Source organism: Pseudomonas marvdashtae (assembly GCF_014268655.2).
GTDB classification, from domain to species: Bacteria; Pseudomonadota; Gammaproteobacteria; order Pseudomonadales; family Pseudomonadaceae; genus Aquipseudomonas; species Aquipseudomonas marvdashtae.
The window spans coordinates 113,246-170,916 of sequence record NZ_JABWQX020000002.1 but is presented as its reverse complement, the minus strand read 5'-3'; the positions used below and the strand labels follow the sequence as shown (position 1 = coordinate 170,916).

45 protein-coding genes (2 of these 45 running past the window's edge) are annotated in these 57,671 nt (G+C 60.9%); 29 read left to right on the top strand and 16 right to left on the bottom strand.

What is annotated here, in order from left to right:
* Both HU742_RS20515 and HU742_RS20510 read right to left on the bottom strand, forming a co-directional pair.
* Positions 1 to 948: the 5' portion of an acyl-CoA dehydrogenase family protein gene (locus HU742_RS20515; RefSeq protein WP_186644280.1), read on the bottom strand. Its footprint begins 702 nt before the window's first position; 948 of the gene's 1,650 nt are visible here — the first part of the coding sequence; the start codon lies at positions 946 to 948; its stop codon lies beyond the left edge, outside the window.
* A 74-nt stretch (positions 949 to 1,022) separates the two neighbouring features.
* Positions 1,023 to 3,407, bottom strand: coding sequence for a hybrid sensor histidine kinase/response regulator (locus HU742_RS20510; protein WP_186644282.1), 2,385 nt, complete (start codon positions 3,405 to 3,407; stop codon positions 1,023 to 1,025).
* Positions 3,408 to 3,710: 303 nt separating this feature from the next.
* On the opposite strand from HU742_RS20510, the gene HU742_RS20505 reads away from it, so the two are divergent.
* The 4 genes from HU742_RS20505 (at position 3,711) to HU742_RS20490 (ending at position 7,231) form a co-directional block, all read left to right on the top strand.
* On the top strand, positions 3,711 to 4,508 hold the full coding sequence (locus tag HU742_RS20505; RefSeq protein WP_186610833.1) for a hydroxymethylpyrimidine/phosphomethylpyrimidine kinase: 798 nt from the start codon (positions 3,711 to 3,713) through the stop codon (positions 4,506 to 4,508).
* 15 nt (positions 4,509 to 4,523) lie between these two features.
* Positions 4,524 to 5,150, top strand: coding sequence for a thiamine phosphate synthase (gene thiE / locus HU742_RS20500; protein ID WP_186638669.1), 627 nt, complete (start codon positions 4,524 to 4,526; stop codon positions 5,148 to 5,150).
* A 25-nt stretch (positions 5,151 to 5,175) separates the two neighbouring features.
* Positions 5,176 to 6,459, top strand: a complete 1,284-nt coding sequence (gene hemL / locus HU742_RS20495; RefSeq protein WP_186638667.1) for a glutamate-1-semialdehyde 2,1-aminomutase — start codon at positions 5,176 to 5,178, stop codon at positions 6,457 to 6,459.
* Between the two features lie 217 nt (positions 6,460 to 6,676).
* Complete coding sequence (locus HU742_RS20490; protein WP_186638665.1) at positions 6,677 to 7,231, top strand: tetratricopeptide repeat protein; 555 nt, start codon at positions 6,677 to 6,679, stop codon at positions 7,229 to 7,231.
* Positions 7,232 to 7,275: 44 nt separating this feature from the next.
* Here HU742_RS20490 and HU742_RS20485 read toward each other — a convergent pair whose 3' ends face one another.
* Positions 7,276 to 7,605 (bottom strand): DUF1820 family protein, encoded by a 330-nt coding sequence (locus HU742_RS20485; RefSeq protein WP_003185742.1) that lies wholly within the window; start codon positions 7,603 to 7,605, stop codon positions 7,276 to 7,278.
* Between the two features lie 133 nt (positions 7,606 to 7,738).
* Here HU742_RS20485 and miaB point away from each other — a divergent pair, with 133 nt between their 5' ends.
* The 5 genes from miaB to lnt all read left to right on the top strand — a co-directional run bounded on the left by miaB (position 7,739) and on the right by lnt (position 13,083).
* Positions 7,739 to 9,067, top strand: a complete 1,329-nt coding sequence (gene miaB, locus HU742_RS20480) for a tRNA (N6-isopentenyl adenosine(37)-C2)-methylthiotransferase MiaB (protein WP_186644283.1) — start codon at positions 7,739 to 7,741, stop codon at positions 9,065 to 9,067.
* Between the two features lie 124 nt (positions 9,068 to 9,191).
* Positions 9,192 to 10,202 carry a PhoH family protein gene (locus HU742_RS20475; protein WP_186610828.1) on the top strand — a complete coding sequence of 337 codons (1,011 nt, stop codon included), beginning with the start codon at positions 9,192 to 9,194 and terminating at the stop codon, positions 10,200 to 10,202.
* On the top strand, positions 10,195 to 10,653 hold the full coding sequence (gene ybeY / locus HU742_RS20470) for an rRNA maturation RNase YbeY (protein WP_186610827.1): 459 nt from the start codon (positions 10,195 to 10,197) through the stop codon (positions 10,651 to 10,653). The genes HU742_RS20475 and ybeY overlap by 8 nt, the downstream gene beginning before the upstream one ends.
* A 39-nt stretch (positions 10,654 to 10,692) precedes the next feature.
* Positions 10,693 to 11,532 (top strand): CorC family transporter, encoded by an 840-nt coding sequence (locus HU742_RS20465; protein WP_186610826.1) that lies wholly within the window; start codon positions 10,693 to 10,695, stop codon positions 11,530 to 11,532.
* 27 nt (positions 11,533 to 11,559) lie between these two features.
* Positions 11,560 to 13,083 carry an apolipoprotein N-acyltransferase gene (gene lnt / locus HU742_RS20460; RefSeq protein ID WP_186644284.1) on the top strand — a complete coding sequence of 508 codons (1,524 nt, stop codon included), beginning with the start codon at positions 11,560 to 11,562 and terminating at the stop codon, positions 13,081 to 13,083.
* Positions 13,084 to 13,134: 51 nt separating this feature from the next.
* Here lnt and HU742_RS20455 read toward each other — a convergent pair whose 3' ends face one another.
* On the bottom strand, positions 13,135 to 13,896 hold the full coding sequence (locus HU742_RS20455) for a YdcF family protein (protein WP_186644285.1): 762 nt from the start codon (positions 13,894 to 13,896) through the stop codon (positions 13,135 to 13,137).
* 103 nt (positions 13,897 to 13,999) lie between these two features.
* Positions 14,000 to 14,320, bottom strand: a complete 321-nt coding sequence (locus HU742_RS20450; RefSeq protein ID WP_186644286.1) for a hypothetical protein — start codon at positions 14,318 to 14,320, stop codon at positions 14,000 to 14,002.
* Between the two features lie 292 nt (positions 14,321 to 14,612).
* Here HU742_RS20450 and leuS point away from each other — a divergent pair, with 292 nt between their 5' ends.
* The 5 genes from leuS (at position 14,613) to HU742_RS20425 (ending at position 20,884) form a co-directional block, all read left to right on the top strand.
* A complete protein-coding gene (leuS, locus tag HU742_RS20445; RefSeq protein ID WP_186644288.1) occupies positions 14,613 to 17,219 on the top strand; it encodes a leucine--tRNA ligase in 2,607 nt (868 codons plus the stop codon).
* Between the two features lie 89 nt (positions 17,220 to 17,308).
* Positions 17,309 to 17,914, top strand: coding sequence for an LPS-assembly lipoprotein LptE (locus HU742_RS20440; protein WP_186638649.1), 606 nt, complete (start codon positions 17,309 to 17,311; stop codon positions 17,912 to 17,914).
* 53 nt (positions 17,915 to 17,967) lie between these two features.
* The gene (gene holA / locus HU742_RS20435) at positions 17,968 to 19,005 is read left to right on the top strand and encodes a DNA polymerase III subunit delta (RefSeq protein WP_109756281.1); all 1,038 of its coding nucleotides are present in this window, start codon (positions 17,968 to 17,970) and stop codon (positions 19,003 to 19,005) included.
* Between the two features lie 319 nt (positions 19,006 to 19,324).
* The gene (gene arfA, locus HU742_RS20430; RefSeq protein WP_047229500.1) at positions 19,325 to 19,489 is read left to right on the top strand and encodes an alternative ribosome rescue factor ArfA; all 165 of its coding nucleotides are present in this window, start codon (positions 19,325 to 19,327) and stop codon (positions 19,487 to 19,489) included.
* Positions 19,490 to 19,561: 72 nt separating this feature from the next.
* Positions 19,562 to 20,884, top strand: a complete 1,323-nt coding sequence (locus HU742_RS20425; RefSeq protein WP_186644289.1) for a lytic murein transglycosylase — start codon at positions 19,562 to 19,564, stop codon at positions 20,882 to 20,884.
* Positions 20,885 to 20,974: 90 nt separating this feature from the next.
* On the opposite strand, the gene HU742_RS20420 is transcribed toward HU742_RS20425, so the two are convergent.
* From HU742_RS20420 to HU742_RS20400, 5 genes are all read right to left on the bottom strand, one after another.
* Positions 20,975 to 21,925, bottom strand: a complete 951-nt coding sequence (locus tag HU742_RS20420) for a S66 peptidase family protein (RefSeq protein ID WP_186644290.1) — start codon at positions 21,923 to 21,925, stop codon at positions 20,975 to 20,977.
* Between the two features lie 57 nt (positions 21,926 to 21,982).
* Complete coding sequence (gene speA, locus HU742_RS20415) at positions 21,983 to 23,896, bottom strand: arginine decarboxylase (protein ID WP_186644291.1); 1,914 nt, start codon at positions 23,894 to 23,896, stop codon at positions 21,983 to 21,985.
* Positions 23,897 to 24,105: 209 nt separating this feature from the next.
* The gene (locus HU742_RS20410; RefSeq protein ID WP_186610816.1) at positions 24,106 to 24,477 is read right to left on the bottom strand and encodes a translation initiation factor Sui1; all 372 of its coding nucleotides are present in this window, start codon (positions 24,475 to 24,477) and stop codon (positions 24,106 to 24,108) included.
* A 171-nt stretch (positions 24,478 to 24,648) separates the two neighbouring features.
* Positions 24,649 to 25,206 (bottom strand): NUDIX hydrolase, encoded by a 558-nt coding sequence (locus HU742_RS20405; protein WP_186644292.1) that lies wholly within the window; start codon positions 25,204 to 25,206, stop codon positions 24,649 to 24,651.
* 3 nt (positions 25,207 to 25,209) lie between these two features.
* Complete coding sequence (locus HU742_RS20400) at positions 25,210 to 26,277, bottom strand: DUF2333 family protein (protein WP_186638639.1); 1,068 nt, start codon at positions 26,275 to 26,277, stop codon at positions 25,210 to 25,212.
* Between the two features lie 418 nt (positions 26,278 to 26,695).
* On the opposite strand from HU742_RS20400, the gene HU742_RS20395 reads away from it, so the two are divergent.
* The 13 genes from HU742_RS20395 to HU742_RS20335 all read left to right on the top strand — a co-directional run bounded on the left by HU742_RS20395 (position 26,696) and on the right by HU742_RS20335 (position 43,372).
* Complete coding sequence (locus HU742_RS20395) at positions 26,696 to 28,366, top strand: response regulator (protein WP_186638637.1); 1,671 nt, start codon at positions 26,696 to 26,698, stop codon at positions 28,364 to 28,366.
* Positions 28,367 to 28,418: 52 nt separating this feature from the next.
* Positions 28,419 to 30,365, top strand: coding sequence for a methyl-accepting chemotaxis protein (locus tag HU742_RS20390; RefSeq protein WP_186644294.1), 1,947 nt, complete (start codon positions 28,419 to 28,421; stop codon positions 30,363 to 30,365).
* Between the two features lie 164 nt (positions 30,366 to 30,529).
* Entirely contained in the window at positions 30,530 to 30,982 is a 453-nt protein-coding gene (gene aroQ / locus HU742_RS20385) for a type II 3-dehydroquinate dehydratase (protein ID WP_018605716.1), read from the top strand.
* Between the two features lie 48 nt (positions 30,983 to 31,030).
* Positions 31,031 to 31,492, top strand: coding sequence for an acetyl-CoA carboxylase biotin carboxyl carrier protein (gene accB, locus HU742_RS20380; protein WP_186638633.1), 462 nt, complete (start codon positions 31,031 to 31,033; stop codon positions 31,490 to 31,492).
* Positions 31,493 to 31,509: 17 nt separating this feature from the next.
* Entirely contained in the window at positions 31,510 to 32,865 is a 1,356-nt protein-coding gene (gene accC, locus HU742_RS20375) for an acetyl-CoA carboxylase biotin carboxylase subunit (protein ID WP_186638631.1), read from the top strand.
* A gap of 157 nt (positions 32,866 to 33,022) precedes the next feature.
* Positions 33,023 to 33,901 (top strand): 50S ribosomal protein L11 methyltransferase, encoded by an 879-nt coding sequence (gene prmA, locus HU742_RS20370; RefSeq protein WP_186644296.1) that lies wholly within the window; start codon positions 33,023 to 33,025, stop codon positions 33,899 to 33,901.
* Positions 33,902 to 33,931: 30 nt separating this feature from the next.
* Complete coding sequence (locus HU742_RS20365) at positions 33,932 to 35,155, top strand: DUF3426 domain-containing protein (protein ID WP_186638627.1); 1,224 nt, start codon at positions 33,932 to 33,934, stop codon at positions 35,153 to 35,155.
* Between the two features lie 185 nt (positions 35,156 to 35,340).
* Complete coding sequence (gene dusB / locus HU742_RS20360) at positions 35,341 to 36,348, top strand: tRNA dihydrouridine synthase DusB (RefSeq protein ID WP_186638620.1); 1,008 nt, start codon at positions 35,341 to 35,343, stop codon at positions 36,346 to 36,348.
* Positions 36,345 to 36,665: a DNA-binding transcriptional regulator Fis gene (gene fis / locus HU742_RS20355; RefSeq protein ID WP_186610807.1), complete on the top strand. Its 321-nt coding sequence runs from the start codon at positions 36,345 to 36,347 to the stop codon at positions 36,663 to 36,665. Before dusB ends, fis begins: the two co-directional genes overlap by 4 nt.
* Before the next feature lie 83 nt (positions 36,666 to 36,748).
* The gene (gene purH / locus HU742_RS20350) at positions 36,749 to 38,356 is read left to right on the top strand and encodes a bifunctional phosphoribosylaminoimidazolecarboxamide formyltransferase/IMP cyclohydrolase (protein ID WP_186638618.1); all 1,608 of its coding nucleotides are present in this window, start codon (positions 36,749 to 36,751) and stop codon (positions 38,354 to 38,356) included.
* A gap of 188 nt (positions 38,357 to 38,544) precedes the next feature.
* On the top strand, positions 38,545 to 39,840 hold the full coding sequence (gene purD / locus HU742_RS20345) for a phosphoribosylamine--glycine ligase (protein ID WP_186644297.1): 1,296 nt from the start codon (positions 38,545 to 38,547) through the stop codon (positions 39,838 to 39,840).
* A gap of 98 nt (positions 39,841 to 39,938) precedes the next feature.
* Positions 39,939 to 42,713: a hybrid sensor histidine kinase/response regulator gene (locus HU742_RS20340; RefSeq protein WP_186644298.1), complete on the top strand. Its 2,775-nt coding sequence runs from the start codon at positions 39,939 to 39,941 to the stop codon at positions 42,711 to 42,713.
* Between the two features lie 62 nt (positions 42,714 to 42,775).
* Positions 42,776 to 43,372 (top strand): MarC family protein, encoded by a 597-nt coding sequence (locus tag HU742_RS20335; protein ID WP_014336378.1) that lies wholly within the window; start codon positions 42,776 to 42,778, stop codon positions 43,370 to 43,372.
* 16 nt (positions 43,373 to 43,388) lie between these two features.
* On the opposite strand, the gene HU742_RS20330 is transcribed toward HU742_RS20335, so the two are convergent.
* Positions 43,389 to 44,213 carry a hypothetical protein gene (locus HU742_RS20330; protein ID WP_186644299.1) on the bottom strand — a complete coding sequence of 275 codons (825 nt, stop codon included), beginning with the start codon at positions 44,211 to 44,213 and terminating at the stop codon, positions 43,389 to 43,391.
* A 220-nt stretch (positions 44,214 to 44,433) separates the two neighbouring features.
* On the opposite strand from HU742_RS20330, the gene HU742_RS20325 reads away from it, so the two are divergent.
* Positions 44,434 to 45,087, top strand: a complete 654-nt coding sequence (locus HU742_RS20325) for a hypothetical protein (protein WP_186644300.1) — start codon at positions 44,434 to 44,436, stop codon at positions 45,085 to 45,087.
* A 63-nt stretch (positions 45,088 to 45,150) separates the two neighbouring features.
* Here HU742_RS20325 and HU742_RS20320 read toward each other — a convergent pair whose 3' ends face one another.
* The 5 genes from HU742_RS20320 to cobG form a co-directional block, all read right to left on the bottom strand.
* Positions 45,151 to 52,194 (bottom strand): TcdA/TcdB pore-forming domain-containing protein, encoded by a 7,044-nt coding sequence (locus HU742_RS20320; RefSeq protein ID WP_186644301.1) that lies wholly within the window; start codon positions 52,192 to 52,194, stop codon positions 45,151 to 45,153.
* 414 nt (positions 52,195 to 52,608) lie between these two features.
* Positions 52,609 to 54,309 carry a precorrin-3B C(17)-methyltransferase gene (cobJ, locus tag HU742_RS20315; protein ID WP_186644302.1) on the bottom strand — a complete coding sequence of 567 codons (1,701 nt, stop codon included), beginning with the start codon at positions 54,307 to 54,309 and terminating at the stop codon, positions 52,609 to 52,611.
* Positions 54,306 to 55,037 carry a precorrin-2 C(20)-methyltransferase gene (locus HU742_RS20310; protein WP_186638754.1) on the bottom strand — a complete coding sequence of 244 codons (732 nt, stop codon included), beginning with the start codon at positions 55,035 to 55,037 and terminating at the stop codon, positions 54,306 to 54,308. Before HU742_RS20310 ends, cobJ begins: the two co-directional genes overlap by 4 nt.
* Positions 55,037 to 55,663, bottom strand: coding sequence for a precorrin-8X methylmutase (locus tag HU742_RS20305; RefSeq protein WP_186610800.1), 627 nt, complete (start codon positions 55,661 to 55,663; stop codon positions 55,037 to 55,039). Before HU742_RS20305 ends, HU742_RS20310 begins: the two co-directional genes overlap by 1 nt.
* The gene (gene cobG / locus HU742_RS20300) at positions 55,656 to 56,975 is read right to left on the bottom strand and encodes a precorrin-3B synthase (protein WP_186644304.1); all 1,320 of its coding nucleotides are present in this window, start codon (positions 56,973 to 56,975) and stop codon (positions 55,656 to 55,658) included. The genes HU742_RS20305 and cobG overlap by 8 nt, the downstream gene beginning before the upstream one ends.
* Before the next feature lie 210 nt (positions 56,976 to 57,185).
* Between cobG and cbiE the strand changes: the two genes are divergently transcribed.
* A protein-coding gene (gene cbiE / locus HU742_RS20295) for a precorrin-6y C5,15-methyltransferase (decarboxylating) subunit CbiE (protein ID WP_186644306.1) crosses the window boundary here: on the top strand, positions 57,186 to 57,671 show its 5' end (the start). 726 nt of this gene lie beyond the right edge of the window; 486 of the gene's 1,212 nt are visible here — the first part of the coding sequence; it begins with the start codon at positions 57,186 to 57,188; its stop codon lies beyond the right edge, outside the window.

Below are 57,671 nucleotides of genomic sequence, written 5' to 3'. Positions count from 1 at the left end.
GCGCATCAGGGCGCTGGAGCCGACCATGCAATCGAAGCGGGTCATGGCGACCATTTCGATGATAGTCGGCACGCCTCTTCCCTCTTCGCCGATCATCCAGGCCAGGGCACCGCGAAACTCCACTTCGCTGGAAGCATTGGAGCAGTTGCCGAGCTTGTTTTTCAGCCGCTGGATATAGAACTGATTGCGCGTATCGTCCGGGCGATGGCGCGGCAACAGGAAACAGGTCAGGCCCTTGTCGGTCTGGGCCAGGGTCAGGAAGGCATCGCACATCGGCGCCGAACAGAACCATTTGTGGCCCACCAGCTCATAGGCCTGGCCCGGGCCGCTGGCGCCTACCGGATAGGCCTTGGTGGTGTTGGCTCGCACATCGGTGCCGCCCTGTTTTTCGGTCATGGCCATGCCGAGGGTAACCCCGGCTTTATGGGCCATGTCGACGTTACGCGGGTCGTATTCGGTGGCCAGCACTTTCGGCAGCCAATGCTCGGCCAGATCCGGCTGCAGGCGCAGCGCTGGCACGCTGGCGAAAGTCATGGTCAACGGGCAGCCGGTGCCGGCTTCGGCCTGGCTGTGCAAATAGGTCATCGACGCACGGGCGACATGGGCGCCGGGTTGCGGATGGGCCCAGGGCAAACTGGGCAGGCCATGTTCGACGGCGGTACGCATCAGCTGATGGTAGGCGGGATGAAACTCCACCAGATCGATGCGATGGCCGTAACGGTCGTGACTGGAAAATACCGGTTTGTTCTGGTTGGCCAGGAAACCCGCTTCCATCAACGGTCCGCCGGCCAAGGCACCATAGGCATCGATCCGCGCCTGCGCCCAACCGGCGCCGAAACGCTGCGACCACTCTTGCAGCGGCAGATCGATGCGGAACAGGTTGGCGCCATCCAGGGAAGGAGGCTGGTTGGTGACGTCGTGGGTTTCGGCGAACTGATGCAGGTTCATGACGGGGCTCCTCGGCCGGTCAACAGGGGTTCAGTTAAGCACCGCCCCCTGACCGATCAAAGTGGCATATGCGCCTAAATATCGGCGCTTTCGCCCTGCCTCGGACAAAGTACCCGCCGTTGCAAGATGGCTTGCAGGACCTCGAATTTTACCGGTTTGCTCAAGTAGTCGATCAAGGCACCCGAAGGGCAACGTTCCTGGTCAATATTCGGGCTGACCACCAGCACGGGCAAGTCCTCGCAACCGGACAGCGCACGGACTTGGCAGCACAGCGACACGCCGTCCAGCGGTGACCGCTGGCAATCGAGGAGCACCGCGTCAAAGCTGTCGCCCTGTAGCAGGTCCAAGGCTGCGCGACCGCTGTCAGCCGTACGCACCCGATAGCCCAGCTTGAGCAACATGCCGCGCATGACCAACTGATCGATGTTGTTGTCGTCCGCCAGCAATACCGTGCAGTCCTGAGGCCGGCGAGAACCCTGGCGGCCATTGAACGAAAAAGGCGTCGGGACCGCCGCCGGCAGCGCCATGTCGAATTCCACGTCCAGCTGGAAACGACTGCCGCGGCCCGGTTCCGAGGTGTGGGCCAGACGCCCGCCGAGCAACTCGACCAATTGCCGACAGATCGCCAGGCCCACACCGAGGCCGCCGTATTCGCGGGTCATCGAGCCGTCGAGCTGGAAGAAGCGCTGGTACAGAGTTGCCTCGCCAAGGTCGGTAAAACCGATGCCGGTGTCGATCACGGCGAAAGACAGCACCAGCCGATCGAGCTCCGACGGCCGGCCAGTGACTCGCAGCGCGACGCCGCCTGCGCGGGTGAACTTGATGGCATTGTCCAACAGGCATTCCAGGCATTGGGCCAGTTTACCGCTGTCACCCAGGAGGCGATCCGCCAGGCCGGGGCTCACGTCCACCCTGAAATCCAGGCCCTTGGCTGCTGCGTTGGCACCAAACTGGACCTGCAAGGCGTCGACCACCCCACGCAGGCTGAACGGCGCCGGATAGACCTTGAGCTTGCCGGCCTGCAACTCGGTGAGGGTGAGGATGCCGTTGACCATGCGCATCATGTCCCGCGCCGAACCGGCGGCAGTCTGTTGATACTGGGTCAGTTCCTCGTCCATCTCGACGGTCTCCATCAACTCCAGGGAGCCGATTACGCCGTTCATTGGCGTGCGCAGCTCATGGGTCAAGGTGGCGAGGAATTCATCCTTGAGTTTGTTGCCCTGGGCCAATTGCTGGTTGAGCACTTCGAGCTTCTGCCCGGCGTCGAACAGCGTCTGGGCCTGTTGCTCGCGCATGGCGTTGATACGGTCCGCCAGGGCCAGGGACAACAGCGCCACTTCGATGGCCGAGCCGATCTGGCTGGCGTACATGGTCAGGAAGATGTTCGGCAGGTAGCCCAGCACCATCAGCGTATTAACGACGCCCCCCAGCAGAAATGCCGACCAGGCGATGATGAAATAACGCGCCACCCGCAGGCCTCGCCACCAAGCGAACAACCCGGCGGCGAAAATCACCACGGTGAACACCAGGGCCAATGCCGTCGCCAAACGCAGCGCCAGCGCATAGCTGGTCATCAGCGACAAGCCCACCACCACGGCACTATAGGCAATCAGCACCAGCAACAAGCGATCGAGCCAGCGGCTGTGTTCGGCGGTTTGCAGGAAGCTGCGGGCGAATTGGCTGCCAAACAAGCCCGCGCAGCCGATGAAAAACGGCGTCGCGGCGTTGGTCCACCAAGGGTTGTCCGGCCAGAAATATTCGACCGCCGCGCCGTTGACCGAGAGCTGATACAGGCCGAACGAGGCGATGTAGAAGATGTAATAAAGGTAGCTGGTGTCGCGCACGCTCAGGTAAATGAACAGGTTGTAGACCAGCATTCCCAGCAGCACGCCATAAATGATCCCCAGCACGTACAAGCGCACCGGCTGTTGTTCCAGATAAGCGGTGCTCGACCACAGCGTCAAAGGCGCCTGGATTGAACCCTCGCTTTGCAGGCGCAGGTAGACGGTCTGGCGTTGATCAGGCTGAAAATCCAGGCTGAACAAGTAATTGTTCTGGCGCACCTCACGGCTGGCGAACGGTAGCGCGTCACCTGTCTGGCGCACGAGGCGATACGCTCCAGCATCATTGGGCAGGTACAGGTCGACGTGATCCAGTGGCGGATATGCCAGTTCCAGCAACCAGGTCCGCTGGGCAGCCGGATTGCCAGGGTGATAGTGCAAGTCGACTTTCAGCCAGAACGCCGACCGTGAGTAGCCTGCGTTCAGCGTGGCTTTGTCATGGGATTTGAAACGATTCGCCGCAGCCTGGGCCACGACGTCTTCGATGGAGGCCGTGCCGCTGGAGTCTTCAAGCACCTGCAGGGCGTGGCCCAAAGGCAGGCTTTGGGTAAATTCATCAAATTCGAGGGCACTTGCCAAGGGGGACAAGCACAGCAGCAACATCAGCAAATAGCGCATTTAAGCCCCAGCGTGGCCTGTCCGGTTGAGTCAGGAAGCCCCCCATTCCCTGAGTAGACGTAAAACCGGCATTACCTGTTATTGGTTGGATCCATCTGTAGCATAGCCGTTGATGGCCAATTTGCACCACGGAAATTTATCCCACAGGAGGCTCTAGAACGGGCGTTACAGAGCAAACCATTGAGATAGAGCTGTTGCTTTGGTCAGGTTGCAATTTCGTCGGCGCCGAGTTCAATTGTGGCGAGGCCTTCATCGTCACAGGTAGGCGCAGATCGGAGAGGTTTGGTGATAAGCTCGCGCACCATGAATATCTACAGCTCTCGCCCCGTTGTCCTCTGTCTCTCCGGCCACGACCCCAGTGGTGGCGCCGGCTTGCAGGCAGATATCGAAGCCCTGCTTGCCCAGGGATGTCATGCCGCCCCGGCCGTTACCGCATTGACCGTGCAAGACACCGTCAACGTGACCGATTTCCGCGTGCTCGATCGTGAGTGGGTGCTGGCGCAAGCCAATGCCGTGCTCAACGATTCGCCCGTTGCGGCGGTCAAGCTGGGGATGCTCGGCTCACTGGAAATGGTCGACACCGTGGTCGAGCTGCTCCAGGCGCACCCGCATTTGCCGATGGTCTGCGACCCGGTGCTGCGCGCTGGCGGTGGCGGACGGCTGGGCAAGGATGAAGTCGGCTATGCCATGCGCGAGCGCCTGCTGCCCTTGGCAATCATTGCCACGCCCAACCTGCCGGAAGCGCGCATCCTCGCCGAACTGCCCGAAGGCAGCGCCGACGAGTGCGCCGAAAAACTGCTGCCCTTCGTCAAGCACCTGCTGATCACTGGCGGTCACGGCGACGAGCATGAAGTCCATAATCGCCTGTACAGCCGCGACGGGCACCGCCAGACATTTACTTGCCAGCGTTTACCCGGCAGCTATCACGGCTCCGGCTGCACCCTCGCCAGCGCCCTGGCCGGCCGGCTGGCTCAGGGTGAACAGCTTGCCAGCGCGGTAAAGACCGCGCTGGACTACACCTGGCGCACCCTGCGCGATGCCGAACAACTGGGCAAAGGCCAGTTCGTACCGCGTCGCCTGCCGCTGGATTTCTGCTCGTAGCACAGGAGCTGTGGAATGAAACTACGTGGCCTTTATGCCGTGACCGACAGCCAGTTGCTGGCCGGCAGGTTCCTCGCTTATGTAGAAGCCGCGCTGGAAGGTGGCGTGAGGCTGCTGCAATACCGCGACAAAAGCAGCGACGAAGCCCGGCGTCTGCGAGAAGCCGAAGCGCTGCGCAACTTGTGCGAGCGCTACAAGACCCAACTGATCATCAACGACGACGCCGAACTGGCCGCGCGCCTGGGCGTCGGCGTACACCTGGGCCAGACCGATGGCCCACTGGCGCCGGTGCGGGCGTTGCTCGGGCACAAGGCGATTGTCGGCTCCACCTGTCACGCCAGCCTGGAGCTGGCTGAACAGGCCGTCCGCGAAGGCGCCAGCTACGTTGCGTTCGGGCGTTTCTTCAATTCCAACACCAAGCCCGGGGCGCCTGCCGCAAACCTTGAACTGCTCGAACAGGCTCGCATCAAACTGCATATACCGCTGTGCGCCATTGGCGGCATTACCCTGGAAAATGCCGCCCCGCTGGTGGCTCACGGGGTCGATCTGCTCGCGGTGGTCCACGGCCTGTTCGGCGCCGACAGCACTGCTGAAGTGACACGCCGCGCCCGCGCCTTCAACGCCTTGCTGCAAACCAAATAGTCATTCCGATTTCGAGAGTCCTACCATGTCCCGTTCCGAAACCTTGTTTGCCAATGCTCAAAAACACATCCCCGGCGGCGTGAATTCCCCGGTTCGTGCATTCAAGAGCGTCGGCGGCACCCCGCTGTTCTTCAAGCACGCCGAAGGTGCGTACGTCACCGACGAAGACGACAAGCGCTACGTGGATTACGTAGGTTCGTGGGGGCCGATGATCCTGGGCCACAGCCATCCGGACGTCCTCGATGCGGTGCGCAAGCAGCTGCAACACGGCCTGTCCTACGGCGCCCCGACCGCGATGGAAACCGAGATGGCCGACCTCGTCTGTTCTATCGTGCCGTCGATGGAAATGGTGCGCATGGTCAGCTCCGGCACCGAGGCGACCATGAGTGCGATCCGCCTGGCGCGCGGCTACACCGGCCGCGACAGCATCATCAAATTCGAAGGCTGCTACCACGGCCATTCCGACAGCTTGCTGGTGAAGGCCGGTTCCGGCGCGCTGACCCAAGGCGTGCCGAGCTCTGCGGGCGTGCCGGCGGCGTTCGCCAAGCACACGCTGACGCTGCCTTTCAACGACCTGGAAGAAGTCGAGAAAATGCTCGGCGAGGTTGGCCAGGAAGTGGCTTGCATTATCGTCGAACCGGTGGCCGGCAACATGAACTGCGTACCGCCGGCGCCAGGTTTCCTCGAAGGCCTGCGCAGCCTGTGCGACCAGCACGGCGTGGTGTTGATTTTCGACGAAGTGATGACCGGTTTCCGCGTTGCCCTCGGCGGCGCCCAGGCCCATTACGGCGTCACGCCGGACTTGAGCACCTTCGGCAAGATCATCGGCGGCGGCATGCCAGTGGGCTGCTTCGGCGGCAAGCGCGCGATCATGGAATGCATCGCCCCGCTGGGGCCGGTATACCAGGCCGGCACGCTGTCGGGCAATCCGCTGGCTATGGCCGCCGGCCTGACCACCTTGCGCCTGATCAGCCGCCCGGGCTTCCACGCCGAGCTGACCGACTTCACCACTCGCCTGCTCGATGGCTTGCAAGTGCGCGCCGATGCGGCAGGGATTCCGTTCGTCACCACCCAGGCCGGCGGCATGTTCGGCCTGTATTTCAGTGGCGCCGATGACATCGTGACCTTCGACGACGTGATGGCCAGCGACGCCGACCGATTCAAGCGCTTCTTCCACTTGATGCTCGACGGCGGCGTCTATCTGGCGCCAAGCGCCTTCGAAGCCGGCTTCACCTCCATCGCCCATGGTGAAGCGGAGTTGAAGATCACCCTTGATGCGGCCGAACGGGCCTTTGCTGCGCTGAAGTAAGGCTGTGGATAACTGACGCTGGCTGACACCAGCGTCAGCGATTGCCGATCGTCCTGGCGCTTTTTCCTACGTATTCAACCGAGAAGTGGCCGCCGCCGTTCCCTCGCAGCAGAAAAACGAGTAAAGACTTTGTAAGGATGGCCCTGCTTATTTCATAATGCGCGCTTATTGGATCCCCCGGTGGGTCCACGCGCCCCTCAGAGGTAAGTCGATTCTCATGAACCGCACCGGCCGCACCCTTGCCTTGGGCTGCCTGTTGGTCCTTCAACCCCTGCTCGCTCACGCACAGGCAGGCGGTAACTCGTTGTTGATCCCGGCGATGGGCCGTTGCACGCTCAACACCCAGCCACAAGATCTCGCACCGGCACTCGACGCCTGTCGAAAAGCGGCCGACGACGGTGATGCACAAGCGCAATACGAGCTGGGTGAATTCTACTACGATGGCAAGGCCGCGCCGCGCGACCTGAAGCTGGCCCTCAGCTATTTCGAAAAAGCCTCCCTGCAAGGCCATCCCCAGGCGCAATACAAGCTCGGCGGCATGTTCTTTCATGGTGAAGGCGTGCCGGCCAACAACGTCCAGGCTTACATCGTCCTGAAGATGGCGGCGGTCAACGGCGCCGAAGAAGCCTTGGACACCGCCGACGAAGTTGCCGAGCAAATGCCCCGTGACGAGCTGGAGGTGGCGACCCAGGTACTGGGCCAGATCTTTCGCAAATACCTGATGGAATTGCAAAACGCCGACGGACGCACGCCCTTCTCGCCGCTGCCCTGAATCCGCCATGTCCCCTCGCCACATTAGGACTGCGCTGAAGCTGTTTACTTCTCAGGCATCGGCATCGGAAACGGCATCACATTGCCGACCGCGCCACGGGCTTCGCTGATTTTCGGCGTGCCCAGGCGCTCGACTTCGTCGATGCGCACGATCGAATGCATCGGCACGAAGCTGCGCACCACACCTTCGAATTGCGCCTTGAGCTTTTCCTCGCTCGGATCGACGACCACTTGCGTGCGCTCGCCAAAGACGAATTCCTCGACTTCCAGGAAGCCCCACAGATCACTTTGATAGATCTGCTTGGCGTACATTTCGAACACCTGGCCCTGGTTGAGGAAAATCACCTTGTAGATTGGAGCTTCACGTTTGGTCATGGCTGGCGAAACACATCGGCGGGTAAAAATGAGGGCGCGAACTATACCATAGCCATTGCTCGCACAGCGGTAGGAACCCAGTGACTTGTTCCCTATAATGCGCGGTTCTTTGAATCACGTGATGACCCCGTCCATGGCCAAGAAGCTTTACATCGAAACCCACGGTTGCCAGATGAACGAGTACGACAGCTCGCGCATGGTCGACCTGCTGGGTGAACACCAGGCCTTGGAAGTCACCGCTCGCGCCGAAGATGCGGACGTGATTCTGCTCAATACCTGCTCGATCCGCGAACGCGCCCAGGACCGGGTGTATTCCCAACTGGGCCGCTGGCGCGAGCTGAAGCTGGCCAACCCGGAAATGGTCATTGCCGTGGGCGGTTGCGTGGCCAGCCAGGAAGGCGCCGCCATTCGTGACCGCGCACCCTATGTAGACGTGGTTTTCGGCCCGCAGACCCTGCATCGCCTGCCTGAGATGATCGACGCCGCGCGCGCGACCAAATTGCCGCAGGTGGACGTTTCGTTCCCGGAAATCGAAAAATTCGACCACCTGCCCGAACCGCGCATCGACGGCCCGAGTGCCTATGTATCGGTGATGGAAGGCTGCAGTAAATATTGCACCTTCTGCGTTGTGCCCTATACGCGGGGCGAAGAAGTCAGCCGGCCGTTCGACGACGTGATTGCCGAGATCATTCACCTGGCCGAAAACGGCGTGCGCGAAGTGACGCTGCTGGGGCAGAACGTCAATGGTTATCGCGGCCTGACCCACGATGGGCGCCTGGCGGACCTCGCCGAACTGATCCGGGTCGTGGCAGCGGTAGAGGGTATTGACCGCATCCGCTACACCACCTCGCATCCGCTGGAGTTCTCCGACAGCCTGATCCAGGCCCACGCCGAGGTACCTGAACTGGTCAAGCACCTGCACCTGCCGGTGCAATCGGGCTCCGATCGGATCCTGTCGGCCATGAAGCGCAACCACACGGCGCTCGAATACAAATCCAAGCTGCGCAAGTTGCGGGCGGCGGTGCCGGGCATCTGCATCAGCTCGGACTTTATCGTTGGCTTCCCGGGCGAAACCGAGAAAGATTTCCAGCAGACCATGAAGCTGATCGAAGACGTCGGTTTCGACTTCTCCTACTCCTTTGTGTATAGCCAGCGCCCCGGCACGCCGGCGGCCGACCTGGTGGACGAGACGCCGGAAGAGGTCAAGAAAGAACGGCTCAACGCCTTGCAGCATCGATTGAATCAGCAGGGTTTCGAAATCAGCCGACAAATGGTCGGGTCGATCCAGAGGATCCTGGTCACCGACTACTCGAAAAAAGACCCGGGCGAATTGCAGGGCCGGACCGAGAACAACCGGATCGTCAACTTCCGCTGCGATACTCCGGCGCTGATAGGCCAGTTCGCCGACGTACACATCGACGCCGCACAACCGCACTCCCTGCGCGGCTCGCTGGTCCAATAGCCTGGGTCCACGATGAATTGTCAGTCCCTGTTATCGGATTGCGCCGTTTAAGAGCTTTCGCACCCAGCCTACTGGCGCTATCCTTGATTTCACCTTAATTGCCCCTGGGCGGCTAAAAACGACCTTGAACGCACCCATCGAACCACATCGTTTCATTCTCGAGCCCTTTGAGGCTCGCCGCTTCGCCAATCTGTGCGGGCAATTCGACGAGCATCTGCGCTTGATCGAACAGCGCCTGGCCATCGAGATCCGCAACCGCGGGAACCAGTTCGAACTGATCGGCGAACCCAAGCACACCTCCTCCGCGGAAAACCTCCTGCGCCGTCTCTACCGGGAAACCAAGGGGAGCGAGCTGTCGCCGGACATGGTCCACCTGTTCCTGCAGGAATCGGCTGTCGAAGAACTCGACAACCACGCCCCCGCGGAGCCTGCGGTGGCCCTGCGCACGAAAAAAGGCATGATTCGCCCACGAGGCTTGAATCAGCAGCGCTACGTGAAGGAAATCCTGGGCAACGACATCAACTTCGGCATCGGCCCGGCCGGTACCGGCAAGACCTACCTGGCAGTGGCCTGCGCAGTCGATGCGCTTGAGCGTGAACAGGTGCGACGCATCCTGCTGGTGCGTCCGGCGGTCGAAGCGGGCGAAAAACTCGGCTTCCTGCCTGGCGACCTGAGCCAGAAAATCGACCCTTACCTGCGACCTCTCTATGACGCGCTGTATGAAATGCTCGGTTTCGAATACGTCGCCAAGCTGATCGAACGCCAAGTCATCGAGGTTGCGCCACTGGCCTATATGCGCGGTCGCACGTTGAACAACAGCTTCATCATCCTCGACGAAAGCCAGAACACCACCGTCGAACAGATGAAAATGTTCCTGACCCGGATCGGCTTCGGCTCCACCGCCGTCATCACCGGGGACATCACCCAGGTCGACCTGCCGCGCGGCACCAAGTCCGGCTTGAACCACGTGATCCAAGTGCTCAAGGACGTCCCAGGCATCAGCTTCACGCATTTCCTGCCCAAGGACGTCGTGCGTCATCCGCTGGTGCAGCGCATCGTCGAAGCCTACGAGCGCTTCGAGAACCGCGAGGACGAGGCCCTGCCCGCCGACAAGGGCAAGCGCCACGATGCTTGAACTCGACTTGCAACTGGCCAGCGAGCAACCCTCTCCCAGCGAAGCCCAGTTTCGCCAATGGTGCGAACTGGCCCTGCGCCAGCGCAGCGCCGATTCAGAACTGACGATCCGCTTGGTGGATGAACCTGAAGGCCGCGAGCTGAACCACACCTGGCGGCAGAAAGACTATGCCACCAACGTGCTGTCGTTCCCCGCCGACGTGCCCGACGAGTTGCTCGATATCCCATTGCTGGGCGATCTGGTGATCTGCGTCCCGGTGGTGGAGCGCGAAGCCGCCGAACAAGGCAAGACTTGCGAAGCCCACTGGGCTCATCTGGTGATACACGGCTGCTTGCATTTGCTCGGTTACGACCATATGGAAGATGAGGAAGCCGAGGAAATGGAAGCACTGGAACGGACGTTGCTTGCAGAGCTGGGTCATCCCGACCCTTATGCCGGCGACGAACACTGATACATCAACTGTAACGACAAAGGATTCAGAGTAATCGCTATGAGCGAAGATCGATCGACCAACGGGCAGAAGTCATGGCTGGGCAAGCTCACCCAGGCTTTTGCCCATGAGCCGAAAAACCGCCAGGAGCTGCTGGAGCTGCTGCGCGACGCACACCAGAACAAACTGTTGGACAGCGAAGCGCTGGCCATCGTCGAAGGCGCCATCCAGGTCGCTGACCTTCAAGTGCGGGACATCATGGTTCCCCGCTCGCAGATGGTCAGCATCAAGGCGACCCAGACACCCCGCGAATTCCTGCCCGCCGTGGTCGACTCCGCTCACTCACGCTACCCGGTCGTCGGCGAGAGCCATGACGACGTCATGGGCGTGCTGCTGGCCAAGGATCTGCTGCCCTTGATCCTTCAAGAGAACGGCGACAGCTTCAACATCAAGGACTTGCTGCGTCCGGCCACCTTCGTGCCCGAGTCCAAGCGTCTGAATGTACTGCTGCGCGAGTTCCGCGCCAATCACAACCACATGGCCATCGTCATCGACGAATACGGCGGCGTGGCTGGGCTGGTGACCATTGAAGACGTGCTCGAGCAGATCGTCGGCGACATCGAGGACGAACACGATGTCGAAGAAGACAGCTACATCAAGCCGCTGCCCAGCGGTGATTTCCTGATCAAGGCCCTGACGCCCATCGAGAACTTCAACGAGTTCTTTGACAGCGAGTTTTCCGACGATGAGTTCGATACCGTCGGCGGCCTGGTGATGAGTGCTTTCGGGCACCTGCCCAAGCGCAACGAAACCACCGAGATCGGCTCCTGGCGCTTTCGCATCCTGAACGCCGACAGTCGTCGGATTCATCTGCTGCGCCTGTCGCCCATTGCCCGTTAAACCCCGCGAGCCCCGCTAAGGACACACATGCGTTGGATAACCCGCCCCGGCTGGCCCGGTAACCTGCTGGCCGTGGCGGCCGGCGCGATCACCACCCTGGCTTTGGCGCCCTTCGACATCTGGCCGCTGGCATTGCTGGCGGTCGGGTTGTTCTATGCCGGCTTGAAGGAACTCTCGCCGCGCCAGGCCCTGGGCCGTGGCTGGTGCTTCGGTTTTGGCTTGTTTGGCGCCGGCACCAGCTGGATCTACGTCAGCATCCATAACTTCGGTGGCGCCTCGGTGCTGCTCGCCGGACTGTTGATGCTGCTGTTCATCGCCGCGATCGCCTGGTTCTTCGCGCTACCGGCCTGGCTTTGGGCGCGCTGGTTGCGGCGCAACGAGGCGCCGCTGGCCGACGCCCTGGCCTTCGCCGCGCTGTGGCTGGGCCAGGAAGCGTTTCGTGGCTGGTTTTTGACCGGTTTCCCCTGGCTCTACTCCGGCTACAGCCAACTCGACGGCCCCCTGGCCGGCCTCGCGCCGCTGGGCGGGATGTGGCTGATTTCCTTCACCCTGGCCTTGACCGCCGCGCTGCTGTACAACGCGCCCGGCTTGGTTCGTAGCGGCCGCAAAGGCTTTATTGCGGCAGGCGTTGCACTGCTGATCGGCCCTTGGATCGTCGGCATGGCACTCAAGGGCCACGCCTGGACCAGCCCATCGGGCGACCCGCTGAGCGTCGCGGCGATCCAGGGCAACATCGAACAAAGCATGAAGTGGGACCCCGAGCAGCTCAACGCGCAACTGGCGCTGTACCGCGACATGAGTTTTGCTTCCAAGCGCGTCGACCTGCTGATCTGGCCGGAAACCGCGGTGCCAGTGCTCAAGGATTCCGCCCAGGGCTACCTGGACATGATGGGCAACTTCGCCGCCGAGCGGAATTCGGCGCTGATCACCGGCGTGCCAATTCGTCAGTTGGTCCGCCATGAGAAGCGCTACTTCAACGGCATCACCGTGACCGGCGAAGGTGACGGCACTTACCTCAAGCAAAAGCTCGTACCGTTCGGTGAATACGTGCCGTTGCAGGATCTGTTGCGCGGGCTCATCGCGTTTTTTGATTTGCCCATGTCGGATTTCGCTCGCGGGCCGGCCGACCAGCCATTGTTGCAAGCCAAGGGTTACCAGATCGCGCCCTTCATCTGCTATGAAGTGGTCTATCCCGAATTCGCCGCCAGCCTTTCCGCGCGCAGCGACTTGTTGCTGACCATCAGCAACGACACCTGGTTCGGCACCTCGATCGGCCCGTTGCAGCATTTGCAAATGGCCCAGATGCGCGCCTTGGAAGCCGGCCGCTGGATGATTCGCGCCACCAACAACGGCGTGACCGGCCTGATCAACCCTTTCGGCCAGATTACCGTCAGCATCCCGCAATTCGAACGCGGCATCCTCTACGGCGAAGTAGTGCCGATGCACGACCTGACGCCTTACCTGCAATGGCGCTCGTGGCCGCTGATCATCTTGTGCGTGTTGTTGCTGGGCTGGGCGTTGGTGGCGGCACGGATGGCCAGGACAGTTTAAGGTTTTCGATAATCCTTGTGGCGAGGGGATTTATCCCCTCGCCACAAGTGCTCAGCGGTAGAACAACCGATAACCCACCTGCCCCACCGCCTCGTTCATCAACTGCCCGGACTGCCAGATCGATTTGAATTCCGGCATCCAGCCGCCCAGCGGACGGGCATTGTCCTGCCCCAGGAATCCCATAGGCGCAGGGACGACCTCGAAGCCCGCCCGCTGGAAACTCCAGACCGCGCGCGGCATATGCGAGGCGTGGGTCACGACGACCACGCGCTTGATGCCTTCCGCAAGCAGGATCCCGGCACTCATCTGCGCATTTTCCCAGGTCGTGCGGCTGCGCTCCTCCTGCCAGCGCACGGTCACGCCAAAATCCTCGCGCATCGAGTCGGCCATCAGCTTCGCTTCGCTGGGCGGGGTGCCGTAATGCAGGCCGCCGGTTGTCAGCACCGGCAAGCCTGAAGCCTTGGCCAACCGCGCCGCATAACGCTGGCGCTCCAGCCCGATGCCGGTGGGCTGGTCGGCGCCCCAGGCCAGATCGCCGCGCTCGCGGCCCGAGCCCAGCACCACAATGGCGTCGGCGCGCTGGGCCAAGGTCGCCCATTCGCTACGTATTAACGGCGGTTCACGTTCCAATGCCTTGGCGCTCCATTGCACCACGACTGGCAGGCTCATCAGCCAGAAACCACCCAGGCCCACGACGAAACACACACGGGCCAGGCGCGGCCGGGAGTCGCGCCACCACCAGGCGAGCGCCAGCAACAGCAAAAGAATGCCGGGCGGCAGCAAGAGTTGTTTGATGAAATAGCGAAAGGGCATCGGGCATCTCCATAGATGCCCGAAGCCTAGGTGGGTTGCCGCAAAGCGGCAATGGATTCCAAAAATCTCGAATCAAAAAAAAGCGACACGCGTGAATCCGGCGTTACTTGAACTGCAGGGACCGGACCTTTACAGCATCCTTGTCGGGCGTCCGATCCTTGAGCCAGACAACCTTGGCCGAACGGGGCGCATCAAGACGCTTGTTTGCCTGGGCCTCGCAGGTGGAGGCCTGATGCCCGACCTGCTCAAGGTACGCCTTGACCAGTTCGAACTCTGCGGGGCTCAAGCCGCGCAGCTCCAGCTCTGCCGGGCGTTCATCACGCAAACGACCGGCGGTTGTAGCAGCGTCCAGGGCCACCCCAAGACGATCGATCAGTTTTCCGTACAACTCAGGTGTAGCGACTTTTCGTTGTGATTCAACCATCCCTCACCTCATTGAAGATAAGACTCACTCCCCATTGAGAAGCTTAGCTTCGCTGGGCAAACCGGCAGGACGCCGCGACCAACGGCCCTGTACACGGGCGATTGGCCGTGGTCGTCAATGGCTGACACGCAATCAGGGTTTCCCTCGGCAGAGCGCGGTCATGTATGCTACGGCGCTTCCTGTAACTCCACTTCCAGCTTGGCTGGGCATCGAAAACGCCGCATTCGGCGTCGTCTGCGTCCAGCATGGCAACGAAGAGGATTGGGCCACCCCATTCAGTACAAAAGTAGCCATGCACGAACACTACCAGCCCCGTGAAATCGAAGCCGCCGCCCAGTCGTTCTGGGACGAGCAAAAGTCCTTTGAAGTCAGCGAACAGCCAGGCAAGGAGACTTTCTACTGCCTGTCGATGTTCCCTTACCCCAGCGGCAAGCTACACATGGGGCACGTGCGCAACTACACCATCGGCGACGTGATCTCCCGCTACCAGCGCATGCAAGGCAAGAACGTCCTGCAACCCATGGGTTGGGACGCCTTCGGCATGCCGGCGGAAAACGCCGCGATGAAGAACAACGTGGCCCCCGCCAAGTGGACCTACGAAAACATCGCCTACATGAAGACCCAGCTGCGCAGCCTGGGCCTGGCGGTGGATTGGTCCCGCGAAGTGACTACCTGCAAGCCGGACTACTACCGCTGGGAACAGTGGCTGTTCACCCGCCTGTTCGAAAAAGGCGTGATCTACCGCAAGAACGGCACCGTGAACTGGGACCCGGTGGACCAGACCGTACTGGCCAACGAGCAAGTGATCGACGGTCGCGGCTGGCGTTCCGGCGCGCTGATCGAAAAGCGCGAGATCCCGATGTACTACTTCAAGATCACCGCCTACGCGGATGAACTCCTGGAGAGCCTCGACGAACTGACCGGCTGGCCTGAGCAGGTCAAGACCATGCAACGCAACTGGATCGGCAAGTCCCGGGGCATGGAAGTGCAATTCCCGTACGACGTCGCGTCCATTGGCGAAGCCGGCATCCTGAAAGTTTTCACCACCCGTCCGGACACCCTGATGGGCGCCACCTATGTGGCTGTGGCCGCCGAGCATCCGCTGGCCACCCTGGCGGCCCGGAACAACCCCGAGCTGCAGGCATTCATCGCCGAGTGCAAGGGCGGCAGCGTTGCCGAAGCCGACGTTGCCACGCAGGAAAAGAAAGGCCTGCCGACTTCGCTGTTCGTCGAACACCCGCTCACTGGCGAAAAACTGCCGGTATGGGTCGCCAACTACGTACTGATGCACTACGGCGACGGCGCCGTCATGGCCGTGCCGGCTCACGACGAGCGCGATTTCGAATTCGCCCACAAGTACAACCTGCCGGTCAAACCGGTCGTGCGCACCAGCGCCGGCGACCAGACCCCGGCACCTTGGCAGGACGCCTATGGCGAACACGGCGAGCTGATCAACTCCGGCGAGTTCGACGGCCTGGATTTCGCCGGCGCGTTCGACGCCATCGAAGTCGCCCTGATCAAGAAAAACCTCGGCGCCTCGCGCACCCAGTTCCGCCTTCGCGACTGGGGCATCAGCCGCCAGCGCTACTGGGGCTGCCCGATTCCGATCGTGCATTGCGACACCTGCGGCGACGTACCGGTGCCGGAAGACCAACTGCCCGTGGTCCTGCCGGAAGACGTCGTCCCCGACGGTGCTGGTTCGCCCCTTGCGCGCATGCCTGAATTCTACGAATGCAGTTGCCCGAAATGCGGTGCACCGGCCAAGCGTGAAACCGACACCATGGACACCTTCGTCGAGTCCTCCTGGTACTACGCCCGCTACGCCTCGCCGCACTATGAAGGCGGCCTCGTGGAAAAATCCGCAGCTGACCACTGGTTGCCGGTGGACCAGTACATCGGCGGCATCGAACACGCCATCCTCCACCTGCTCTATGCGCGCTTCTTCCACAAGCTGATGCGTGACGAAGGCCTGGTGAGCTCCAACGAGCCGTTCAAGAACCTGCTGACCCAAGGCATGGTGATCGCCGAGACTTACTATCGTCGCGAAGCCAACGGAGCCTACACCTGGTTCAACCCAAGCGACGTCGAACTCGAACGCGACAGCAAGGCCAAGGTCATCAGCGCCAAGCTGATCGCCGACGGCTTGCCGGTGGAAATCGGTGGCACCGAGAAAATGGCCAAGTCGAAGAACAACGGCGTCGACCCACAGTCGATGATCGACCAGTTCGGCGCGGACACCTGCCGCCTGTTCATGATGTTCGCCTCGCCACCCGACATGAGCGCGGAATGGTCCGACTCGGGTGTCGAGGGCTCGCACCGCTTCCTCAAGCGCGTCTGGCGCCTGGCGCAAGCCCACGTCACCCAGGGCCTGCCGGGCAAACTGGACGTCGCGGGCCTGAACGACGAGCAGAAAGCTGTTCGCCGCTCAATCCACCTGGCGATCAAGCAGGCGAGCCATGACGTTGGCCAGAACCACAAGTTCAACACCGCCATCGCCCAGGTGATGACGTTGATGAATGTGTTGGAAAAAGCTGCGCAGGGCACCGAGCAGGATCGCGCGCTGGTTCACGAAGGCCTGGAAGCCGTGACGCTGCTGCTGGCACCGATCACACCGCACATCAGCCACGAGCTGTGGAGTCAACTGGGTCACGCCGACCCGGTGATTGACGCCCGCTGGCCGGTGGTGGACGAAACCGCGTTGGTGCAGGACAGCCTGACACTGGTCATCCAGGTCAATGGCAAGCTGCGCGGCCAGATTGAAATGCCGGCCGCCGCCACTCGCGAAGAAGTCGAAGCCGCCGCGCGGGCCAACGAAAACGTGCTGCGCTTTGTCGATGGCCTGACGATCCGCAAGGTGATCGTGGTGCCCGGCAAACTGGTCAATATCGTCGCAAGCTAATTGGATCGGGCGTCCGGCCACAGGCCGGACGCCGAATATGACCTGCAGGGCCGCACGCTCGGCCCATGGGTTTCAAGGGGAGCAACAAGATGATCAAACGTAATTTGCTGGTTATGGGCCTGGCGGTCCTGTTGAGCGCCTGCGGCTTCCAGCTGCGTGGCACCGGCACCACCGAACTGGCAATCACCGAGCTGGACCTGAGCGCGCGTGACGCCTATGGCGAAACCGTGAAAGCGCTGCGCGATACGCTGGAAGACAGCGGTGTGAAGGTCTACAGCGGTGCACCATACAAACTGGTATTGACCCGTGAACAGCAAAGCCAGCGCAGCCTGAGCTATGCCGGTGCCGGTCGTTCAGCCGAATACGAACTGAACAATGTGCTGAGCTACGAAATCCGTGGCCAAAACAATCTGGTGTTGCTGGACGACAAGCTGCAAGTGCAGAAGGTTTACCTGCATGACGGTAACAACATCACCGGTTCCGACCAGGAGTCCAGTGAGGTGCGCGAGGAAATGCGCCGTGACCTGGTACAGCGCATGATGCTGCGCCTGCAACAGCTGAGCCCGGCTCAACTGGACCAGTTGCAACAGACCGCCGACGCCAAGGCCAAGGCCGAAGCCGAAGCACTCGAAGCGGCACGCAAGGCTGAAGCGGAAACCCCGCAGCAGTCGCCGATGCAGATCCCGGCTGAATAAGCCTTGCGGGGCGCTTCGGCGCCCCGCTTGCATGCGCCTATGAACTGTCCTTTATGAAACTGGCTCCCGCCCAACTCGGCAAACACCTGCAAGGCGCCCTCGCGCCCGTCTACATCATCAGCGGCGATGACCCGCTGCTGTGCCAGGAAGCCGCCGACGCCATCCGCTCCGCCGCCCGCCAGCAAGGTTTCGACGAACGCCAGGTGTTCGCCGCCGACGCCAGTTTCGACTGGGGTACGCTGCTGCAGGCTGGGGCGAGCATGTCGCTGTTCGCCGAGAAACGCCTGCTGGAACTGCGCTTGCCCTCCGGCAAGCCTGGCGACAAGGGCGCCGCTGCGCTGATCGAATACTGCTCGCGACCGGCCGAAGACACGGTGCTGCTCATCAGCTTGCCGAAACTCGACGGCAGCGCGCAGAAGACCAAATGGGGCAAGGCCCTGGTCGAAGGCCCGCAGACCCAATTCGTGCAGATCTGGCCGGTGGATGTCAGCCAGTTGCCCAGCTGGATCCGCCAACGCCTGTCCCAGGCCGGCCTTTCGGCCAGCCAGGACGCGGTGGAGCTGATTGCCGCCCGGGTCGAAGGCAACCTGCTGGCCGCCGCCCAGGAAATCGAAAAGCTCAAGCTGATGGCCGAAGGTGGGCAGATCACCGTGGAAACGGTCCAGGCCGCCGTGGCCGACAGTGCACGCTTCGATGTCTTCGGGCTGACCGATGCGATCCTCAACGGTGAAGCCGCCCATGCCCTGCGCATGCTCGAAGGCCTGCGGGGCGAAGGCGTCGAACCGCCGGTGATTCTCTGGGCCCTGGCCCGGGAGTTGCGCCTGTTGGCCAACCTGTCCCTGCAATACAGCCAGGGCGTCCCGCTGGACAAAGCCTTCAGCCAGGCTCGCCCGCCCGTCTGGGACAAGCGCAAGCCCCTGATGAGCAAGGCCCTGCAACGCTATTCGGCGCCGCGCTGGGCGCAATTGCTGCTTGAGGCCCAGCGCATCGATGCGCAGATCAAGGGCCAGGCCGCTGGGTCGCCATGGATGAGCCTGAGTCGGTTGTCGTTGTTGATGGCGGGCCAGCGACTCCCCTTGCCCGCTGAATAAACCTCTCAAAAGCACACTGCAGTACACCTGTGGCGAGGGGATTTAGCGAAACGTCGCACCGCCCCGCTGGACTGCGCAGCAGTCCTAAAACCAGCAACCTAGGTGTGTCAGGCGAATCGCATCCAGCTCTCTTGGGGCTGCTGCGCAGCCCAGCGGGGCGGTGCGACGTTTCGATAAATCCCCTCGCCACAAATCGATTCCTCGCCACAATTGCGTGTTCATTAGCTGTTACTTTCTGTACCGATGCAGGGGCTGGACAACCCCCCAACTCTGTCCCATGATTTGCCCCGCAAAAACCACCCCCACGAGAGATCCCCTCATGAGCAAAAAGCCATCCAAGCATGGCCCCAACAAGGCCAAATCCATCATCGCCCAGCCCCTGTTCCGCAGCCGCCAGGAACGCCCCGCCAAGGGCAAAGGCAGCTACCGCCGCGAAGCCTTCCAGTCTGACAACTGGGAGGCTTCTTGCTTTGTGGCAGCTTGAAACACCCGGACAAGCCCTACGCCCCTTTCGCATGTTAAGGTCAGCACCTGATCTGAATTTCTGGACCCGTGCATGCCCTTTTGTCTTCCCCGTCGTTGGCCATTGCGCCAACTGATCGCCGTCACAAGCGTCGTCCTGCTTGTTGCCTGCGCAGAGAAACCCACCGCCGCCGACGCCCAACCGCTCCAGACCGCTCCAGCCATGACCGCGCCGGCTATCGTGCCGCCTGTCGTGCCCTCCGGAGAAAACCTGGTCATAGCGCCCACCCAGACCTTTGCCGAATGGCAGGCCGGGTTTCGCAAGGAAGCCCTGGCCGCCGGGATCCGTGCCGATTTGTTCGACCGTGCATTTATCGGCGTCAGTCCGGACATGAGCGTGATCAAGGCTGATCGCAGCCAACCTGAATTCACCCGACCGGTGTGGGAATACCTCGACGGCGCACTGTCGCCCTTGCGCATACGCAAAGGCCAGGCCCTGATCCAGCAGCAGGCGGATATCCTGCAAAGCATCGAACAACGCTATGGCGTCGATCGCGAGGCGCTGGTTGCGGTGTGGGGCATGGAAAGCAACTTCGGCCAGTTCCAGGGCAACAAATCAGTGATCAACTCCCTGGCGACCCTGGCCTACGAGGGACGGCGTCCCGGCTTTGCCCATGCGCAACTGATCGCCGCGCTGCAGATCCTGCAACAGGGCGACATCTCGCCAGAAAAAATGCTCGGCTCCTGGGCCGGCGCCATGGGTCAGACCCAGTTCATTCCCACCACGTACAACACCCATGCGGTGGATTTCGATGGCGACGGTCGACGTGACATCTGGGGCAGCGCCACCGATGCCCTGGCCTCGACCGCACATTACCTGCAGAGCTCCGGTTGGCAGCGCGGCCAGCCGTGGGGGTTCGAGGTCGATCTCGGGGAGGGCTTCGACTACACCCTGGCCGATGGCACGATCCGCAAGCCAGTCGCCGAATGGATACGGCTGGGCGTCTCGGAATATGGCGGCCTACCAATAGCTCCCGATGACAAACAACTGTCGGCGTCGCTGCTCCTGCCAGCTGGCCATCGCGGTCCGGCGTTCCTGATCTTCGATAACTTCCGCGCCATCCTCAAATACAACAACTCATCGTCCTATGCTTTGGCGGTTGGGCTGTTGTCACAGCGCTTCACCGGTGCAGGGTTGGTCCACGGACAGTGGCCAAAAGAGGACCTGCCCCTGAGCCGCAGCGAACGCATCGAGCTTCAGACCCTGCTCGGCCAGCACAACTACGACGCGGGCAATCCCGACGGCATCATTGGCGCCAACACCCGCAAGGCCATCCGCAGCGCCCAACAGTCGTTTGGCTGGCCGGCGGATGGATATCCGACGCATAAGCTGCTGGACGCGCTACGTAACCGCTGAATTGGCCTGATGCGTCCTACCGCTAAACTGCTCGCTACTCTCCTGGATTGACGAGCAGTTCTCGATGATTGATGAACAGGTAACGCGGGCCTAGCCGCCGAGCACCACATCCTGCTCCAACGTCAGCCTTTTCTCTCCCGCATCCAGTTCCACCAGCGCGCCCATGGGCAACGTCAGGTTCGGATCACAATGCCCGCTGCGCCAACCGGACAACACCGGAATGCGCAATGGCGCGAAGGTCTGCTTGAACAAGCGGTTCAAATCCTCGACGTCCACACCAGCGACATCTCCCAGCAGCACGCCCCGCAACTTCCCCAGGGTGCCCGCCAGCCGCAGCTGGGTCAGCAAGCGGTCGATGCGATAGAGCGGTTCGTTGATGTCCTCCACCAGCAGGATCACGCCTTCGGCATCGATTTCGTAAGGCGTGCCCATGGTCGCGGCTATCATCGACAGATTGCCTCCGAGCAGCCGCCCGTGAGCGATGCCTGGCTCGACAATCGTCAATGGATAAGCCGCCGGATGGCTCAGTACGTCGCCTGCCCTCAATTGCCCACGCAGCAGGCTGAAGAACGAAGTGACAGTCGGCGGTGCCTTGCCACCCAGCAGGTCGGCATTGAGCAATGGCCCATGGAAGGTCACGAACCCAGCATGACGGCTGATCGCCAAGTGCAGCGCGGTGATATCGCTGTAGCCGACAAAGGGCTTGGCGTTACGCCGCAACAGCTCGAAATCGATGCGATCCAACAGTCGCGGCGTGCCGTAGCCCCCGCGCAGACAAATAATGGCCTTCACCTGCGGGTCGGCGAACGCTGCGTGCAGATCGTTGAGCCGCACCTCGTCACTGCCGGCCAGGTAACTGTCCTTTGCATGGACACCCGCAAATATCCGCAGCTCATGGCCGTGGGCGCGCATCCATTGCACGGCTTTATCGGTGTCCAGCGGCGCCGGACCGGCAGGCGCAATCACTCCGATCAGCCCTCCGGCCGGGAGCGCCGGTACCGGCTGATGCGGATACAGGGTGTGCTTGGGTCGAACGGTCATCCATGAATCTCCCTGCATAAAGTCGTGCATACACCCCGCCGTGAACGGCCTGGCCGATCAGGAAGACAGGTAGGAAGAGCGCGTCAACCCAAGGCGCAGCGCATCCAGGAACTGGGTGCGCTCGGCCGCGGTGATGCGAGCGCTGGCGCACTTGTCACGGTAATGCGTCATCAATTCCTCCGGCGACAGGTGCACGTAGCGCAGCATGTCTTCGATGGTGTCATGGGTCTCGATGCCGGCGTGGTACACACTGCCATCGGCGTTCTGGTAGATGTTCACCGAATCGGTGTCACCGAACAGGTTATGCATGTCGCCGAGGATTTCCTGGTAGGCACCCACCAGGAAAATGCCCAGCAGGTAGTCTTCGCCTGGGTTCAGCGAGTGGACCGGCAGGCTGGTCTCGATGCTCTGCTCGTCGACATATTGCTTGATCTTGCCGTCGGAGTCGCAGGTCAGGTCTTGCAGCACGGCGCGGCGCAGCGGTTCTTCGTCGAGGCGATGCAACGGCAGGATCGGCAACACCTGGCCGATCGCCCAGGTGTCCGGCAGGCTCTGGAACACCGAGAAGTTGCAGATGTACTTGTCGGCCAACTTGTCGTTGAGTTCGTCCAGCACCTGGCGGTGCGAGCGCTGGCGGGCCTTCAGCGAGTTGTGCAGGCGACGGCAGACGGCGAAGTAGCATTGCTCGGCCAGGGCTTTTTCCGCCAGGGTCAGCTTGCCGTCGGCGTATTGGGCAGCCACGTCGCTCATGTAATGGGTGGCGCGCCAGTAAGTCTCGGTGACCATCTCGATATCGGTTGGGCCCAGCAGGTCCACCAGCCATTGCACGGTTTCCGGCAGGCTTTCCTTGTTCTCGATCACCGGCACATCGTCGTGGTGTTTCTCGACGTCGGTCACCTGCACCACCAGCATCGCGTGGTGAGCCGTCAGCGAGCGGCCGCTTTCGGAAAAGATGTGCGGATGCGGCAGGCTTTGGGCGTCGCAGAATTCCTTGAGCATGCCCACCACGACACCGGCGTAGTCGTCCATGTCGTAGTTGATCGAGCTGGCGTTGCGCGAGTGCGTACCGTCGTAGTCCACGCCCAGACCACCGCCGACGTCGATGTGATCCACCGGCAGGCCGAGATTGCGCAGTTCGCCGTAGTAACGAATCGCTTCCTTGAAACCGTGCTGGTAGTCCGCCAGGTTGGCGATCTGCGAACCCATGTGGAAGTGCAACAGACGGATGCCCTGATCCAGGCCGGCGCCGCGGAAGCGCTCGACTACGGACAACAGCTGCGCGGCCGACAGACCGAACTTGGATTTCTCGCCACCGGTGTCGGCCCACTTGCTCGACGCCAGGGACGACAGGCGCACCCGCAGGCCTACCTGAGGCTTGACCTTGAGCGACGCGGCTTCTTCGATCACCAGGCCGACTTCGGATTCTTTCTCGATCACGATGAAGACGTTGTGACCGAGCTTCTGGCCCATCAGTGCCAGGCGAATGAACTCGCGATCCTTGTAACCGTTGCAGACAATCGTCCCACCCTTTGGCGCCAGGGCCAGCACCGCCAGCAGCTCAGGCTTGGAACCGGCTTCCAGGCCGATGGAAACGTTCTGGGTGGCGATGATGTTTTCGATCACCGCTTCCTGCTGGTTGACCTTGATCGGATAAAGCGCGGTGTACTGGCTCTGGTACTCCAGGCGTGCGATGTTGCTGTCGAACGCGCCGGTGAGCTGGCGCACACGGTCTTGCAGGATGTCGGGGAAGCGCACCAGCAGGGGCAACGAAAGGCCACTCTGGCGCAACTGGTCGACTTGCTCGTACAAATCGATGGGCGAGCTGTTGGGGCCGTTCGGACGGACTTCGACGCGACCGGCGTCATTGATCGCGAAATACCCGGCCCCCCAATGGCGGATCCCGTAAACGCTGCGGCTGTCCGCAACTGTCCATTGGCTGCCATCGTCTTTGCGTGTGCGTCGTACGGACATCGAAGTCCCCTATAAAGAAGTCAAAATGCACCATCCGGTCGGAGGCTGGCGCAGTCTAGAGAATGGAAATGACGATTTGCCTGTAAGCAAGGTAGACCCTGCCCGCAGCGCTGAGTTTAAAACCCGTTCCGAACAGGTTCTGTGAAAACCCTGCGGACGATCCCGAACCCGGAGTCCGGATCAAGCCGAGGTGGCTTTCACAGAAGCTGCTAGCCGCCGGATTTTTTTGCCTTGAAACCGTGTTTGGTGAGTTCCGCCAGCAGTAGCTCGACGTGATCGCCCTGGATTTCGATGATGCCGTCCTTCAACGCGCCACCGGTACCACAGCGTTTTTTCAACGTTGTCGCCAGCTCCTTGAGCGCGTCTTCGGCCAGCGGCACGCCGGTGATCGTGGTCACCGTCTTGCCACCGCGGCCTTTGCTTTCGCGGCGCACGCGAGCGATACCGTCCCCGGCGGGAATGGCGGTCTGTTTGCAGATGCAGGCATCCACCGGCTGGCGGCAATCTGGGCAATGACGACCGGCGTCGGTAGAAAATACCAGGCCACCCAGGGCGGCGAAGGATGCGGCTTTTTTGGCCACCGGCAATCCTCTTCGGAGGACAATGACTGGTCGAGGAGCGAAAGCGCCCCGACCGCGAAGCCCCACTCAGGCAGGGGCAGCGCAACTGGACCGAGCGATGTCGGCCAAGCTTGAAAAGTCGCGCAGTGTAACGGCAAAAAGCCGACTTGCTAAGGGCCAATCGGCGCCAATTTACAGCTTCTTTGCGACACCCTGTCCGCGGGCTTTCAAATAGCGCCCGAGCGCCGCCAGAGAGTCCGGACAATAAGGCTTGTAGCGGATTTCATCCAGGACCTGCTCGACCGGCAGGAAACGCGCTTCCAGCACTTCCTCCGGTTGCAGGATCAACGGACCGTCCCACACCGCGGAGAATGCCGCACACCACAGGCGACTGCCGGTGTCCTCGAAATAGAAATGGTCGTGGGCGATCAGCTCGACGCCGCTTACTCCCAATTCTTCGGCCAGCTCGCGGGCCGCCGACTCGGCGTAGGTCTCGTGCGCCTGCACCATGCCCCCTGCCGCAACGTCCCAGAAACCCGGGTAGATCGCCTTGCTCAAGGTTCTTCGGTGGACATACAACTCGCCGGCCGAGTTGAACAGCATGATGTAGGTGCCGCGCCCGATCAGGCCGCGCTCGCGCAGCTGCGAGCGCACCAGGCTGCCAAGCAGGTTGTCGTGTTCGTCGACCCAAGCGATCTGCTCGGCATCCGAGGCCACTCGGTGAGCAACCTCACGGGCGCTTTCGTCCATTGATCAGCCCTGGTTCAGTAACTGCCGCAAGTCGATCACCGCCGCATTGGCGCGGGAAATATAGTTGGCCATGACCAGCGAGTGGTTCGCCAATACACCGAAGCCGCTGCCGTTGAGGATCATTGGGCTCCAGACCGGTTCCTGCGAAGCCTCCAGTTCGCGAATGATCTGCCGCACGCTGACCGTGGCGTTCTTCTTCGCCAGCACATCGGCGAAGTCCACTTCGATGGCGCGCAACAGATGCGACAACGCCCAAGCCTGACCGCGGGCTTCATAGAACACGTTATCGATTTGCATCCACGGCGTCTCGACCACCTCTTCGTCCACCTGCGGCACCTGACCCGGCGCCGGGACTTCGGTCTTCAACGAAGTGTTGAGCTTGACCCGGCCGACACTGGCGGACAGGCGCTGGGACAACGACCCCAGGCGAGTGCCGACATCACCCAGCCAGTTGTTGAGGTTGTCGGCGCGAGCATAGAACAGTGCGCTTTTTTGCGCCGGATCGGACAGGCGCGCCTGATAGCGGCTCAGCGAATTGATGCCTTCCTGATATTCCGACTCGCTGGAGGGCAGCACCCAACTACGGTTGTCGAAGTTGAACCGCGGCTCAGCCTTGGCGAGATCGGCGTCTTCGGCAGACTGCGACTGGGAACGGGCGAAGTCCTTACGCAACGCGCGGCTAAGGTCGCGTACCTGTACCAGCACGCCATATTCCCAGCTCGGCATGTTGTCCATCCACAGGCCCGGCGGGAAGCGATCATTGGAAATGTAACCGCCCTGCTTGGTCAACAAAGTGCCGGCCACGGTCTTGAGGGTTTCAACGGTGGTGTAGCCGACCACCATTTGCCTGCCGTCCTTCTCGGCCGCCGCCTGGGCGTTCTGCTGCACGGGGAACAACGCTGGTTCCTGGCTCCAATACCAGCCAACCGCAATGGTCACCAGCAGATAAAGCCCGATGAGCGTGGCCAGTGCCCGGCTGAAAAACACCCCGCCCAGGTAACTGCGGGTGTCCGATTTCGGCTCGGCGGCGCGTTCAGGCGCGCTGCCCGCGCGGTTCTTCCAGTCCAGCATGACGATGTCCCTTCAATCACTTGAGTTCACGGTTCGACCACAACCTTACATCAACGTGCCTCAGCCGGCATCCGTCGTTGGGCTTATCGGAGATTTACTGTCGCGAAGCCGAAAGCCTTGTAAGGGATTCCCTTAACCTTGCAAGCCATCAACCCAAGGCAAACAGCATCGTTAAAGACCTGAGCCCGTACTGGATCGCGCTACGGAGTACCGCGCAGATATTCCTTGAAGAAGCGCTGAACCCCTTGTTTCCCGGGCCTTTCCTCTACCTCGAACGGCGCATTCCAGACTGTTCGGTCAGAAACTGAATGACCCCTCTTGGCAGATTATTGACGTACGACACTCATGTAAGGGAAAAGAGGTGCTAGCATAGAGCCACCAGTCGACCTCAGCATGCCCCCTAACTAGTAGTCAGGATATGACCGAGTCAGAAGACCCCAGCCGTGAGCGCCTCAAGCACCACTTTGCCCAGCGGGTAATTCACCAGGCTCGCCAGATCCTTGAGATATGGCAGCGCCTGCAACGCAGCGAGTGGTCGAGCACCGACCTCTCTGAGCTCAGCGAAGCCAATCTGCGCCTGCTGCGCTTTGCCGAGCGCTTTGAACAGCCTGAGCATTATCAGCTTGCCCAAGATATCAGCCAGTCGCTGCAAGCGGTGGATGCCAATCGCGGCCGCCTGAGCAGCCAGTTGATTACTGAAATCAATCGCTTGATGCAACGCCTGTCCCGCACCGGCCTGCGCCACGGCGACCAGCTCGAGCAAACGTTCCTGCCGCCGCTGCGCAAGCCCGTCTATGTGGCGCTGCAAGACCACGACCGCGCCGAGCGACTGGCCAGGCAGTTGGAGTTCTTCGGCCTCAGTGCCCAGGCGCTGGACAGCGTCGCAACGTTCAAGGCCTCGATGATCGAGCGCCTGCCTGCGGCCATTGTCATGGATGTGGATTTCAACGGCCCTGGTGTGGGCCTGAAGCTCGCAGCCCAAGCCCAGGAAGGACTCGACCAAGCCATTCCGCTGTTATTTTTCAGCTTGCTCGAAACAGATACGCCAACTCGCTTGGCGGCGGTGCGCGCCGGTGGCCAGGAGTTTCTCACCGGCACGCTCGAAGCCTCGAGTCTGCTGGAGAAGATCGAAGTGCTGACCTGTGTCGCCCAATACGACCCCTATAAAGTGCTGATCATCGACGACTCGCGGGCCCAGGCCCTGCACACCGAGCGCCTGCTCAACAGCGCCGGGATCGTCACCCGGACCTTGATCGAGCCGATCCAGGCCATGGCCGAACTGGCGGATTTCCAGCCCGACCTGATCATCCTCGACATGTACATGCCCGCCTGCACCGGCACGGAGTTGGCCAAGGTGATCCGCCACAACGACCGCTACGTCAGCGTGCCGATCATTTACTTGTCCGCCGAAGACGACCTGGACAAACAGCTCGACGCCATGAGCGAAGGCGGCGACGACTTCCTGACCAAACCGATCAAGCCCCGGCACCTGATCACCACCGTGCGCAACCGCGCGGCCCGGGCCCGCAATCTCAAGGCGCGAATGGTGCGCGACAGCCTCACCGGCCTCTACAACCACACCCACATCCTGCAATTGCTCGAAGACTGCAGTTTCCGCGCGCGCCGGGAAGGCAAGCCACTGAGCTTTGCGATGTTGGACATCGACCACTTCAAACGGGTCAACGACAGCCATGGCCATCCCATGGGTGACAGGGTGATCAAGAGCCTGGCGCTGTTTCTCAAGCAACGACTGCGCAAGACGGACTTCATCGGACGGTACGGCGGTGAAGAGTTCGCGATCGTCATGCCCGACACCGACATCGACGCCGCCTACAAGGTGCTGGATGAAATCCGTCAGCGTTTTGCCGAAATCCATTACCCGGCCCAACCTCAAGACCTGTGGTGCACCTTCAGCGCCGGCGTGGTCGAAATGAGCGACGAATCCGACAGCCTGGTGATGGCAAGCCAGGCGGACGAAGCGCTGTACCGCGCCAAGCACGCTGGGCGCAACAGGGTCCAAAGCGCGCGGCAATCAAAGCAAAGTGCCACTTTTTCATCGGAATCAACCGATTCGGTCATAAACGTGTAACGTAAACGCAATAACTTCAGGCACTTACGATTCTGCCCCCGGTAGACCCTTGATGCGCCTGAAGCTGCTGACCAATCTCAATACCCTTCTTTTAGTTGCCGTGTGCCTTGGCCTCGGCGCCACGCTTTGGTGGTCGCAAATCGCCTTGGAGCGTCCTTATCTGCTGATGGAACGCTACTTGGGCCTGTCACGACAGTTCCAAGGCGAGGTGGCGCGCAACATCGAGGACTATCTGGCCAGCGGCGACACCTTGCGCCTCAGCGCAGCCACCCAAGCTTTGGAAACCCTGCAAAAAGAACTCGATCAATTCCCACCGGAACTGGCCAAGACGTTGCGCCCGAGCCTGTCGAACCTCGATGGCTTCAGCAGGACCGACTTGCTGGCCGCCGGCAAACTGGCCGGGGATCCCCAGGCGTTGCTGCTGCAGGCCGAACGTGAGCTGAGCGCCAACCTCGATCAACTCGCCCAATACGCCAACGGCGCACCGACTTATCTGCCGCCGTTGTTCGCCGCATCGCAGCACTTGGGCCGCCTGTCGCTCACACGGGACAAACTCGTCAGCAGCGGCCGCAGCGAACTGGCCGCCGACGTCGAACGCGAACTGGCCAGTATCCGTGTCCAGGCCCAACAGCTCGATAACCTGGCATTGCTCGGCGTCGCCGCCAGCAACGAATCCGGCAGCGATGACTTCGCCGCGTTGATGGGCTTGCAAACCCAGGAAGAAACCGTCGCCGAAGATGCCGGCATCGCGCTCAAGCGTGAACTCAACAGCCTGCTCGGCCGCTATCCAGCGGAACTGGCGCGCACCCGCGAGCTGATCCAGAAACGCACCGAGCTGGGCAATGCCACCCTCCTGAAGACCGCTGACGTGCAAAAGGCAATCGACGCCATGGAGCCGGCGGTGCGCGCCCAGCATGGACAGATCCAGGGCGAAGTACGGTTGATCCAGGGCGTGATGATCGGGTTGATCCTCTTGATCGCCCTGCTGATCGATACCCTGCAACGACACCTGGCCCGCACCCTGACCCGCCTGGCGCCAGCCCTGTCGACATGGGCCGAAGGCGACTTCAGCAATGATGTCCACGTCGGCGCGAGTAACCGCGAGCTGCGCGATATCGAAGCGTCCCTCAATCGCTTGCGCGCGTATCTGGTGGATCTGGTGGGCACCATTCGCCTGAACGCCGAGCAAGTGGCGGATAGCAGCCGGACCCTGGCGGAGTTGAGCGGCGAACTGCACAGCGGCGCCCAATACCAGGCCGGCGACACGGCATTGATCCGCGATTCCCTCAGCGAACTCGAGGCGACCATCCAGCAGGTGGCCGGCGATGCCAGCCAGGCCGCAGCTGCCAGCCGCAGTGCCGGAGACGCGGTGGAACATGGCCAGAAAGTCATTGGCCTGAGCCTCGCCGGCCTTCACGCGCTGGTCGGAGAAGTACAAGGCAACGCGCAAATGATCGAACAACTGGCCGAGGAGTCGGCGACCATTGGCGGCGTACTGACCGTCATCCGCTCGATTGCCGACCAGACCAACCTGCTGGCCCTCAACGCGGCCATCGAAGCCGCCCGCGCCGGAGAAATGGGTCGAGGCTTTGCGGTGGTGGCCGAAGAAGTCCGTTCCCTGGCCCAACGCACGGCGGGCGCAACCGCCGAGATCCAGGCACTGATCGCGCGCCTGCAACTGGCCGCGCGTCAATCGGTGGATGGCATGCGTGCCCAGGTCGAACACGCCGAAGCCACCGCCAGCCAGGCACAAGCAGCCGACGGTGCACTGGATGAGATCGTCGGCGCCATCCAGACCATCGCCGATACGGCCGTGCGCATCGCCGACGTCACTGCCCAGCAAAGCGGCGCCGTCAGCGAGATCCGCGATCATAGCGAGCGCATACATCAACTGGGCGGGGATAACCTGATGCGCATCGGCCAGGGGCGGGAACAGGGCGACAACCTGCTGCTGCTCGGTGGGCGGCTGCACACTGCGGTGCAAGCATTCAGGGTTTGACCCTGCGCATCCATTGCAAGTGACCGGATCCTAGGACATGGTCACATATTTCGCGCAAACATCGCTCATCGTGCTGGCTATTGCTGAGAACTGGACAGTCATAAAGGCTTTGCGGCATAGTCGCCGGGTTCTGACACCTGCTCACAGATAACAAGGAACAGCAGATGGCGACCCTTTTGGTCCTGCATGGACCCAACCTGAACCTGCTTGGCACCCGTGAACCGGGCGTCTATGGCGCCGTGACACTGGCCCAGATCAACCAGGACCTGGAACAGCGGGCCCGCAATGCCGGCCATCATTTGCTGTATCTGCAAAGCAACGCCGAATACGAATTGATCGACCGCATCCATGCCGCGCGCGGCGAAGGCGTGGACTTCATTTTGATCAATCCTGCAGCTTTTACACATACAAGCGTCGCATTACGTGACGCGCTGCTGGCAGTGAGCATCCCATTCATCGAAGTGCATTTGTCCAACGTGCACAAACGCGAACCTTTCCGCCATCACTCCTACTTCTCCGATGTAGCGGTGGGAGTGATCTGCGGCCTTGGCGCCAGCGGTTACCGACTGGCCCTGGAGGCCGCCCTAGAGCAGCTTGAAAAACAGGCAACAGCTTGAAAAACAAGCGTTAAACGCCCCTGACCGACCCTTGGGAGTTGATGATTCATGGATATCCGTAAAGTTAAGAAACTGATCGAATTGCTGGAAGAGTCCGGCATCGACGAGCTCGAGATCAAGGAAGGCGAAGAGTCCGTACGCATCAGCCGCCACAGCAAGACCCCGGCCCAGCAGTTCTATGCACCGGCACCGATGCAGGCTCCTGCCGCCGCACCTGCTCCAGCAGCAGCCCCGGTTGCGGCAGCACCAGCCACCCCGACAGCCCCCGTGCTCAACGGCACTGTCGCTCGTTCGCCAATGGTGGGCACGTTCTATCGCAAGTCTTCGCCATCCTCGCCGTCCTTCGTTGAAGTTGGCCAGACCGTGAAGAAAGGCGACACCCTGTGCATCGTCGAAGCCATGAAGATGATGAACCACATCGAAGCTGAAACCAGCGGTGTGATCGAGTCCATCCTCGTCGAAGACGGCCAGCCGGTTGAGTACGACCAACCGCTGTTCACCATCGTTTGAACCGCGGAGAGCCTTTGATGACTGCGAAGTTGGAAAAAGTCCTGATCGCTAACCGCGGTGAGATCGCTCTGCGGATTCTGCGTGCCTGCAAAGAGATGGGCATCAAGACCGTCGCCGTTTACTCCAAGGCCGACAAAGAACTGATGCACCTGGGCCTGGCGGATGAATCCGTCTGCATCGGTCCAGCGTCGGCTGCGCACTCCTACCTGCACATCCCGGCGATCATCGCCGCTGCCGAAGTGACCGGCGCCACCGCCATTCACCCAGGCTACGGTTTCCTGGCGGAAAATGCCGACTTCGCCGAGCAGGTGGAAAACTCCGGTTTTGCCTTCATTGGCCCGAAAGCCGACACCATTCGCCTGATGGGCGACAAGGTTTCGGCCAAGCACGCCATGATCGCCGCCGGCGTACCGACCGTTCCGGGCTCCGACGGCCCGCTGCCTGAAGACGAAGAAACCGCTTTGCGCATCGGTCGCGAAGTCGGTTATCCGGTGATCATCAAGGCCGCTGGCGGCGGCGGTGGTCGCGGCATGCGCGTGGTGCACAAGGAAGAAGACCTGATTTCCTCGGCGAAACTGACCCGCTCCGAAGCAGGCGCGGCGTTCGGCAACCCGATGGTCTACCTGGAAAAATTCCTGACCAACCCACGTCACGTCGAAGTCCAGGTGCTGTCCGACGGCCAGGGCCAGGCGATCCATCTGGGCGACCGCGATTGCTCGCTGCAACGTCGTCACCAGAAGGTCCTCGAAGAAGCGCCGGCACCGGGCATCGACGAGCAGGCTCGTGAAGAAGTCCTGGCACGCTGCGTCAAGGCGTGCATCGACATCGGCTACCGTGGTGCCGGCACTTTCGAGTTCCTGTACGAGAACGGCAGTTTCTACTTCATCGAAATGAACACCCGCGTCCAGGTCGAGCACCCGGTCTCGGAAATGGTCACCGGTATCGACATCGTCAAGGAGATGCTCAGCATCGCCGCCGGCAACAAGCTGTCGTTCACCCAGGATGACGTAGTGATTCGCGGCCATTCGCTGGAATGCCGGATCAACGCCGAAGACCCGAAAACCTTCATGCCAAGCCCAGGCACGGTCAAGCATTTCCACGCTCCAGGCGGCAACGGCGTTCGCGTCGATTCGCACCTGTACAGCGGTTATGCCGTTCCACCGAACTACGACTCGCTGATTGGCAAGCTGATCACCTACGGGGCAACCCGTGAAGAAGCCATGGCGCGCATGCGCAATGCGCTGGACGAAATCGTGGTAGACGGGATCAAGACCAACATCCCGCTGCACCGCGACCTGGTCCGCGACGAAGGTTTCTGCAAAGGCGGCGTCAACATCCATTACCTGGAACACAAGCTGGGCAACCAGCACTGATGTTTCGCGTGATGTAAAAAGACCCCGGTCCATTGGCCGGGGTCTTTGTTTTTGAGCGCGCCAGGACGCTTATCCACTTTGACGGCGACCTGGCGTACACTGCGCGCCTTTGCAGCCCAGTGCTGCCCCCCTGTAGATTTTTTCAAAGGTGCCCGCCATGCCTTGGCTGCAAGTACGCCTGGCCATCAGCCCGGAACAAGCCGAAACCTACGAAGACGCGTTTCTTGAAGTAGGCGCAGTATCGGTAACCTTCATGGACGCCGAAGACCAGCCGATCTTCGAGCCGGAGCTCAATACCACCCCGCTGTGGTCCCACACCCATTTGCTGGCCCTGTTCGAAGGCGGCACTGAGGCGGCCAGCGTGCTGGCCCATCTCGAGTTGCTGACCGGCAGTCCGCTGCCTGAGCATCACAGCGAAGTGATCGAGGACCAGGACTGGGAGCGCAGCTGGATGGACAACTTCCAGCCGATGCGCTTTGGCCAGCGCCTGTGGATCGTCCCGAGCTGGCATGCCGCGCCGGAACCGGATGCTGTGAACCTGCTGCTGGACCCGGGCCTGGCGTTCGGCACCGGCACTCACCCGACGACCGCGCTGTGCCTGGAGTGGCTCGACGGCCAGGACCTGAAGGGCTGCAACGTACTCGACTTCGGCTGTGGCTCGGGGATCCTGGCGATTGCCGCGCTCCTGCTGGGCGCCCGGGAAGCGGTCGGCACCGACATCGATGTCCAGGCCCTGGAAGCCTCCCGCGACAACGCCGGGCGCAACGACATTGCCGAAGCGCTGTTCCCGCTGTACTTGCCGCAGGACTTGCCACAGGTCCAGGCCGACGTACTGGTGGCCAATATCCTCGCCGGTCCGCTGGTATCCCTGGCGCCGCAACTGTCGAGCCTGGTCAAGCCGGGCGGACGCCTGGCGCTGTCGGGCGTCCTTGCCGAACAGGGCGAGGAAGTCGCCGCCGCTTATGCCGCGGACTTTGACTTGGACCCGATCGCCAATCGCGATGGCTGGGTGCGCATCAGCGGACGTCGGCGCTAGAATGGCCGCCTGTATCAACCGGATTGCCGCATGACCGACAGCTTCGTCACTCAATGCCCGCATTGCCACACCAGTTTCCGCGTCAGCCATGGTCAATTGAGCGTGGCACGCGGAGTGGTTCGTTGCGGCTCGTGTCTGCAAGTGTTCAATGCCGCCCGGCAATTGCTGGAGCAACGCGCTGTCAAGGACGTCGCCGCGCCGCCGGTTTCGCCCGCCAAGCCTGCCGTCGAAGCCCCGCGCGCCATCAGCCAGAAACAATGGACGGCCGCCGAGCTGGACCTTGATGACCTGGATAAGGAACTGGCTCGCCTGGAACGGCGTGACAAGCGAGCGCCAGACACCTTTGGCCGGCGTCGTGAAGACAACCTGAGTGCCCAGCGCGAACATCTTTCGAGCGAGCAGGAACCCTGGTCCGACAGCCTCTACAGCGAGTCCCCCGCCGAACGCGCCGAAGCCGCCATCCAGCCGCCCCTCGAGCCGTTCGAGCCCCATGAACCCGCGCGACCGCCGCGGACCGAACCATCCTTGTCGCTGGCGCTCGAGCCGCTGGAACCGGACGACGAACCTGTCGCCCCGCTGAGCCTCACGCTGGACGACGAACCCCACGAGCACCTCGAACGCCTGTCCGCCACTGACGATCTCGACGACGAACCCGAGCAACCGGTGCCGCTGCGCAAGTCACGGGAACGCCAGGAACCGGGGATACGCGCCGAAGCCCTCCACGACCTGGACGACGACCCGCTGCAATTGGACTGGCGCAAGCGCCGCACGCCCTGGGGCCGTCGCCTGCTCTGGGGGCTGTTGATACTGCTTGCCGCCGCAGCCTTGGGCGGTCAGTACATCGCGTACCATTTCGAAGAACTGGCTCGCCAGGACCAATACCGCCCCTGGTTCTTGCAAGCCTGTCCGGCGATTGGCTGCGACGTGCCGTCCAAGGTCGATATTGCCAAGATCAAAAGCAGCAACCTGGTGGTGCGAAGCCATCCGGAATTCAGCGGCGCCCTGGTGGTGGACGCGATCATCTACAACCGCGCGCCCTTCTCCCAGCCCTTCCCACTGCTGGAGCTGCGTTTTGCCGACCTCAATGGTCACCTGATCGCCAGCCGTCGCTTCAAGCCAGGCGAGTACCTGGGCGGCGACCTCGAAGGCCGGGGGGAAATGCCTCCGCAGACGCCGATCCATATTGCGTTGGATATCCTGGACCCGGGCCCCAAAGCAGTGAACTACAGCCTGAGCTTTCATTCGCCCGAATGAAGCCCGCCAGGGCCGGCCGATTGACGACAGCTTTCTGACTCACCTGACCCAGACCAAACCGCTGGCGATAACAAAATAGCTGTTCAGATTTTATCCAATTCGACCTTTATCCAGTCATCGAGAGCGGGTATCATGCCAACCCTTTTTCGAAGTCTCATGATCCGGCCCCACTTCAGGGAAGTCCTATGTCGGCGGTACGCATCGGCCCATATACATTGCAGAACGGTCTGGTTCTCGCCCCCATGGCGGGCGTCACCGACCAGCCCTTTCGTCAGTTGTGCAAACGATTGGGTGCGGGCCTTGTGGTCTCGGAAATGGTGACCAGCGACATGAGCTTGTGGAACACCCGCAAATCGCGGCTGCGCATGATCCACGAAGGCGATCCCGAGCCCCGCTCGGTACAGATTGCCGGTGGCGACGCACAGATGCTGGCGGAGGCGGCCCGGGCCAACGTCGAACTGGGGGCACAGATCATCGACATCAACATGGGCTGTCCGGCGAAGAAGGTTTGCAACAAGGCTGCTGGCTCGGCGCTGTTGAAAGATGAAGCGCTGGTCACCGAGATCCTGCAGGCGGTTGTCGCCGCGGTCGATGTGCCGGTGACCCTGAAGATCCGCACCGGGTGGGACCGGGAGAACAAGAACGGCCTGACGGTGGCGAAGATCGCCGAGCAGGCAGGTATCACGGCGCTGGCGGTCCATGGCCGCACCCGTGCCGACCTGTACACCGGCGAAGCCGAGTACGACACGATTGCCGCGATCAAGCAGGCGGTGTCCATCCCGGTCTTTGCCAACGGCGACGTCGACTCGCCCGAGAAGGCCCGGTACGTGCTGGACGCGACCGGCGCCGATGGCCTGTTGATTGGCCGGGCCGCCCAGGGGCGGCCATGGATTTTTCGTGAAATCGAACACTACCTGCGCACCGGCGAAAAACTCGCTGCGCCGATGTTGTCCGAGGTGGAACGTATTCTGCTAGAGCATCTGGCCGCGCTGCATGCCTTCTATGGAGAAGTCATGGGCGTACGCATCGCTCGCAAGCATGTGGGCTGGTATCTCGCAACCCTGCCGGGCGCCAGGGAGTTTCGCGCCCGTTTCAATCGTTTGGATGGTACGCAAGCACAATGCGCCGACGTTCAGGCGTTTTTCGCCGAACGTTACAAGAGCCTGACAGGGGACGAAGGGGTGGCCGCATGACGATGATGACCGAGACTTTAGTGAGTGGAATAGCACCCGTGAGCGACAACGTGAATTTGAAACAGCACCTCAACACGCCCAGCGAAGAAGGCCAGACCCTTCGCGGGAGCGTCGAGAAGGCGCTGCACAATTATTTCGCCCACCTTGAGGGCGCTGCCGTCACGGATGTGTACAACCTGGTGCTTTCCGAAGTCGAGGCGCCGCTGCTCGAAAGCGTAATGAACTACGTCAAGGGCAACCAGACCAAGGCCAGTGAGCTGCTGGGCCTTAACCGCGGCACCCTGCGCAAGAAACTCAAGCAGTACGATCTGCTGTAAGCATTCAATCAAACCAGAAAGGCGCCCGCGTAAAAAACGGTCGCCTTTTTTGCTGACTTCCCTTGCTTTTGATGGAACTTGAAATGACCGACCAGACTACCCGCCTGCCGATCCGCCGCGCCTTGATCAGCGTCTCCGACAAGACCGGGATCCTTGAATTCGCCCGCGAGCTGCAACAGTTGGGCGTAGAGATCCTCTCTACCGGCGGGACCTTCAAGTTGCTGCAGGACAACGGCGTCGCGGCAGTGGAAGTCGCGGACTACACCGGTTTCGCGGAAATGATGGACGGTCGCGTCAAGACCCTGCACCCGAAAATCCATGGCGGGATCCTCGGTCGTCGCGGCATCGATGACGCCATCATGAACGAGCACGGTATCAAGCCGATCGACCTGGTAGCGGTCAACCTCTACCCGTTCGAAGCCACCATCAACAAGCCCGGCTGCGACCTGCCGACCGCCATCGAGAACATCGACATCGGCGGCCCGACCATGGTCCGCTCGGCGGCCAAGAATCATAAAGACGTGGCCATCGTGGTCAACGCCAGCGACTACGCCAGTGTGCTGGAGAGTCTCAAGGCCGGCGGCCTGACCTACGCCCAGCGTTTCGACCTGATGCTCAAGGCCTTCGAACATACCGCCGCCTACGACGGCATGATCGCCAACTATATGGGCACCGTGAACCAGGCCGCCGAAACCCTGAGCACCGAAGGCCGCAGCGAATTTCCGCGAACCTTCAATACCCAATTCATCAAGGCCCAGGAAATGCGCTACGGCGAGAACCCGCACCAGAGCGCGGCGTTCTACGTGGAAGCCAAGCCTGCCGAAGTCGGCATCGCCACGGCCACCCAGTTGCAAGGCAAGGAACTGTCGTTCAACAACGTGGCTGACACCGATGCCGCGCTGGAATGCGTCAAGAGCTTCGTCAAGCCAGCCTGCGTGATCGTCAAGCACGCCAACCCGTGCGGCGTCGCGGTCAGCCCGGACGCCGAGGGCGGCATCCGCCAGGCCTACGAACTGGCCTACGCCACCGACACCGAGTCGGCGTTCGGCGGGATTATCGCCTTCAACCGTGAACTGGACGCCGAGACCGCCAAGGCCATCGTCGAGCGTCAGTTCGTCGAAGTGATCATCGCCCCTTCGGTCAGCGAAGAGGCCCGCGCCATTGTTGCCGCCAAAGCCAACGTGCGCCTGCTGGCCTGCGGCCAATGGTCGACTGACCGTGCGCCAGCCTGGGATTACAAGCGCGTCAATGGCGGCTTGCTGGTCCAGGGCCGCGACATCGGCATGATCGGCAGCGAAGACTTGAAAGTGGTGACCCAGCGCGCCCCGAGCGAACAGGAAATCAATGATCTGATCTTTGCCTGGAAAGTCGCCAAGTACGTTAAGTCGAACGCCATCGTCTACGCCAAGAACCGCCAGACCATCGGCGTCGGCGCCGGCCAGATGAGCCGCGTGAACTCGGCCCGCATCGCCGCGATCAAGGCTGAACACGCCGGCTTGCAGGTACAAGGCGCGGTCATGGCCTCCGATGCGTTCTTCCCGTTCCGCGACGGTATCGACAATGCGGCCAAGGTCGGCATTACCGCGGTGATCCAGCCGGGCGGTTCGATGCGTGATGCAGAAGTGATTGCTGCTGCTGATGAAGCCGGCATCGCCATGGTGTTCACCGGCATGCGCCACTTCCGTCACTAACAAGACAACGGCCGCACTGAAGCCGGCATCTGCTGCGTTGGAGCCGACCTCGATGATGCTCATTGCCAAAAGGCAACTCCGCTCATCGAGGTCGACTCCGCCTTGCATCTACCGACTTCATTGCGACCTCCTACGGCGCAAAGCGCCCTAGGTTCCGAACAGAATCAGCGTCATCCGAGGTTTTTGAAATGAATGTTTTGATCATTGGCAGCGGTGGCCGTGAACACGCCCTGGCCTGGAAAGTGGCACAGGATCCCCGCGTGCAGAAGGTTTTCGTGGCGCCAGGCAATGCCGGCACCGCCATCGAAGCCAAGTGCGAAAACGTTGCCATCGACGTACTGGCCCTGGAACAACTGGCCGACTTCGCCGAGAAGAACGTTTCGCTGACCATCGTCGGCCCGGAAGTACCGCTGGTCGCCGGCGTAGTCGATCTGTTCCGCTCCCGCGGCCTGGACTGCTTCGGCCCAACTGCCGGCGCCGCGCAGCTGGAAGGTTCCAAGGCCTTCACCAAGGACTTCCTGGCACGCCACAAGATCCCGACCGCCGACTACCAGAACTTCACCGAAATCGAACCAGCGCTGGCGTACCTGCGTGAAAAAGGCGCACCGATCGTGATCAAGGCCGATGGCCTGGCCGCAGGCAAAGGCGTGATCGTTGCCATGACCCTGGCCGAGGCCGAAGACGCGGTGCGCGACATGCTCGCCGGCAATGCCTTCGGTGACGCCGGTTCACGCGTCGTGATCGAAGAGTTCCTCGACGGCGAGGAGGCCAGTTTCATTGTCATGGTCGACGGCAAGAATGTCTTGCCAATGGCCACCAGCCAGGACCATAAACGTGTCGGCGACGGCGACAGCGGTCCGAACACCGGCGGCATGGGCGCCTACTCTCCCGCTCCGGTGGTCACCGCCGACGTACATCAGCGCGTAATGGACCTGGTGATCTGGCCAACCGTGCGCGGCATGGCCGAGGAAGCCAATGTCTATACCGGTTTCCTCTATGCAGGCCTGATGATCGACAAGGCTGGTAACCCAAAAGTCATCGAATTCAACTGCCGTTTCGGCGATCCTGAGACCCAGCCGGTCATGCTGCGCCTGCAATCGAGCCTGGTGTTGCTGGTGGAAGCCGCCTTGGCCCAGGCGCTGGACAAAGTAGAAGCCCAGTGGGATCCGCGTCCGAGTGTTGGCGTTGTACTGGCAGCCGGTGGCTACCCCGGCGACTACGCCAAGGGCAGCGTTATCAACGGCCTGGAAGGCGCGGCCCAGTTGGAAGGCAAGGTGTTCCACGCTGGCACGGCATTGAAGGACGACCAAGTGGTTACCGCCGGTGGTCGCGTATTGTGCGCCACGGCAATGGGTGCCAGTGTCGACGCCGCACAGCAGCAAGCCTACAAGCTTGCCGCGCAAATTGATTGGGAAGGCTGTTTCTACCGCAAGGACATTGGCTACCGTGCCATTGCCCGCGAGCGTGGCGAAAACCTGGAATAACCCGGCCATTCAGCCAGGCAAGGGCTCATGCCCCTTGCCTGGCTGACCGGGCGCCGCGCATAGTTATCATCTGGCATCAACTACGAAGGGATTTCGCCGTGCGCTGGCTCAGGATTGCCATAGGCTTGACCGTTACCCTGCTGACGCTGCTCTGCGTGCTCCCGGCCCTGGCCGCGCCCGGCAGTGGCTGGGCGATATTGCTCGACGAACAGGGCGATCTGAAACTGAGCGACATCCGCTCAGCCCGCTATACCAATCAATTCAGCCCCATTGACCTGGACCACCTCAAGGCAGCCGAGCCGGGTGGAGCCCTGTGGCTGCGCTTCCGACTGGCCCCCGACAAGCATGAGCAGATACTGCGCATTTTCGCGCCTGACCTGTTGCGCCTGAATCTCTACGTACTGGACGGCGATGCCCTGGTTGATCAACAGATCAACGGCAATGCGCTGCCAAGCTTCGAACAACCCGTGCCCAGCAGCGATTTCATACTGGCACTGCCTCGCAGCGATAAAACCCTCGACGTCTACCTGAGGCTGGCATCCCGTTACGAACTGCGCCCCTACGTCACCCTGCAACCGGCCGTCATGGCGGCAGCCGACCAGAATCAGACGTTGATCTATGGGCTGCTATTCGGCTGCATCGCCATGCTGATCCTGCACAACCTCACCCGCTACGCCTACACCCGGTCACGTAGTTGCCTGTGGTTGGCGGCCTGTGAAGGACTGCTGATGCTCAGCCTGGTCCTGCTGCTGAACCTGGCCGGCGCCTGGCTGCCAAACTGGCCGGCGATCCAGACGCCAGGTGCTTACTTGGCCCTGCTGCTGACAGCACCCTGTGGCTTGATGTTCGCCTATCGCTACTTCGCGCCGCTGGGATCGCATCCGCTGAACCGGCTGTTGCTGGGCGAAATTGTCTTCATCATGCTGTGCAGCCTGTTGCTGCTGTTCGTCAACACGCTGCCGCTCAATATCATGACCTACGCACTGGTGGCCTTGGCCGGTCTGAGCATGCTGTTCGTCAGCGCCTGGCATTGGCAGAAGGGCTATCGCCCGGCACGGCTGTTTGTCGCCGCCATGGTGGTGTTCAACCTGGGTACGCTGATCATTCTCCCGGCGCTGCAAGGATTGACGGAAGTCGCCCCCCAGGGACTGATCGTCACGCTGCTGGTAATCATCTGCATCAGCGGCCTGCTGATGAGCGTCGCGTTAGGCGAGCGACAGCGATCGATAAACGAAAGTCGCTTCAGTATCAGCCGCGACCTGGCGGCAAGTAACGCCGAGATCAACGCCAAGGCTGAATTCCTGGCCAAGATCAGCCATGAGATCCGCACTCCGATGAACGGCGTGCTGGGCATGACGGAACTGCTGCTAGGCACGCCGCTATCGGTCAAGCAGCGCGATTACGTACAGACAATCCATAGCGCCGGCAATGAACTGCTCACCCTGATCAACGAAATCCTCGACATTTCCCGTCTCGAGTCGGGTCAGATCGAATTGGACGATGTGCAGTTTGACCTCAACGCACTGATCGAGGACTGCCTGAGTATCTTCCGCGCCAAAGCCGAACAGCAAAATGTCGAGCTGATCAGTTTCATCCAGCCCCAGGTACCGCGGGTGATCAGCGGCGATCCGACACGGCTGCGCCAGGCGCTGCTGAGCCTGCTGGAAAATGCCTTGAAGAAAACCGATGAAGGCGAGGTATTGATCGTCGTCGCCCTCGACGAGCGCAGCGATAAGCCACGCCTGCGCATCGCAGTGCAGGACAGCGGATCGCCCATGGACGCCGAAGAGCGCGACATGCTGATGCACGCCGAACTGCACAGCAAGAATGTCCTCTCGGCCACGCGGCTGGGTGGCAACCTGGGCCTGGTCATCGCGCGCCAGTTGATCATGCTGATGCATGGCGAATTCGGCATCAAGAGCGGCAGCAACCAGGGCAGTACCTTATGGCTGACCTTGCCGCTGGACCCGGATCGCCTTGAGCACCCGACCTCCGACCTCGACGGCCCGCTGCAAGGGGCACGTGTGTTGGTCGTCGATGACAACGATACCTGCCGCAAGGTGCTGGTCCAGCAATGCAGCGCCTGGGGCCTGAATGTCAGCGCGGTTCCCTCGGGAAAGGAAGCCCTGGCGCTGCTGCGTACCAAGGCTCACCTGCGAGATTATTTCGACGTGGTGTTGCTGGACCAGAACATGCCTGGCATGACTGGCATGCAACTGGCTGCCAAGATCAAGGAAGACCCGAGCCTGAACCACGACATCCTGCTGATCATGCTGACCGGCATCAGCAACGCCCCGAGCAAGGTTGTGGCGCGCAACAGCGGGGTCAAGCGCATCCTTGCCAAACCGGTGGCCGGCTATACACTCAAGACCACCCTGGCGGACGAACTGAACCAGCGCAACAAAGGCCAGGCGCCGAACATCCCGGTCAACGCCGGCCCTCCCGTTACGGTAAAGGTACCCAGCGACTTCCGCATCCTGGTGGCCGAAGACAACAGTATTTCCACCAAAGTCATCCGCGGCATGCTCGGCAAGCTCAACCTGCAACCCGACACTGCCAGCAATGGCGAAGAAGCGCTCAAGGCCATGAAGGAGCACCGCTACGACCTGGTCCTGATGGATTGCGAGATGCCGATCCTCGACGGTTTTTCCGCCACCCAGCAACTGCGGGCCTGGGAAATGGGAAACCAACGGACACGTACCCCCGTGGTAGCGCTCACCGCTCACATCCTGGCCGAACACAAGGAGCGCGCCCGCCAAGCCGGAATGGACGGACACATGGCCAAGCCGGTGGAGCTGTCGCAGCTGCGCGAACTGATCGAACACTGGGTGGCCCAGCGCGACCAGCAGAACCACACGGCGCAAACGTCCTGAGCCGACAGACGCCGAAGCGCCTGATAGACTCCCGTCGTCTTCCTTCGTACTGAGCCTTGACCATGCTCCATGTGCTGTTCAGCGTTTACCTGAAAATGTTGGTGCTCTACAGCCCCTTCTTCGTACTGTCGTGTTTTATCGGCTTGACTCGAGGCTACTCGCGCAAGGAACAGCGTCGCCTGGCCTGGAAGGTCGCGACCGCGACGCTGGTCTCGAGCGTATTGCTGTACTTGTTTGGCAGGGTGATTTTCAGCGTGTTCGGCATCACCGTGGACGCGTTCCGCATTGGCGCCGGCAGCGTGTTGTTTATTTCGGCGCTGGGCATGGCCCAGGGCAAGTCGGCGGTTCAGACCGACAATGTCCAGCAGGACGTGACCATCGTCCCGCTGACCATCCCCTTGACCGTCGGCCCTGGCACCATCGGTGCCCTGCTGGTGATGGGCGTGAGCCAGCCGCACTGGGACGACAAACTCATGGCCATCATCAGTATCGCCTTGGCGAGTTTCACCGTGGGCGTGGTGCTTTATCTGTCCAGCCGCATCGAGCGGATTCTGGGCGACCAGGGCTTGCAGATTGTCAGCCGGTTGATGGGGCTGTTTGTCTGCGCCCTGGCGGCGCAGATCATCTTTACGGGAGTGAGAGGCTATCTGGTGCCATAAGCTCGGCCGTGGTGATTCAGGCCCGTTTGCGACGGCTGAAGCGGTTGCTCAGAACCTCCCGGCGATGCTCGCCCAGATATTCTTCAATCAGCTGCCTGAAGTGCTCGTAACTCGCAGGATTAAAGGTCACGTACGACTTGCCACGGAAAATCTCCCGCGCCGAAGCACGCCAGTTCACGAAAAGAACACCTCCGTTACTTGAAGTGCCGGTCTGTCTGATCGAACTGGAGGAGGCGATCAGGATACCGTTGGACAATTGCTCGCAAGGGATGACAGACAACCGTGCGCCATCGGCCGACTGGGCTTGGGTGCCGAACAGATTGAGGGCTCCCTCGTCCTGTTTCAAACCGTCGATCGTGGTGCTGACCACCGTGCCCAGCACCGACGCCGCTGGAACGCTCGCTTTCACGCCGTCGATGATCCCTTTGACGATATCCTTGATCACCAAGTCCATGTCCACCTGCAGGGAGCTCTCGGTATAACGCGAGTAACCATCATCCGAGATGAAACATCCGAGGTCTTGCAAGCATTTGATGAATTCCATGTACCACGCATGGGTGTTTTTGCCGCCTGGTACAAGATCGTTGGCCTCCATGATCGACATGGTCATGATGTTCTCCATGATCGCCATGTTATTGAGCGACATGTTATTGCCGTAGCCTACCAGTGCATCACCTAGCATCAGCGCGTCCATTTCCTTCGTTGGATTGTCCTGCACCGACTGCATGACCGACCTGCGCACACGCCGGCTGGCAGAAACCCCGGCCTTGCGCCTGTCGATACGCGCAGCGATCAACTCAACACTGTGTTCGGTACTCAGCTCACTTTCAAAACGTTCCATAACACTTCCTTAGTTAAATTTAAACGACCGCTCCTGCGGCCAAGCAACAATCTAAATTGTCGAATCCGATACAACAAACAAAACTAGATACAGCATATGTAGCAGCCCCACGCCCACAGCGCGACCCAAATACTTGGAAACCAATAAATCGCCCAACTTTCTTGAAGATCGCTACCGTTACTGTATTGATGCAGACTCAACTAATAACGGAACTATCTTTATGGACAACCCACCCTTAAGCGGACTGGTAACAGGCCTGAATATGTTTTCATACATAGGAGAATTTTTACCCCAAGAGCACGATGACATAGCCATCTCCAACCACCTTGCAACTCTATCCGCCGACATCGAACATGATCGTTACAGCGATCAGAAAAACTGGTTTGAATACTATATCTACACCATGAGATACATGGGGTGGTCGCTGTATCAGGACTCAACCTTTACCAGTACACGACATGTCGTTGCGAATTCGGTAGCGGACTTCCTGGTGGAAAGCGCCGACGCCATGAAGGATTTTCGACAGGCCAATGCGATGATCGATACGTTGGATGCAATGAAATCCAATAACCCGGCCATGCTCTCGTTCGATTCAGAAAGCCGACAAGGTGAGTCATTCCAGATTGTCCCGGCGCGCTACGACTCGGATGGCAACCTCCATATCGCCTTTTACAAGCTTGAGCTGAGGGTAAGCAAAAGAAAAAGCAGTTTTTTATTCTGGAGTCTGGAAGAACACTCCGCAACGATCATCCAGCACAAGGCATACATGAGGCTTGACCGAAACGAAATGGATCGAGTCAGAGCTTATCTTAAACAGAAGTCGAGTGGAAAACTCATGAAGCGCTTTGACTTGCGAAAAAACCGCCCAATCTGACGCGCAAATAAAAGGGTCGCAGCTGCAACCCTTTTATTTCTTCCGGCGCGCAGGACGATCAACTCATATTGTTTCCAGCGACAACTCCAAAAGTTCCTCCAGCGTAGTAACGCTCTGAATGTCTGGCAAAGCGCCTAACCGCGCTACGAGCGTCGAAACGGCATAGTGTCGGTTCGCACCGAAGTCGAGCACGACCTCGCCACGTAAGTTGACATCAGTGGCAAACACTTCACGACAGACCACACTGCATCCGCTGTTCGGGTCAATGATCACCAAATGCTCATCGACATGGCTCAACAGCAATTGGTCGGGCTCTTCGAGTTCCCAGATCACCTTGCCGGGCGTTGTCGCCACGTCGCCCAGCGAATGCCGGCAGTCGAGAATGACCGACCCAACCCGCCGCCAGGCCGATTTCGATAATCGGTAAGTCACCGCACCTTGACCCACGCGCAAGACCACGGTGGTGACATCGTCAGGCATCACTGCCAGGAGATCATCGAGGAGGGTTCCCTGGCTCTCGACGACCATTACTTCGCCTTTGCGCTGGGCATAGTTGAGCGGCCCAGCTTGCCCCTCCCGCGGAAAAGTCAGCAATGTCCCTTTCTTGCTTTCGCGAAGTAATACATTGTTCCGCCGCTGGGTTCCCAGCACTTCATATGCGGCCGGAAGGGCCGCCTTGGGCACTCGGATGACCTGCCCGGTCCGGGCGACGAACCACGTCAGGTTGTCGGGCTCCTCCACCGTCAGCAGTGCGCTGTGGGACGGGGAGCTGGCCAGCCGCTCAAGTGCCTCCTGTTCATGACCGCCCTGGGCGACTACCCACTCATGGGTGACGCCAGTGATCATTGCCGGCTCATGATCGCGCAGTCTGACCACCAGCCCCTCATAGGTGACGCCTCGCAGTCCCGGCCCATCGGCCACCAGCCCGATAAACCGCCAGGGCGCCCACTCACGCTCCGCCTCGAGCAATACATCAGCCTGTAGCAATCGCGACCCTTGCCCGAACGCGGCCCCTGCCTGTTTCAGGTCGATGAGGGACTGGCGCAATACCTCGCCCCTCTCAACGTCGAATAACCAGGCAGCTTCGCCATCCGGCGTTACGTCCAGCAGGCGGACTTGCGTTGCCTGCCTCGAATCCACCAGTAATAGCCGGTTGTCGATGTACCAGGCGTACAAGCTGGTTTTACCGCTGGAATCGGTCAAGCCCATAAGAGCAAAGCGTTCAATGGAATGCCGCCGGGCCAATGGTTCCAACGCAGGCCACCAAGCCTGCTCTTGATTCTTGAACCACTGGTTGTTCACGCCGCCCAGCACCAAGGCTCCTTCGCTGGTCAGGTCAAAGAACACGTCATCGAAAGTCGCGGCCACGTATCCATGGTGGGCAACAAAAACCTCCTTTACGTTCCCGGTCTGCATCCACCGGTTGGACCACTGTCCTATGCCGTCCACGACAGTTCGCTGCCTGCGGCACACGGCCTTGTAAGTTTCGTCATAAATGGCAAACGCATCGCCTTCCCCTGCTTGCGCCAACAGCCTCAGCCCGGTCATATGCTTTATGGAGTCAGGCCAACCACGATGATGCCTGGGTCTTGGGGCGGGACGAATGATCAGATTGTCGTCGCGACGTACCCAGGCCATATCCCGGTACGCTTCATCTGGCTTCCAACAGACGGTTACAAAGGGAGCCGGTTGCCAAGTGACGGTCTCGTAGGTGTGCTCGTTGCCGAAGGATGGCGCATAGACGTAGCCATCGGGGAGCACTTTTGACCATTCGCTCAAGTGTTGGCTGGCGCTCAGGAGCGTTTCCAACTCAGTGTCGAGGTCTCGGATGACTGAAGTCAGCAGCAGTTGCTCATCGTAAATCACATAGGCCAGCTCATCATGGACCCCGCCCTTGCGAGTGATGTGCTGTACGACATGGATGATCCCCTGTGCGTCTGCCTCGACACTTTTGATTACCGCGTCCTCAGTCATGGATCCCCATAGCCAATAGAGCCGACTCAGCACGCCGGTGGTGGCATCGACCTGGCAGATCCTTAGGTCTTTCGGATCGTAGAACCAGGCATAACCATTCACTACCGCCCCCAGAAACGTCGGCTCATCGCCTACGAGTTCGTCACGGATGTAGAGAAAGCGGTCCTCTTTTGCATCGTACCAGGCGATGACGCGTCGGTTTTCTTTCGGGTCTTCGAATGGAACCAGATAATCATGTACCGGCGTATAGGGCGCCACCAGGCGATGCTGGTGGTTCAGGGCCTTGAGATGCTCCCGCAATACCTGTTGATCCAGTCCCGATGGCACCACCTGCTCGACAACATTGAGCAGACGCGTGCTCCAATCCACTTGAAATAGCTGCTCAGTGCCGATCCGGATCAGAACCCCGTGTTGTCCTGTTCCAGTGAAGGAAACCTCAATTTCACCAATGGAGATTTTGTTCCCGGAAGACTCGAACCGAATATCGCTTTCCTTCGCTCCAGGGGCATCGAGTACCCAACTCGAGTTCAACGGTCGCACCGAATCGAAAGTAACGCTCACGCCGGGATTGAGCCGCACTGCGCATTGATTGCCTGCCCCCTGGATCTGATAAGAGACCAGGCCATGCCAGTTTGCAGGCAGTACTGGCACAACCAATGAACGAGCATTGTCATCGAGTACCACATCGATCCGCGTTGGCCGAAAGTCAGGATTGAATAGGCGATGGACTATGTATTCCCACGGCCCCCAGAAATCAAACAGCCACTTACCGGCAGTGTTCTCTTCCAGACGTCGCCCCGTGTCAAAACCTTTGTCATTGCGTGTCGTAGCGCCGGGCAGAGCCTTGTATTCATATAAATAACAAGTCTGTGGCGTGCAGGGCAAAACGATGCCCTGGCCGGCGGGCGGTGCGAATCCGACCTGATGTGGCAGTCTCAACCCCTCACGAATATTGATCGCTCGCTCGTAATCCCATTCCAACGTCGGTACCCCAAGGTGGTCACGCTGGGGATACAACTTAGGGCTGTCCAGCACCAGCACGCCTCTAGCCAAGTCCACCGTCTGGACGATCAGTGACGGGCGCGGCAGCCAAGCGTTCGAGCCAGCATTGAACTTAAAGGGATGAAGATGGGCGTGCTCCACCTCATCGAAAAACAGCCCGACTTGCTTGGCTTCTTCGGCAATGGTGGCGAATCCTTGGGCCAGTGCCGCAACCCCTACCGCCAGCCCTCCCAGTATCACCGAAGCGCCACCCAGCATCGTCCCGGCTGTCGCAGCGCCGACCACGGAGGCTCCTAACGCCGCCCCCGACAACACCAGCCCGGCCGAGTCGAAAGCCAATTGGGTGCCGAACTGGGCACGTTCAACTTCACTGTCTGCATTGGCTAATTGATAGATATCGAACCCAACATTCGCCAACTGCAAGAGCCCTCCAGTCGCTTCGCTCGCGGTGGTGCCCACGGAGGCCTTGACCACTGGCGCGACGGTGTTGGCAATCAGCTTCTCTTGCGCCAACGCTTTGCGGATCAGACCGACCAGCTCGACGATGTCGGTCACGTTGCCATGTGTTAATTGCGCGTAGTTGACATAGGCATGCAATCGCACCGCCCAGGAAAGCGTGCGAGCGTCCCCCTCCCGCCCCCTCAATGCGTTCATCAAGGCTTGTATGGCGAAACCGGCGTTCAAGGTGTGAACGCTGCCCACCGCCGTGGGATCGTTCGAAACGGTAGGGTGGTTGGCCAACGTTGAAAAACGTTCTGTGAGGTAGGTCTTTATTCGCAAAACACGAGCGTCATTCGTCTGGATCTGGATGGGATGCTCAGAATCGGCGGGATCGATCATGCTCATCCGGTACGTCCCGTCCGACAGGACCTCCAGGGTATCGAACAACGGTGCGAGTTCGGGCTTGAGCTTATTCATCTGCTGCAGGTGAGTGGCCGTTTCGGCGATCTGTTGCGCCCACCAGTGGCCATCCAACGTCAGCAGGCAACTACCCAGCCGCGGGTTGTCCTGCAACGATTGCCCTCGGGCACTGGCAACGCGCTGCCTGACCGAACGTTGCGACTGTCCTGGCAATGCGTCGGGTTGCAACAGTTCCGAAACCCTCACTGAATTGGGTAACACCTCCCGTGTCACTCGCGCGCCGTCCAGCTCGATCAAGTCGAAGGAGGGACGAGCCGCATCACCATAGGCGGCATATTGGCTGGCCATTCCTTGCTTGACGAAAAACGCCTCCAGCGCCTCGGCGAAATCTGTTGCGCTTTCGAACTCGAACACGCCGAAGTTCGGATCGTAGAAGTGATAGGCACTGCTTTTGCCTTCAGACGTCTTGGCGACCAGCATGGCGTGGTTATCGGAATTGAGCATCAGCGTACCCGTTGGCTTATTCAGCAGGATGCTGACGACCCCCTTCAGGTCAGCGCGCGCCAGCGCACTCCCTACATCGCCAACTCGCATGTCACGCATCGACTCCAGACTGTGCAGGAAAACCGCTGAATCACGGGTGTCATGCTCGACAATCGCCAGGTCGAATCGATCGCACAGGGTTTTAACCGCCCCCAGCCCCTTCGAAAAGGCTGCCGCCATCACCAGGGATAACGGATAACACCGCCCGGCCACTCGATCGCCCGGCCCCTGGAGCAACAGATCCTGCGGTACCGACCTGAACTTGTCGGGATCAGTCGCTGACAGAATATCGTTCAGCCGCATGACGACGCGGACCCGATACTCGTGCAGCGCTGCCTGCTGGATACGGGCAGCATGCTGGCCCCATTGACGTAACGTCAGCGGTTGTTCAAGGCTTATTTTCTTCAGGCCCAGTGCGGTTTCATCATGCCTGGGAAGAACGTCCGCCATGCTGGCCAACCCCGCCACGAATGCCGGCGCTTGATGAGCGAACAATGCGCGCTCAATGGTCGCGTAATCGTTGACCGTTCCAGGTTTCCTGAAACCATTGATCAAGTTGTCCAATTGCGGGCGAACCGTTTCGAAGCTGCGATTATCCAACGCCTTTGCCCCGATCAAGGCCCCCAGTTGCAGACGTTGCAAGGGGCTCAACCGAGAGACATCAAGGTCACCTTCGGCGAGTTGGTGCAGAACTTGCGAGACAGTCAATGGTTGCGTCTGTGAATCGCTCAACGATGCTGGCGGCATCGCACTGGCGCTTTGGGCAACGATCGACTGGCGGTCATCAAACCCCAGGGGAATGAGCCTGTCGAAGGTCACTGTACCGGTATGGCCAAGGTTCATGGCCGTCATGAAGGGCTCACCGAGGTTATCGGCCAGTTGCTGCAACAAATCGGTGGACAGCACATGGCGTCCTTCGATCACCGGCCAGCCCTGCTGGAAATCGATGCTTCGCCACTTGAGCAATTCTGTTAAATCCGCTGCGTAGCGTGCTCGCATCCGCCCCTCGGTCCAGCGAGCCTTTTCGGCCGTGAACCAGTTGTCGATGCTTTTAGCGTTCTCCGTCCATGAATGATCTTTCTCCTCCTCCGTAGCGTTGTTGAAACCGGTGCTCAATCGAATGGCTTTGCGCACCTGCTCAGCCACTTTTGGCGTGGAATACCTGCGGGCATATTCCAGCAGACCCGCTCGCACAGCGCCCGGCCCCGTCAGGAATATCGAGCCCTGACTCTTCGGACGAATGCCATCACTGAAGTAATCACTGATCCCGAGGCATAAGTTCGTGGCTGGGTCCTCACCCATGCTCGCTTCATTGCTGACGATATTGAATTCATCCTTGAGCACTTCGCCGGTGAGCTCGAATATGCGATCGGCCTGAAAAAATTCGATATTGCGCTTTCCGGCTTCTCGCTCGACCGCGAGCAGCGCCTGATAGTGAGTCTGCAAGCGCTCGATGATGGCTTCGCATGTCGCCGATCCGGGATGGGCGACAATCAGCGCATTGGACTCTCCCCCCTCAATTTTCGCCAATCGCAAACTGTCGGCCGGAGCGCTGCCCTGCGTGAACGGCACAAATACCTTCTCCAACGGCGGGGCACTTTTTGCGAATCGTTCCAACGCCTCGAGATGCTCCGCAGGAATAGGCTTGCTGTAGTCCTCGTATCGATTGAGCAATGCCCCGCGACCCGGCATCCAGTGGGGGTTATTGTTTAACAGCAACTGCAACACACCCAGCCGCGCGTCGGGCATCAGTTGATTGACTTCGATACCTGCCAGGTCATTGGCCAGTGGCGGCAAGAAATCCACGTCGCTGTAGACACCACCCTCGGCATGCACCACCACCAACCTCGCAAGGTCCGACGCGGCCGCGAGATTACCGCGCAAGGACATTTCACGATTATAAAAATCTTCCAGTCGAGAAAATGTCTGAAGCTTTCGAACATCGCGCAGTTGGATATTTTCTTCTTTGAGACTGCCCATGACCTGGGCATTCTCTGTCTTCAGCGCATGCAGGACTGCTTCGTCGCGACCATAGCCACTAACCAAAAGATCGATACGCGCCTCATCGGCACTTTTACCTTGTTCAAGCGCCTGCTGGATATGCATGAACATCTGGCGTTTCAATGCCGTTACTCGCGCTTCATAGAGATCAGCCAGATCATTGGCTGATGTAACAGCGTTTTCTTCGCTGAGCCACGTATCCGCTTTGGCCGCCTCGACAATGATCCGATTGGTTTCATGCACTAATAACCCGTCCGGGTCATGCCAGACATTCACAGAGAAGTCGGGCATTGTTTTTTTCCAGATGCGAAGATAGTCCAATTGAATGTCACCCAAACCTCCGCCCAGCCAGACGAAATGCAATTTCTTTGGAACTTCGGTGGCAGGTTGCTTCAGAAGTTCGAGACTATGCTGCAGGCGCGCTTCGTAATCTTCTATCTTGCTTTGAGCCCCCGCCAGCCCTCCGGCGCTGTCGGGGCTCACCCGTAAATTGGGAGCGCGGCGTCGCCTGCTATTCGCTTGAAACAAGTCAAGCGTGCGCTTCAGCAATGCCAGGGGCGTCAGCATACGAGGGCTGTCCTGAGCCTCGATACAACTGGCGTGATATCGGAGCGCAGCCAGATAGTGTTCAGATTCTTTATAAGGCAACAGCAATCCTTGCAGATCTTCCTGACTTAATAATTTACTAAACTCTACATACTGACTTAAAGCGACAAAATCATTCATAACACAATAATTCCATTTATTGTTACGACCAGATTCGACAGCAGCAGGCACTTCCTGTGCGCAGGGGTACCCCGACACGCCAACGAGTCTATCGATAAGAAAGATAAAAAAACAAACCAAGTCGAATGATGCAGCTCAGGCCGAAAAACGCCAGAACATGCCAATCAAATAAACCACCTGCGTAGCGCAACCGAACATAACGCGCCGCCGAGACTCGCTCAACCAACAAGACACTCAATACCTGTTCAAAATAAAACTACGCCGCAAGTATCCAACCAAAAACATCATGCGGGTCGGAGCCACTCACTAACATCAGACTCACTACTTTCCGCCACTCAGCGCACAAGTAGAAAAACACATGAGATAAAACAATGAACACTTCATTAAGGGCGGTCCGAACGGACCGCCCGGCTTTCATCCCGCCGGTTTGTTGCCGTACCAGCGAGGGGTGTACACCCAGTCGCCACCTTCGGCGCGAGGAAACATGCAGGTCGTGGATGAGCCAACGAGCACCATGGTGCGCATATCCACCTGATCCGGGGTTAGTTGCCCCAGGGTCGTGACACGCAAGGTCTGGCCCGGCCGCCCGATATCACGTCCCAGGACGACGGGGGTTTGCGGCGTGCGATGTTGCGCGACTATCTCCAAAGCGCGCCCCAGCTGCCATGGTCGGGAACGCGAGATCGGGTTGTAGAACGCGAGGGCCAGGTCGGCCTGGGCCGCCAGGTCCAGGCGCTTCTCGATGATCGACCAAGGCTTGAGGTTGTCCGACAGCGACATTACGCAGAAATCATGCCCCAGCGGCGCGCCGGCCTGGGCGGCGGTGGCCAGAGAGGCCGAGACGCCCGGCAGGATTTGCAGGTCCACGCTATGCCAGCGCGTATCGCTGGACTCATGCAAGGCCTCGAGTACCGCGGCCGCCATGGCGAAAACGCCGGGGTCGCCCGACGACACCACCACCACGGATCGCCCCTCGGCGGCCAGTTCGAAAGCATGTCGGGCACGCTGCATCTCTTCGCGATTGTCGGTGCAATGCTGCACCTGGTCGGCCCGGAAAGGCCCGGCCATGCGCACGTAGGTTTCATAGCCCAGCACGTCCGTAGCGCGATCCAGCTCGGCGCGCACGGCCGGCACCATCAGCTCGGCCGCGCCAGGACCAAGACCGATCACTGCCAGACGACCGCGCGGGCGGCCGATTCGTTGCGGGTCGACGGGTTGCTCGGCCACGGCGATGGCTACGCCGTCCAAGACCTGAAGGGATACCGGCTGGCCCATGGCATCGCCCAGCCACTGCGCCACGTTTGCGTTGGCCGCAACAAAGCGCAGCGGCACGCCCAAGGCCGAAGCGGCTTGCTGCAATTCGGAGCGCGGCATATCGCTGTCCGCTGCCAACAGGCATGCCAGCGACTGGGGCGCGAGACCGGCCTGGGCCAGCGCTTGCACACTGAGGTTCGATATATCCGTCGCGCCAGCACTCACCGCGATCACCACATTGCGCGGATAGATGCGCAGCTCGTCCGCTGTCGGTACTCCAGCGGCACTGTCGATGCGGATCGCCAGCCGCGCCTGCGCGTCCTGAGGCAACTGCGCCTGATCCAGCCAAGGCGCCGCGCCTTCGACCCGCACCGTTTCACCGGCGAGGAGATCGGACACGAAGCGCTTGCCCTGTTCCAGGTCGCCGAGGCTATAGCCGCTTGGCGGGTTGAGCAGGCACGTGCCGAAACGCAATTCGCCGCTGGTGGTGATCGCTGGCGCGACGTGCAGCGCTGCCGCGATGTCCCGGGCCATGCCATTCACACCACCGAGGCCGCCCAACAGTGGCACCACGGCGCTGCCATCCTCGGCCACCGCGAGCACCGGCGGTTCGGCGCCTTTTTCCAGCAACAGCGGCGCCAGGGTGCGGATGACAATGCCCGCCGCGCACAGGGCGATGATCGGCGTGTCCCGTTGGTAGAGTTCGCGCAACGTCGCACCAAACTCGAGGTATTGCCGATCACCCTTGACTCGACCAGCCAGGCCGTGGATCAAGGCGTCGGGGTAGCGCTGCTGAATCCGTCGGGCCGTCGCCAGGCTGCCTTGGCCGAGGATGACAATTGCCGGAGCCTTTGAAGTCATCCCTGCCACCGCTCGCCAGGGACGATGATCAGCGAGAAATACGGCGAAGACATCGGCTCTACTTCATCAAGCGGGACGATTTTCTGGTTGGCCATGGTCGCGCGTTCGACGTACAGCGCCCGCCCGTCCATGCCCAGTTCCTGGAGCACTTGGCGAACCTTGGGGAAATTGCGCCCCAGCTTCATGATCACCGCCGCATCCGCATCCGCCAGTCGCCGCTTGAGATCCTCGTGCGGCAGCACGCCCGACAACACCGACAGGCTCTGGTTGCGATAGACCAGCGGCGCACCGAGCACCGAGGCACCGCCCAGCATCGAACACACGCCGGGAATGACCTGGGCCTCGTAGCGCTCGGCCAACCGATCATGCAAATACATATAGGATCCGTAGAAAAACGGATCGCCCTCGCAGATCACGGCCACGTCGCGGCCGGCATCCAGGTGTACCGCCAATTGCTCGGCGGCGGTGTCGTAGAAATCGGCGATCACCTGTTCGTAGGACAGCGGCGCCGGCAACGCTTCGGTGGTGACTGGGTAGACCAGCGGCAGCAACGTCTGCGCATCCTGCAAATGAGCCTCGATGATGCCGAAGGCGTTGCCCTTCTTGCCCTTGGCGACAAAGTACGCCACCACGGGCGATTCACGCAGCAGGCGCAAGGCCTTGACGGTAATCAGTTCCGGATCACCTGGCCCCACGCCAAGGCCGATCAGACGTCCAGGCTGCTGCATCATTCAACCTCCGTGGCGAGGGCATTGACGGCGGCGGCGGCCATGGCACTGCCGCCGAGCCGGCCTTGCATGATCACGAACGGAACGCCACGGCTGTCGGCCGCCAGCATCGCCTTGGACTCGGCGGCACCGACGAAGCCCACCGGGAAACCGAGGATCAGTGCCGGTTTCGGCGCGCCGGCATCGAGCATTTCCAACAGGTAGAACAGCGCGGTCGGCGCGTTGCCAATGACCACGACGCTGCCTTCCAGATGTGGGCGCCATAGCTCCAGGGCGGCGGCTGAGCGGGTGTTGCCCAACTCGCGGGCAAGCTCCGGGACGCTGTCATCGCGCAGGGTGCAGATCACTGGGTTATTGGCCGGCAAACGCGCGCGGGTTACGCCTTCACTGACCATCCGCGCGTCGCACAGAATCGGCGCGCCAGCAGCCAGCGCTTCGCGCCCGGCCTTGCCGGCGCCGTCGGAGAATTGCAGCCCGTCGATGGCCTCGACCATGCCGCAGGCGTGGATCACTCGCACGGCCAGTTTCTCCAGATCGGCCGGAATGCGCGCAAGGTTGGCCTCGGCACGAATGATCGCGAAGGAGTTGCGATAGATCTCCTGACCGTCGCGGATGTAATCAAGCATCAAGGGGGCTCCGGGGGTGAGCGTCGAGCCAGCGGCCGAGCGCTTCGATTGTCAGATTGTGTGCTTGCAGCGCGCCGAAACCCGGCAGCGTGGCATCGCGAAAATATAGGTCGTAACGACCGGGTGCGACCGCCAGCAAGGTGGCAGGCGCGATGTGTGCCGCCGCGCAGGAACGCGGGCAGCCGGACAGATGAACCTTCACGGCATGACGCTGGCCTTGCAGCAGCTCGGCCAGTTGACGGGCGTCGGCCTTGGTGTCGGCCAGGGCCTTGGCGCAGCCACTGGAACCGGTGCAGGCGATGATGTGCGCCAGCGGCTGATCAAGCGAACACACTAGGCCCAACGCCTCTAGCCGTTCCAACACTTCCCCGGCGTCCTCACCGCGCACGTTGGGCAGCAGCAGGCTTTGCCAAGGGGTAAAACGAAGGCTGCCGTCGCCCTTCTCCCGCGCCACCTGACCCGCCTCCCGCAGCATGGCCGCATCGAGCCGGCCAAGAGGCGCCCCCGCACCGACGTAGACGCGGTCGTTGTGCTGGGCATGGATACCGATGTGCAATTCATCGATCGACGCTTCCCGCTGCCAATCCAGGCAAGGTTGCAGGGGCACGCGAGAGGCCAATCGGGTCACGAGTTCATCTTCAGCGATCTCGGCCAGCAAATGGCGCATGCGCGTCTGGTCCGGGCGGGCCAGGTCGAGAAACAGCTCCAGCACCGCCACCACCAAGGTATGTCCCTGGGCCAGGGGCACCCTGCCCGCGGGCTTGTCCAGCGGGGTACCGGCCAGGCCAAAGGCCAGCCAGGGCTCGCCGTCGCGCAAAAGGGCCGACAGCCACAGGTCGTGGTGATGTTCGAGCATTGCCAGTGCTTCGCCGCCGTCCAGTTGCACGGCGAACTTGGCCGACAGTTCATGGAAGCGTTCATGAGTTTGCAGGGTGAAGAGGATCTGCGCGGCCAACGGGCGGGTGTCGAACAGCATCTGCCGATCGATCCCGGCCGACGGGCTGAGCATCAGGTTGCGCACGTCATCGCCAGCCGGAGTGCGCGGGCCAAGCCCGGCGGCCAGCAGTGGCTCGATCAGCGCGTTGTGCTCGGGACCGATCCCACGGATTTGCAGGTTGGCCCGGTTGGTCGCCTCGATCACGCCCCCGGCGAACCGCTCGGCCACCGCCGCCACGGCTTCGGCCTGATCCGCCTGGATGCAGCCACCATCGAGCTTGATCCGACAGATCCCCCCATCCAGCGCCTGGACGACACGCAGCAACCCCGGACAACCGGAGGGGCGTACGACGAGGGAGGATGGACGTTCGTTCAAAGGAAGACCGGCAAATAAGAAACGCCACAGTGGCGAGGAGCGCCATTATGCCTGCTTTGCCGCGGGTCATGAAAAGCTTGCGGGTCGGAATGCTGGTGGTGGGCACACACGGATGGTTCACGCCTGATCCGCCGGGGCGCGGTATTATGGCGGCCCGGTTCGCGGCGGCAACCTGCCTGTCGATCAACCCCATCTATTCGAGGAACAGAGATGACCCCCTGGCTGACCGTAGTGGGCATCGGTGAAGACGGTTTCAAGGGCCTGGGCCGGACGGCCCGCCATGCCTTGCTACGTGCATCGCGCATTGTGGGCAGCGCTCGCCAGTTGGCGTTGCTGCCGCTGTGTATCCGTGGCGAACGGGAATCGTGGCCTAGCCCGTTTTCCCTGGAGCCGCTGCTCGCTCGGCAGGGCGAACCGGTGTGTGTGCTGGCCAGCGGCGATCCGATGTTCTACGGCGTGGGCGCCAGCCTGGCGAAACAGGTGCCAAGTGATCAGATGCTGGTCATCCCGGCGCCGTCGTCCTGTTCGCTGGCGGCGGCACGCATGGGCTGGCCGCTGCAGGACGTGGTCACGCTGTCGCTGGTGGCGCGCCCCTTGGCCGCGCTCAATGGGCATTTATCCACAGGTGTCCGGCTGTTGCTGCTGAGCAACGACCGCCACAGCCCTGCCGCCGTGGCGACGTTGCTGCGCGAGCGC

Coding starts and splice junctions, on each gene's coding strand:
- HU742_RS20510 (WP_186644282.1), bottom strand. CDS start 3,407: ATGCGCTATTTGCTGATGTTGCTGCTGTGCTTGTCCCCCTTGGCAAGT.
- HU742_RS20505 (WP_186610833.1), top strand. CDS start 3,711: ATGAATATCTACAGCTCTCGCCCCGTTGTCCTCTGTCTCTCCGGCCAC.
- thiE (WP_186638669.1), top strand. CDS start 4,524: ATGAAACTACGTGGCCTTTATGCCGTGACCGACAGCCAGTTGCTGGCC.
- hemL (WP_186638667.1), top strand. CDS start 5,176: ATGTCCCGTTCCGAAACCTTGTTTGCCAATGCTCAAAAACACATCCCC.
- HU742_RS20490 (WP_186638665.1), top strand. CDS start 6,677: ATGAACCGCACCGGCCGCACCCTTGCCTTGGGCTGCCTGTTGGTCCTT.
- HU742_RS20485 (WP_003185742.1), bottom strand. CDS start 7,605: ATGACCAAACGTGAAGCTCCAATCTACAAGGTGATTTTCCTCAACCAG.
- miaB (WP_186644283.1), top strand. CDS start 7,739: ATGGCCAAGAAGCTTTACATCGAAACCCACGGTTGCCAGATGAACGAG.
- ybeY (WP_186610827.1), top strand. CDS start 10,195: ATGCTTGAACTCGACTTGCAACTGGCCAGCGAGCAACCCTCTCCCAGC.
- HU742_RS20465 (WP_186610826.1), top strand. CDS start 10,693: ATGAGCGAAGATCGATCGACCAACGGGCAGAAGTCATGGCTGGGCAAG.
- lnt (WP_186644284.1), top strand. CDS start 11,560: ATGCGTTGGATAACCCGCCCCGGCTGGCCCGGTAACCTGCTGGCCGTG.
- HU742_RS20455 (WP_186644285.1), bottom strand. CDS start 13,896: ATGCCCTTTCGCTATTTCATCAAACAACTCTTGCTGCCGCCCGGCATT.
- HU742_RS20450 (WP_186644286.1), bottom strand. CDS start 14,320: ATGGTTGAATCACAACGAAAAGTCGCTACACCTGAGTTGTACGGAAAA.
- leuS (WP_186644288.1), top strand. CDS start 14,613: ATGCACGAACACTACCAGCCCCGTGAAATCGAAGCCGCCGCCCAGTCG.
- HU742_RS20440 (WP_186638649.1), top strand. CDS start 17,309: ATGATCAAACGTAATTTGCTGGTTATGGGCCTGGCGGTCCTGTTGAGC.
- holA (WP_109756281.1), top strand. CDS start 17,968: ATGAAACTGGCTCCCGCCCAACTCGGCAAACACCTGCAAGGCGCCCTC.
- arfA (WP_047229500.1), top strand. CDS start 19,325: ATGAGCAAAAAGCCATCCAAGCATGGCCCCAACAAGGCCAAATCCATC.
- HU742_RS20425 (WP_186644289.1), top strand. CDS start 19,562: ATGCCCTTTTGTCTTCCCCGTCGTTGGCCATTGCGCCAACTGATCGCC.
- HU742_RS20420 (WP_186644290.1), bottom strand. CDS start 21,925: ATGACCGTTCGACCCAAGCACACCCTGTATCCGCATCAGCCGGTACCG.
- speA (WP_186644291.1), bottom strand. CDS start 23,896: ATGTCCGTACGACGCACACGCAAAGACGATGGCAGCCAATGGACAGTT.
- HU742_RS20405 (WP_186644292.1), bottom strand. CDS start 25,206: ATGGACGAAAGCGCCCGTGAGGTTGCTCACCGAGTGGCCTCGGATGCC.
- HU742_RS20400 (WP_186638639.1), bottom strand. CDS start 26,277: ATGCTGGACTGGAAGAACCGCGCGGGCAGCGCGCCTGAACGCGCCGCC.
- HU742_RS20395 (WP_186638637.1), top strand. CDS start 26,696: ATGACCGAGTCAGAAGACCCCAGCCGTGAGCGCCTCAAGCACCACTTT.
- HU742_RS20390 (WP_186644294.1), top strand. CDS start 28,419: ATGCGCCTGAAGCTGCTGACCAATCTCAATACCCTTCTTTTAGTTGCC.
- aroQ (WP_018605716.1), top strand. CDS start 30,530: ATGGCGACCCTTTTGGTCCTGCATGGACCCAACCTGAACCTGCTTGGC.
- accB (WP_186638633.1), top strand. CDS start 31,031: ATGGATATCCGTAAAGTTAAGAAACTGATCGAATTGCTGGAAGAGTCC.
- accC (WP_186638631.1), top strand. CDS start 31,510: ATGACTGCGAAGTTGGAAAAAGTCCTGATCGCTAACCGCGGTGAGATC.
- prmA (WP_186644296.1), top strand. CDS start 33,023: ATGCCTTGGCTGCAAGTACGCCTGGCCATCAGCCCGGAACAAGCCGAA.
- HU742_RS20365 (WP_186638627.1), top strand. CDS start 33,932: ATGACCGACAGCTTCGTCACTCAATGCCCGCATTGCCACACCAGTTTC.
- dusB (WP_186638620.1), top strand. CDS start 35,341: ATGTCGGCGGTACGCATCGGCCCATATACATTGCAGAACGGTCTGGTT.
- fis (WP_186610807.1), top strand. CDS start 36,345: ATGACGATGATGACCGAGACTTTAGTGAGTGGAATAGCACCCGTGAGC.
- purH (WP_186638618.1), top strand. CDS start 36,749: ATGACCGACCAGACTACCCGCCTGCCGATCCGCCGCGCCTTGATCAGC.
- purD (WP_186644297.1), top strand. CDS start 38,545: ATGAATGTTTTGATCATTGGCAGCGGTGGCCGTGAACACGCCCTGGCC.
- HU742_RS20335 (WP_014336378.1), top strand. CDS start 42,776: ATGCTCCATGTGCTGTTCAGCGTTTACCTGAAAATGTTGGTGCTCTAC.
- HU742_RS20330 (WP_186644299.1), bottom strand. CDS start 44,213: ATGGAACGTTTTGAAAGTGAGCTGAGTACCGAACACAGTGTTGAGTTG.
- HU742_RS20325 (WP_186644300.1), top strand. CDS start 44,434: ATGGACAACCCACCCTTAAGCGGACTGGTAACAGGCCTGAATATGTTT.
- HU742_RS20320 (WP_186644301.1), bottom strand. CDS start 52,194: ATGAATGATTTTGTCGCTTTAAGTCAGTATGTAGAGTTTAGTAAATTA.
- cobJ (WP_186644302.1), bottom strand. CDS start 54,309: ATGACTTCAAAGGCTCCGGCAATTGTCATCCTCGGCCAAGGCAGCCTG.
- HU742_RS20310 (WP_186638754.1), bottom strand. CDS start 55,037: ATGCAGCAGCCTGGACGTCTGATCGGCCTTGGCGTGGGGCCAGGTGAT.
- HU742_RS20305 (WP_186610800.1), bottom strand. CDS start 55,663: ATGCTTGATTACATCCGCGACGGTCAGGAGATCTATCGCAACTCCTTC.